The organism is Bacillus sp. CHD6a, assembly GCF_001293645.1.
GTDB lineage: Bacteria > Bacillota > Bacilli > Bacillales > Bacillaceae_I > Sutcliffiella_A.
The window spans coordinates 113516-170911 of the sequence record NZ_LBMD01000002.1 but is presented as its reverse complement, the minus strand read 5'-3'; the positions used below and the strand labels follow the sequence as shown (position 1 = coordinate 170911).

Annotated in this window: 67 protein-coding genes and 1 riboswitch (2 of these 68 only partly in view); of the genes, 22 read left to right on the top strand and 45 right to left on the bottom strand. The window is 40.1% G+C overall.

Annotated elements, in window-relative coordinates; translation table 11 throughout:
* Both AAV98_RS03530 and AAV98_RS03525 read right to left on the bottom strand, forming a co-directional pair.
* On the bottom strand, positions 1–637 hold the 5' portion of the coding sequence (locus tag AAV98_RS03530; protein ID WP_082380765.1) for an ABC transporter permease. Its footprint begins 782 nt before the window's first position; the window shows 637 of its 1419 coding nt (coding positions 1–637); it begins with the start codon at positions 635–637; its stop codon lies beyond the left edge, outside the window.
* A gap of 106 nt (positions 638–743) precedes the next feature.
* The gene (locus AAV98_RS03525) at positions 744–2207 is read right to left on the bottom strand and encodes an ABC transporter permease (protein ID WP_442853670.1); all 1464 of its coding nucleotides are present in this window, start codon (positions 2205–2207) and stop codon (positions 744–746) included.
* 128 nt (positions 2208–2335) lie between these two features.
* On the opposite strand from AAV98_RS03525, the gene AAV98_RS20780 reads away from it, so the two are divergent.
* Together AAV98_RS20780 and AAV98_RS03515 are read left to right on the top strand one after the other, a co-directional pair.
* The gene (locus AAV98_RS20780; RefSeq protein WP_060664174.1) at positions 2336–4075 is read left to right on the top strand and encodes an ABC transporter ATP-binding protein; all 1740 of its coding nucleotides are present in this window, start codon (positions 2336–2338) and stop codon (positions 4073–4075) included.
* 43 nt (positions 4076–4118) lie between these two features.
* Positions 4119–4222: riboswitch (SAM riboswitch) on the top strand.
* Between the two features lie 117 nt (positions 4223–4339).
* Positions 4340–5134: an alpha/beta hydrolase family protein gene (locus AAV98_RS03515; protein WP_060664173.1), complete on the top strand. Its 795-nt coding sequence runs from the start codon at positions 4340–4342 to the stop codon at positions 5132–5134.
* 65 nt (positions 5135–5199) lie between these two features.
* Here the strand turns inward: AAV98_RS03515 and AAV98_RS03510 are convergent, their stop codons facing one another.
* Positions 5200–5736 carry an isochorismatase family protein gene (locus AAV98_RS03510; RefSeq protein WP_060664172.1) on the bottom strand — a complete coding sequence of 179 codons (537 nt, stop codon included), beginning with the start codon at positions 5734–5736 and terminating at the stop codon, positions 5200–5202.
* Positions 5737–5926: 190 nt separating this feature from the next.
* Between AAV98_RS03510 and AAV98_RS03505 the strand changes: the two genes are divergently transcribed.
* Complete coding sequence (locus AAV98_RS03505) at positions 5927–6358, top strand: hypothetical protein (protein WP_060664171.1); 432 nt, start codon at positions 5927–5929, stop codon at positions 6356–6358.
* Between the two features lie 571 nt (positions 6359–6929).
* Positions 6930–7766, top strand: a complete 837-nt coding sequence (locus AAV98_RS03500) for an undecaprenyl-diphosphate phosphatase (RefSeq protein WP_060664170.1) — start codon at positions 6930–6932, stop codon at positions 7764–7766.
* Between the two features lie 88 nt (positions 7767–7854).
* On the opposite strand, the gene AAV98_RS03495 is transcribed toward AAV98_RS03500, so the two are convergent.
* The 7 genes from AAV98_RS03495 to AAV98_RS20155 all read right to left on the bottom strand — a co-directional run bounded on the left by AAV98_RS03495 (position 7855) and on the right by AAV98_RS20155 (position 12347).
* Complete coding sequence (locus AAV98_RS03495; protein WP_060664169.1) at positions 7855–8106, bottom strand: hypothetical protein; 252 nt, start codon at positions 8104–8106, stop codon at positions 7855–7857.
* Between the two features lie 129 nt (positions 8107–8235).
* The gene (locus tag AAV98_RS20500; protein WP_197284221.1) at positions 8236–8385 is read right to left on the bottom strand and encodes a hypothetical protein; all 150 of its coding nucleotides are present in this window, start codon (positions 8383–8385) and stop codon (positions 8236–8238) included.
* Positions 8386–8717: 332 nt separating this feature from the next.
* The gene (locus tag AAV98_RS03490) at positions 8718–10301 is read right to left on the bottom strand and encodes a YndJ family protein (protein ID WP_060664168.1); all 1584 of its coding nucleotides are present in this window, start codon (positions 10299–10301) and stop codon (positions 8718–8720) included.
* Complete coding sequence (locus AAV98_RS03485; protein ID WP_060664167.1) at positions 10270–10881, bottom strand: DUF4166 domain-containing protein; 612 nt, start codon at positions 10879–10881, stop codon at positions 10270–10272. Before AAV98_RS03485 ends, AAV98_RS03490 begins: the two co-directional genes overlap by 32 nt.
* Positions 10878–11795: a DoxX-like family protein gene (locus AAV98_RS03480; protein ID WP_060664166.1), complete on the bottom strand. Its 918-nt coding sequence runs from the start codon at positions 11793–11795 to the stop codon at positions 10878–10880. Before AAV98_RS03480 ends, AAV98_RS03485 begins: the two co-directional genes overlap by 4 nt.
* A gap of 183 nt (positions 11796–11978) precedes the next feature.
* On the bottom strand, positions 11979–12128 hold the full coding sequence (locus tag AAV98_RS20160; RefSeq protein WP_156317608.1) for a hypothetical protein: 150 nt from the start codon (positions 12126–12128) through the stop codon (positions 11979–11981).
* A gap of 48 nt (positions 12129–12176) precedes the next feature.
* Entirely contained in the window at positions 12177–12347 is a 171-nt protein-coding gene (locus tag AAV98_RS20155) for a hypothetical protein (protein ID WP_156317606.1), read from the bottom strand.
* Positions 12348–12778: 431 nt separating this feature from the next.
* On the opposite strand from AAV98_RS20155, the gene AAV98_RS03470 reads away from it, so the two are divergent.
* The 10 genes from AAV98_RS03470 (at position 12779) to AAV98_RS03425 (ending at position 20467) form a co-directional block, all read left to right on the top strand.
* A complete protein-coding gene (locus AAV98_RS03470) occupies positions 12779–13588 on the top strand; it encodes an alpha/beta fold hydrolase (protein ID WP_060664164.1) in 810 nt (269 codons plus the stop codon).
* Positions 13589–13618: 30 nt separating this feature from the next.
* Positions 13619–14179 (top strand): AAA family ATPase, encoded by a 561-nt coding sequence (locus AAV98_RS03465; RefSeq protein ID WP_060664163.1) that lies wholly within the window; start codon positions 13619–13621, stop codon positions 14177–14179.
* Between the two features lie 200 nt (positions 14180–14379).
* Positions 14380–14934 (top strand): DUF3231 family protein, encoded by a 555-nt coding sequence (locus tag AAV98_RS03460; protein ID WP_060664162.1) that lies wholly within the window; start codon positions 14380–14382, stop codon positions 14932–14934.
* Positions 14935–15353: 419 nt separating this feature from the next.
* On the top strand, positions 15354–16475 hold the full coding sequence (locus AAV98_RS03455) for an erythromycin esterase family protein (RefSeq protein WP_060664161.1): 1122 nt from the start codon (positions 15354–15356) through the stop codon (positions 16473–16475).
* Between the two features lie 150 nt (positions 16476–16625).
* Positions 16626–17045, top strand: coding sequence for a FosM family fosfomycin resistance protein (fosM, locus tag AAV98_RS03450; RefSeq protein WP_060664160.1), 420 nt, complete (start codon positions 16626–16628; stop codon positions 17043–17045).
* Positions 17046–17067: 22 nt separating this feature from the next.
* On the top strand, positions 17068–17592 hold the full coding sequence (locus AAV98_RS03445) for a GNAT family N-acetyltransferase (RefSeq protein ID WP_060664159.1): 525 nt from the start codon (positions 17068–17070) through the stop codon (positions 17590–17592).
* Positions 17593–17619: 27 nt separating this feature from the next.
* Positions 17620–17850: a hypothetical protein gene (locus AAV98_RS03440; protein ID WP_060664158.1), complete on the top strand. Its 231-nt coding sequence runs from the start codon at positions 17620–17622 to the stop codon at positions 17848–17850.
* Between the two features lie 141 nt (positions 17851–17991).
* The gene (locus AAV98_RS03435; RefSeq protein WP_060664157.1) at positions 17992–18756 is read left to right on the top strand and encodes an SDR family NAD(P)-dependent oxidoreductase; all 765 of its coding nucleotides are present in this window, start codon (positions 17992–17994) and stop codon (positions 18754–18756) included.
* Positions 18757–18783: 27 nt separating this feature from the next.
* Complete coding sequence (locus AAV98_RS03430) at positions 18784–19089, top strand: ArsR/SmtB family transcription factor (protein WP_060664156.1); 306 nt, start codon at positions 18784–18786, stop codon at positions 19087–19089.
* 178 nt (positions 19090–19267) lie between these two features.
* A complete protein-coding gene (locus AAV98_RS03425; protein ID WP_060664155.1) occupies positions 19268–20467 on the top strand; it encodes an MFS transporter in 1200 nt (399 codons plus the stop codon).
* Positions 20468–20564: 97 nt separating this feature from the next.
* On the opposite strand, the gene AAV98_RS03420 is transcribed toward AAV98_RS03425, so the two are convergent.
* The 13 genes from AAV98_RS03420 to AAV98_RS03360 form a co-directional block, all read right to left on the bottom strand.
* Positions 20565–21527 carry a tRNA dihydrouridine synthase gene (locus tag AAV98_RS03420; RefSeq protein ID WP_060664386.1) on the bottom strand — a complete coding sequence of 321 codons (963 nt, stop codon included), beginning with the start codon at positions 21525–21527 and terminating at the stop codon, positions 20565–20567.
* 229 nt (positions 21528–21756) lie between these two features.
* Positions 21757–22383 (bottom strand): acetate uptake transporter, encoded by a 627-nt coding sequence (locus tag AAV98_RS03415; RefSeq protein WP_060664154.1) that lies wholly within the window; start codon positions 22381–22383, stop codon positions 21757–21759.
* Positions 22384–22587: 204 nt separating this feature from the next.
* Positions 22588–22878: a DUF6407 family protein gene (locus AAV98_RS03410; RefSeq protein ID WP_060664153.1), complete on the bottom strand. Its 291-nt coding sequence runs from the start codon at positions 22876–22878 to the stop codon at positions 22588–22590.
* Between the two features lie 43 nt (positions 22879–22921).
* On the bottom strand, positions 22922–23413 hold the full coding sequence (locus AAV98_RS03405) for a hypothetical protein (protein ID WP_060664152.1): 492 nt from the start codon (positions 23411–23413) through the stop codon (positions 22922–22924).
* 13 nt (positions 23414–23426) lie between these two features.
* A complete protein-coding gene (locus AAV98_RS03400; protein WP_060664151.1) occupies positions 23427–24434 on the bottom strand; it encodes a sodium-dependent bicarbonate transport family permease in 1008 nt (335 codons plus the stop codon).
* A 149-nt stretch (positions 24435–24583) separates the two neighbouring features.
* Entirely contained in the window at positions 24584–24946 is a 363-nt protein-coding gene (locus AAV98_RS03395) for a DUF2294 domain-containing protein (protein WP_060664385.1), read from the bottom strand.
* 346 nt (positions 24947–25292) lie between these two features.
* Positions 25293–25907, bottom strand: a complete 615-nt coding sequence (locus tag AAV98_RS03390) for an SCO family protein (protein ID WP_060664150.1) — start codon at positions 25905–25907, stop codon at positions 25293–25295.
* A 13-nt stretch (positions 25908–25920) separates the two neighbouring features.
* Positions 25921–29592 carry a multicopper oxidase domain-containing protein gene (locus AAV98_RS03385; RefSeq protein WP_060664149.1) on the bottom strand — a complete coding sequence of 1224 codons (3672 nt, stop codon included), beginning with the start codon at positions 29590–29592 and terminating at the stop codon, positions 25921–25923.
* Between the two features lie 15 nt (positions 29593–29607).
* Positions 29608–29916: a hypothetical protein gene (locus AAV98_RS03380; RefSeq protein ID WP_060664148.1), complete on the bottom strand. Its 309-nt coding sequence runs from the start codon at positions 29914–29916 to the stop codon at positions 29608–29610.
* Between the two features lie 26 nt (positions 29917–29942).
* The gene (locus tag AAV98_RS03375; RefSeq protein ID WP_082380754.1) at positions 29943–30290 is read right to left on the bottom strand and encodes a hypothetical protein; all 348 of its coding nucleotides are present in this window, start codon (positions 30288–30290) and stop codon (positions 29943–29945) included.
* Positions 30291–30304: 14 nt separating this feature from the next.
* On the bottom strand, positions 30305–31105 hold the full coding sequence (locus AAV98_RS03370) for a hypothetical protein (RefSeq protein WP_231687684.1): 801 nt from the start codon (positions 31103–31105) through the stop codon (positions 30305–30307).
* Positions 31106–31135: 30 nt separating this feature from the next.
* Positions 31136–31600, bottom strand: coding sequence for a hypothetical protein (locus AAV98_RS03365; RefSeq protein WP_060664147.1), 465 nt, complete (start codon positions 31598–31600; stop codon positions 31136–31138).
* Positions 31601–31646: 46 nt separating this feature from the next.
* On the bottom strand, positions 31647–32063 hold the full coding sequence (locus tag AAV98_RS03360) for a hypothetical protein (RefSeq protein ID WP_231687683.1): 417 nt from the start codon (positions 32061–32063) through the stop codon (positions 31647–31649).
* Between the two features lie 213 nt (positions 32064–32276).
* Between AAV98_RS03360 and AAV98_RS03355 the strand changes: the two genes are divergently transcribed.
* The gene (locus AAV98_RS03355; RefSeq protein ID WP_060664146.1) at positions 32277–33116 is read left to right on the top strand and encodes a hypothetical protein; all 840 of its coding nucleotides are present in this window, start codon (positions 32277–32279) and stop codon (positions 33114–33116) included.
* Positions 33117–33619: 503 nt separating this feature from the next.
* On the opposite strand, the gene AAV98_RS03350 is transcribed toward AAV98_RS03355, so the two are convergent.
* Entirely contained in the window at positions 33620–34141 is a 522-nt protein-coding gene (locus tag AAV98_RS03350) for a hypothetical protein (RefSeq protein ID WP_060664145.1), read from the bottom strand.
* 324 nt (positions 34142–34465) lie between these two features.
* Between AAV98_RS03350 and AAV98_RS03340 the strand changes: the two genes are divergently transcribed.
* Together AAV98_RS03340 and AAV98_RS03335 are read left to right on the top strand one after the other, a co-directional pair.
* Positions 34466–35575, top strand: a complete 1110-nt coding sequence (locus AAV98_RS03340; protein ID WP_060664143.1) for a CotS family spore coat protein — start codon at positions 34466–34468, stop codon at positions 35573–35575.
* Positions 35572–37206 carry a glycosyltransferase family 4 protein gene (locus AAV98_RS03335; protein ID WP_060664142.1) on the top strand — a complete coding sequence of 545 codons (1635 nt, stop codon included), beginning with the start codon at positions 35572–35574 and terminating at the stop codon, positions 37204–37206. Before AAV98_RS03340 ends, AAV98_RS03335 begins: the two co-directional genes overlap by 4 nt.
* Before the next feature lie 95 nt (positions 37207–37301).
* On the opposite strand, the gene AAV98_RS03330 is transcribed toward AAV98_RS03335, so the two are convergent.
* The 3 genes from AAV98_RS03330 to AAV98_RS03320 all read right to left on the bottom strand — a co-directional run bounded on the left by AAV98_RS03330 (position 37302) and on the right by AAV98_RS03320 (position 41091).
* Positions 37302–38480 (bottom strand): glycosyltransferase family 4 protein, encoded by a 1179-nt coding sequence (locus AAV98_RS03330; protein ID WP_060664141.1) that lies wholly within the window; start codon positions 38478–38480, stop codon positions 37302–37304.
* 1 nt (position 38481) lies between these two features.
* On the bottom strand, positions 38482–39432 hold the full coding sequence (locus tag AAV98_RS03325) for an NAD-dependent epimerase/dehydratase family protein (protein WP_060664140.1): 951 nt from the start codon (positions 39430–39432) through the stop codon (positions 38482–38484).
* Positions 39433–40005: 573 nt separating this feature from the next.
* The gene (locus AAV98_RS03320; RefSeq protein WP_060664139.1) at positions 40006–41091 is read right to left on the bottom strand and encodes a CotH kinase family protein; all 1086 of its coding nucleotides are present in this window, start codon (positions 41089–41091) and stop codon (positions 40006–40008) included.
* Between the two features lie 160 nt (positions 41092–41251).
* Between AAV98_RS03320 and AAV98_RS20150 the strand changes: the two genes are divergently transcribed.
* Entirely contained in the window at positions 41252–41755 is a 504-nt protein-coding gene (locus AAV98_RS20150; protein WP_156317602.1) for a hypothetical protein, read from the top strand.
* A gap of 351 nt (positions 41756–42106) precedes the next feature.
* On the opposite strand, the gene rlmD is transcribed toward AAV98_RS20150, so the two are convergent.
* Positions 42107–43474: a 23S rRNA (uracil(1939)-C(5))-methyltransferase RlmD gene (rlmD, locus tag AAV98_RS03310; RefSeq protein ID WP_060664138.1), complete on the bottom strand. Its 1368-nt coding sequence runs from the start codon at positions 43472–43474 to the stop codon at positions 42107–42109.
* Between the two features lie 140 nt (positions 43475–43614).
* Between rlmD and AAV98_RS03305 the strand changes: the two genes are divergently transcribed.
* Positions 43615–43809, top strand: a complete 195-nt coding sequence (locus AAV98_RS03305; protein WP_060664137.1) for a hypothetical protein — start codon at positions 43615–43617, stop codon at positions 43807–43809.
* Between the two features lie 258 nt (positions 43810–44067).
* Here the strand turns inward: AAV98_RS03305 and cntE are convergent, their stop codons facing one another.
* From cntE to AAV98_RS03250, 12 genes are all read right to left on the bottom strand, one after another.
* Positions 44068–45228: a staphylopine family metallophore export MFS transporter CntE gene (cntE, locus tag AAV98_RS03300; protein ID WP_060664136.1), complete on the bottom strand. Its 1161-nt coding sequence runs from the start codon at positions 45226–45228 to the stop codon at positions 44068–44070.
* Positions 45229–45240: 12 nt separating this feature from the next.
* Positions 45241–45441, bottom strand: coding sequence for a hypothetical protein (locus AAV98_RS20145; protein WP_156317600.1), 201 nt, complete (start codon positions 45439–45441; stop codon positions 45241–45243).
* Between the two features lie 464 nt (positions 45442–45905).
* A complete protein-coding gene (locus AAV98_RS03295) occupies positions 45906–46118 on the bottom strand; it encodes a helix-turn-helix domain-containing protein (RefSeq protein WP_060664135.1) in 213 nt (70 codons plus the stop codon).
* Positions 46119–46128: 10 nt separating this feature from the next.
* The gene (locus tag AAV98_RS03290; RefSeq protein ID WP_060664134.1) at positions 46129–46605 is read right to left on the bottom strand and encodes a DUF2975 domain-containing protein; all 477 of its coding nucleotides are present in this window, start codon (positions 46603–46605) and stop codon (positions 46129–46131) included.
* 159 nt (positions 46606–46764) lie between these two features.
* The gene (locus AAV98_RS03285; RefSeq protein WP_060664133.1) at positions 46765–47343 is read right to left on the bottom strand and encodes a GNAT family N-acetyltransferase; all 579 of its coding nucleotides are present in this window, start codon (positions 47341–47343) and stop codon (positions 46765–46767) included.
* A 14-nt stretch (positions 47344–47357) separates the two neighbouring features.
* The gene (locus AAV98_RS03280; RefSeq protein ID WP_060664132.1) at positions 47358–48086 is read right to left on the bottom strand and encodes a hypothetical protein; all 729 of its coding nucleotides are present in this window, start codon (positions 48084–48086) and stop codon (positions 47358–47360) included.
* A gap of 89 nt (positions 48087–48175) precedes the next feature.
* Positions 48176–48463, bottom strand: a complete 288-nt coding sequence (locus AAV98_RS03275; protein WP_060664131.1) for a hypothetical protein — start codon at positions 48461–48463, stop codon at positions 48176–48178.
* 24 nt (positions 48464–48487) lie between these two features.
* On the bottom strand, positions 48488–48871 hold the full coding sequence (locus AAV98_RS03270) for a hypothetical protein (protein WP_060664130.1): 384 nt from the start codon (positions 48869–48871) through the stop codon (positions 48488–48490).
* Positions 48872–48901: 30 nt separating this feature from the next.
* A complete protein-coding gene (locus AAV98_RS03265; protein WP_060664129.1) occupies positions 48902–49324 on the bottom strand; it encodes a DUF4275 family protein in 423 nt (140 codons plus the stop codon).
* Positions 49314–50141, bottom strand: a complete 828-nt coding sequence (locus AAV98_RS03260; protein WP_060664128.1) for a GNAT family N-acetyltransferase — start codon at positions 50139–50141, stop codon at positions 49314–49316. Before AAV98_RS03260 ends, AAV98_RS03265 begins: the two co-directional genes overlap by 11 nt.
* Before the next feature lie 27 nt (positions 50142–50168).
* On the bottom strand, positions 50169–50702 hold the full coding sequence (locus AAV98_RS03255) for a GNAT family N-acetyltransferase (RefSeq protein ID WP_060664127.1): 534 nt from the start codon (positions 50700–50702) through the stop codon (positions 50169–50171).
* On the bottom strand, positions 50703–51239 hold the full coding sequence (locus AAV98_RS03250) for a DUF402 domain-containing protein (RefSeq protein ID WP_060664126.1): 537 nt from the start codon (positions 51237–51239) through the stop codon (positions 50703–50705).
* A gap of 351 nt (positions 51240–51590) precedes the next feature.
* On the opposite strand from AAV98_RS03250, the gene AAV98_RS03245 reads away from it, so the two are divergent.
* The gene (locus AAV98_RS03245; RefSeq protein ID WP_060664125.1) at positions 51591–52223 is read left to right on the top strand and encodes an HNH endonuclease family protein; all 633 of its coding nucleotides are present in this window, start codon (positions 51591–51593) and stop codon (positions 52221–52223) included.
* Between the two features lie 64 nt (positions 52224–52287).
* The gene (locus AAV98_RS03240; RefSeq protein WP_060664124.1) at positions 52288–52530 is read left to right on the top strand and encodes a hypothetical protein; all 243 of its coding nucleotides are present in this window, start codon (positions 52288–52290) and stop codon (positions 52528–52530) included.
* A 107-nt stretch (positions 52531–52637) separates the two neighbouring features.
* On the opposite strand, the gene AAV98_RS03235 is transcribed toward AAV98_RS03240, so the two are convergent.
* The 4 genes from AAV98_RS03235 to AAV98_RS03220 form a co-directional block, all read right to left on the bottom strand.
* Entirely contained in the window at positions 52638–53174 is a 537-nt protein-coding gene (locus AAV98_RS03235; RefSeq protein ID WP_060664123.1) for a histidine phosphatase family protein, read from the bottom strand.
* A gap of 126 nt (positions 53175–53300) precedes the next feature.
* Positions 53301–54035 (bottom strand): twin-arginine translocase subunit TatC, encoded by a 735-nt coding sequence (gene tatC / locus AAV98_RS03230; RefSeq protein ID WP_231687682.1) that lies wholly within the window; start codon positions 54033–54035, stop codon positions 53301–53303.
* 70 nt (positions 54036–54105) lie between these two features.
* On the bottom strand, positions 54106–54306 hold the full coding sequence (gene tatA / locus AAV98_RS03225; RefSeq protein ID WP_060664122.1) for a twin-arginine translocase TatA/TatE family subunit: 201 nt from the start codon (positions 54304–54306) through the stop codon (positions 54106–54108).
* A 16-nt stretch (positions 54307–54322) separates the two neighbouring features.
* Entirely contained in the window at positions 54323–56215 is a 1893-nt protein-coding gene (locus AAV98_RS03220; protein ID WP_060664121.1) for an alkaline phosphatase D family protein, read from the bottom strand.
* Between the two features lie 304 nt (positions 56216–56519).
* Between AAV98_RS03220 and AAV98_RS03215 the strand changes: the two genes are divergently transcribed.
* Complete coding sequence (locus tag AAV98_RS03215; RefSeq protein WP_060664120.1) at positions 56520–57077, top strand: nitroreductase family protein; 558 nt, start codon at positions 56520–56522, stop codon at positions 57075–57077.
* A 226-nt stretch (positions 57078–57303) separates the two neighbouring features.
* Here AAV98_RS03215 and AAV98_RS03210 read toward each other — a convergent pair whose 3' ends face one another.
* Positions 57304–57396 carry the final stretch of a DUF1640 domain-containing protein gene (locus AAV98_RS03210; protein WP_060664119.1) on the bottom strand. 456 nt of this gene lie beyond the right edge of the window, so only the last 93 of its 549 coding nucleotides appear in the window; its start codon lies off the right edge, out of view; it ends in the stop codon at positions 57304–57306.

Below are 57396 nucleotides of genomic sequence, written 5' to 3'. Positions count from 1 at the left end.
CTAACATCGCTGTCGCATTCGAAGACAGCTTTTCCAAGATAGAATACAAGGCTTTATTTACCGCTCTTTCTAACCCAAATCGCTTTTTTAAGATGAGATAGCCTGTGACAAGTGCGAAAAGATTCCCTGTAATTGCTGTTAGGAAAAGGATAATCGCTAAGAATACTGCCAAACCTTTCCGTTTTTCCAGTACATCCGCTGCTAACATACCGACAGTCACAACGTAAAGGAACAGGATAATCAAGAGAGCCAGCATGGCTAACGGAAAGCTGTCGGCTACATAAGGTTTGAATATATTTAACACTGAAACACCAATGATGAAGAATTGTGTCACAAGCATGTATGTACCATACACATATTCCGGTGTAGTCTTCCTCTTTACCAACAAGAATCCAGCCACTCCAGTAAAGATGTTCCCTGTAAGAATACTCCCAATCTGAATGATTCCTAGTTTTCTAGTTACAGGAAGGACATAGCCCACCTTGATAATATCTCCTCTCACCTTCCACCATATTGTCAGTTGGATTAAGGTGAATACGGCATAGATACCGAACAGGATCGCTAACGGTTGATTCATTTCTTTAGATGAGAAATCAAAAGAAAGTAACAGGAAGATAACCGTTATAACAGCCGACATGATGAAAGCAAATCCCGACTGTTTATACTCCGCCGATAGCTTTAGGGCATGCGTTTTCACATATCCCGGTATAATTTCTAGTTCTGTTTTCAACACATCACCTACTTTAATAGTGTTTCATTTTTGTTCGGATACGCGGATCAAAGAACGCGTAAAGAACATCAATCAATAAATTGACAAGTGAGATCGTGATCGCAATATAGACAACCCCACCCATTACACTTGGAATATCGGGAATAAATTGCTTATCTACAATAAAGCTACCGATTCCGCTGATATTGAACACCTTCTCTGTGACTGCCGCCCCGCCAAGCATTCCACCAAATAACAAGCCAATGACCGTAATAATAGGGATCATGGCATTTCTCACTCCATGCTTCCACAGCACTTGTTGATTAGACAGCCCCTTTGCTTTTGCTGTTAACATATAATCCTCATGAATAATTTCAAGGGTAGATGAACGGGTCATCCTCGCAATAGAAGCCGTAAGCGCTGTTCCAAGCACAACCGCGGGCATGATGATTGACAGCCAATTGTCCGGGCTGAAGGTTGCCGGTAACCATTGTAGTTTAATAGAGAAGTTAAGGATAAAAATCAACCCTTGCCAAAAATTCGGGATAGACAACCCAATCAAGGCAATGAACATAAACGTATAATCAAAAAAAGAATTTGGTTTCGTTGCTGCAATAATTCCAATTGGAATTGCTATCATAATGGCCATTAAGAGAGAAATAACTGCCAAGACCATCGTAATAGGAAATCTGCGGAAAATACTGTCTGCCACATTCTCATTTCCAGTAAAGGATGTTCCCAAATCAAAGGTAACAATCCCTTTTAATGCATTCCAAAGTTGAACAAAATAAGGCTGATCAAGGCCATATAAGCTATTGAAAGCTGCTATCTGTTCAGGCGTTGCCGACTCTCCAAGTATATTGGCAGCCGGTTGGAATGGAGATAAATACAGAATGGTAAAGACAAAAAAAGCGACACCGATGACAACAAACACACTCATTGCCAATCTTTCTACGATAAACTTCTGATAGGGATTCCCAAACACATACATCAATACATACATAAGCACTCCGGGCACGAATGTTAGAAGGACAAACAATCTTTTCCCCAACAATTCCGTAAAAACGTGATCAAACGTAATCCTTTGCTTTCCCGAAGCGTGTAATTGTTTTTCCACTTCCCAATTTATTATCTCGGTATACTTTTCATCCGCCCAACGCTTAGCTTCTTTCTCCACGTTCGCTGAATGGACTTGCTCGTTAAAAAAGCTATGTTTCTGGTTGATTTGAGTTATGTACTTACTCACTAATCGCTCATAGACACCCTCTGCGTCTAATTGTTCCTTTACGTTATGGAAGACTTCGTTATAAGGGTCCTCTCTTCTTTTCATTAAAAAAAGCCCGTAAATCCATACAACAACGGGAATTCCGAGTAGTAACACTAGCCATTTATAAATGGGGGCACGACATAATTTCTCATATATCAGCTGTAATCCATTTGAGGTCGCTCTGGTATCGACAAGTTTCTTCTGATATGCCTGTTTCGCTGATTCCAACAAAAGTTTTTTCGCCTCCTTACTTTAAATTGCTTAATTCCGATAGGTATAGTATAGTTTAATTCTAATATATTACAATATATAATATTCTATTTCTATAAAAAAATTATTTGCACGGATGGTGGTTGTACTTGGATAACCTACTAGATTTAAAGAATGTAAGCGTATCTTTCCGAACAGGAAAATTGGAATTTGATGCTGTAAAAAACATAAGCTTTTCCATTAATAAAGGGGAAACTTTAGGCATTGTAGGGGAATCAGGGAGCGGAAAAAGTGTGACCGCTAAATCGATCATGCAACTACTTCCCACTCCCCCATCCTTTATAAAATCAGGGGAGATTTCCTTTCAAGGGGAAAATTTGTTAACGAAAACGGAAAAAGAGATGGAGAACATCCGAGGACGGCATATCAGCATGATTTTCCAAGATCCAATGACGTCATTAAATCCGACCATTACCATCGGAAAACAATTGGAGGAAAGCATCCTCAAACATCAGAACCTTTCCAAATCCGATGCTAAAATGCAAGCCATTGACATGTTAAAGCTTGTTGGTATACCAAACAGTGAGGAACGTTATGCCCAATATCCCCACGAATTCTCAGGAGGAATGCGACAGCGGGTGATCATCGCTATAGCTCTAGCCTGCAACCCGGCCTTACTCATAGCAGATGAACCAACTACCGCGCTTGATGTAACCATTCAAGCCCAAATCTTAAACCTGATGAAAGACATGCAAAAGAAATTTCATACCTCCATTCTTTTAATTACGCATGACTTTGGTGTCGTTGCCCGTATGTGTGATCGGGTGCTAGTGATGAAAGACGGAGAGATTGTGGAGCAAGGAAACACGGTTGATATCTTTGAGAAACCCAAACATCCTTATACAAAAAAGTTGCTTCATGCCCTCCCAAGGCTTGATGAAAAGAAGAAAAAGAAAATATCTTCCATTCCCTTTCAAGCAGAGCCACTCATTCATGTAAGAGGTTTAAAGAAATATTTCCCTTTAGGCAAAGGGAATGTGTTAAAAGCTGTAGACAATATCGGGTTTGATATATACAAAGGAGAGACATTAGGCCTTGTTGGTGAATCAGGTTCCGGGAAAAGTACCACAGGCAGAGCTTTACTGAGATTGCACGAACCAACAGCAGGAGAAATGTTATATAAAGGCCTACCACTGAACCGGCTAAACAAGAAAGAACTAAAACATATGCGCAAACATATGCAAATGATTTTCCAAGATCCATACTCCTCGTTAAATCCGAGATATAAAGTAGAAGACATCATCGGGCAGCCTTTGGACCTTCATGGACTGACAACAGGCTCCGCACAACGGAGAAAAAGAGTAGAGGAATTATTAGAGCTAGTGGGCCTTTCATCCTTTCACGCCGAACGGTATCCACATGAATTCTCAGGCGGTCAGCGACAACGGATTGGAATAGCACGCGCGCTGGCAGTAGAGCCTAGCTTCATCGTATGTGATGAGCCGCTTTCTGCACTAGACGTTTCCATCCAAGCACAGATTGTTGCGCTATTAGAAGATCTTCAAAAAAACCTTGGGTTAACCTATCTCTTCATCGCACATGATCTTTCCATGGTCAAACACATCAGTGATCGAGTAGCAGTGATGTACAAAGGAAAGATTGTTGAATTGGCTGAAAGCGAGGAGCTGTATAACAATCCTCAACATGCCTATACCAAGGCTTTGTTGGATGCCATCCCGATTCCTGACCCTAAAATAGAGTACAATAGAAGCACCAAGCTCATGAAAGAATCGGACGAGAAGGATAAATACGGGCTTCAGGATTCTGAACTGATAGAAATCACAAAAGGGCACTGGGTAGCGGTACCTTCCAAACTGGAAGTCATATAATACCAACAACGTGTAGACACGATCATAATTTTTTACAACTATATCCTTATAAAGAGTCGGGGGAAGAACTGGTCTTATGATCCCGCAGCAACCTCTTCGGTGTAAGAAGGTGCTAATTCCAGCAGGTGATTACCTGAGAGATAAGGAAGCTAACGGATGTTTTCATACGTCCTCTCCTTTTCTTGGAGAGGGCGTTTTTTTCGATATTAATACCAAGTAAACTTATAGGAATATTAAACACTATCCCATCAAGGAGGACTACAAATGAGACATCACCTTCATTTACCGTGGAAAGATCTAAATCTGTCTGTATCCTTGGATTATCCCCCATCCTATTCTTCAGATAAAGGAACGGCTTTTCCTATAGTCATAATTTGTCATGGATTTATTGGCTCAAAGGTTGGAGTGAATCGACTTTTCGTTAAAGCATGTGACGCCTTGAATGAACTCGGTTATGTCTTGATACGATTCGATTATGCTGGATGCGGGGAAAGCGAGGGCGATTATGGGTCAAACACCTTGGATGGTTTCATTGATCAAACAAAAGCAGTGCTAAACTTTGCAAAAACATTGAGTTGTGTAGATCCTTCCTCCATCACTCTTATAGGGCACAGCCTAGGCGGTGCGGTGGCCACACTTGCCTCTTTAAAAGAACCTGATGTCAAAAGACTGATTCTTTGGTCTCCTGTAGGTAATCCTTCCAAAGATATTTGCGAAATAATCCAAAAAGGCAGCAACAACCTCTATGATTACCAAGGATACTGTATATCTGAAGCGTTTATTACATCATTAGAAGACCATCAGCCAATTGAACTTTGCCCTTTCTTTTTAGGAGATGTCCTTATCATCCACGGGGAGGCTGACGAAGAAATTCCCGTTCAATATGCAACACAATATGCCAACGCCTTTAACACCAGAACAAATGGAAACTGCCAGCTCTACACCATTAAAGAAGCGAACCACACATACTCCAGCACTACCACCTACCAGGAGCTAATAACCATCACCAAGCAGTGGGTGATGGAGCGTGCCTTGGAGAAGAGTGAGTTGAGAGCATAGAGATGGTCGCATTCATACCTATTAAGAAAAAAATGCAGGTAATCCATATGATCACCTGCATTTCTTTATTTTAAAACTGTATATTCTTCTACATACTCCTCATAGTCTAATACTTCTATTGCATTTGACCAATGCAAGACAGTCCCTACAAAGTCCTTTATATCCAAGCCTGGCATTTCGTATGTTTCTTCGTTATTCACCGTTCCCGTAGCATTCTCGATGAATGTCACGTTATAGCCTCTATCAAAGGCTGCGATGGCGGTAAACATACAACAGAACTCTGTGTTAAAGCCTGTAATGAAAAGATGCTCTACGCCTAACTTTTCTAGTGTTTCAGAGAGGCTGGTATTCACAAATGAACTTGGAGTTTGCTTCTCTATTACATGGTCAGCATAGTCTTTTAAGGAAGCATGCAGCTCAGAACCAACGGAATCTTTATATAAAGGACTCTCTTCCATGTCATCCACATGCCTCATAAAGATGACAGGGCTTTTGCTATCCTTGAAATCTTTTATGACATTTTCCATCACTAAAAGTTCTTCTTTAAACTCACCAAAATTAACAATGCCATTTTGAACATCAATTACTAATAGTGCTTTCAAGTTATCACCTACCTATTTGGTTAATTGGAATATACTTCTAGATGGTGGGTGGAAAGTCCTCTTTGATGAGGGGATGGGTGCGGTGACCCATTTACCTATTTTTCGCTTTAAATTAGATGATAATTGGAACTTTTTTCATTTCTATACGTACAAAAGGTAAACGATGTGTAAGGTCATTGGAGGTGTGGGAATGAGTTATTACTATAGCGTTGCTTTTACGATAATTCTTTTAATCCTATTTACGTTAGCTGCTTTTGCAATAGATTTCATCAGCAAAATCTTACAAAAACGCATTCATCCTAAATATCTGAAGATTACTATCGTCCTTATTCTACTTTCATTCATGGTAAGTGGCTCTTATGCAATCAGCCTCCTAGGAAACTGGAAATTTATCGATACCATTTTCTTTTCTAGTCTATGCTTTTTCGGATTAGGCTGGCTTACCAACATTACAAGGAAGGCAAACACAAATACCCAAGGTACCGTCACTAGATTCCTTACCAACCATGATTATGAACATCAGTATGAAGCAGTAAGTTCTCCAGAATTCAGTTTATATTTCATTTCAAGCTTGATCTTTTTTATTGGCAGCTGGGGTATTGCATTTCTTTTAGCGTTTTAGCGGTTGATGGGAAGGCACATTGGGAGGAAGAAAACCAATAATTTAAGTAGGAGATTCCTCCTTCCACAAAAGAAAAAATCATTACTACTAGTCTGGCAATAAAATTAAATTGTAGTTAAGCTTGGGTATTATTGGTCGGTCCTTGCAAATGTCCAAAGTTTTCGAAAAGTTGACCGAAGGTTTTTCATTCTTGACCGAAGTTTCGGCGAAGTTGACCGAAGATTTTCGATTTTTGTCCGAACCAAAAATTCAATTGACCGAACCCCTTATACAAAGTGTCCAAACCCCCTTGGAAGTTTGGCCGAACCTCTCGAAATCCCATCAAATTTTGACCAAAGATAAGAGATATTTGTCCGAACCTAAATTTTCACTATAAAAACAAGCTTTTATCTCATCATTTCTTCGACTTGTGATAGCTAAAACAACCTCTCCTGCCTAAAACACGTACTACATAGCGAAATAACAAATATGGTTAAAGTCTCTTAGGATATTGGAAATTTTTCATATTTTCAAAACTATTTATTTGTAATATAGTAATTAGGTTATTGTACAAATAAAAAGGAGCTAGACGATGGACTTTATTACTATATTAAAAGCAGTCATATTGGGGATTGTCGAAGGTTTGACGGAGTTCGCTCCTGTTTCCTCAACAGGGCATATGATTATTGTGGATGATATGCTGCTACAATCAAACGAGTTTCTTGGTAAGTATGTAGCCAACACATTTAAAATTGTCATACAGCTAGGGTCGATCTTGGCAGTAGTGGTGATTTTCAGGAACAGATTCATTGAACTGCTCGGGTTAAAAAACTTCCGAGGAGGAGCATCTACCTCAAAGGGTTCCAAGCAACTTAAACTTACCCATGTTTTGGTGGGGCTGCTTCCGGCAGGTGTCTTAGGGTTACTATTCGAAGACTTTATTGACGAACACTTATTTTCTCTGGAGACTGTTCTGATTGGGCTTGTCGTTGGAGCTGTGTTAATGATTGCCGCAGACCTATTCGGTCCAAAAGAGCCAAAAATGCAGAGTGTTGATCAAATGACCTATAAGCAGGCTTTTTCCATTGGACTGATTCAGTGCTTATCTTTATGGCCAGGATTTTCAAGATCGGGTTCCACCATTTCTGGAGGAGTCCTCCTCGGAATGAGCCATCGTGCTGCCGCAGACTTCACATTTATTATGGCAGTCCCCATTATGGTGGGAGCGAGCGGACTTTCCTTATTGAAAAATTGGCAGTATTTCACGATCGAAGCTTTACCGTTCTTTGCTGCCGGATTTATTACTTCGTTTATTTTCGCTTTACTATCCATAAAGTTCTTCTTGCAATTAATTAATAAGATAAAGCTAGTGCCATTTGCTGTTTATCGCATTGTGTTGGCACTGGTTATATATTTGGTTTATTTTTAAGTCGAGGGACAATCACGCCAAACCGTTTTTTATAAAACACATAAAACCACTTCCTTAGTTAGGAAGTGGTTTTTGTTATGTTCCTATTTTAATAATATGGATACGGTTGATATGGGTAAGGTTGGTATGGATAAGGCGGGTATGGATAGTACGGATATGGTCTTGGTCTTGGTGTTAATAAAGCGCCTGCTGCCAATCCCGTTACAAACGGAAACCCAAAACCAAAGCCTGGACGGCCGAATCCTAGACCCGGGCGGACACCAAAGCCGGAACCGAATCCACCTAAACCAAAGCCCGGGCGGCCAACGATTCTTCTTTGATCGTGATAATTAAAGTTCACTAGACTACACTCCCTCAAGTTTATCCATACATCCTATTCAAGGGACAGGAGTCTATAAACTTGTACCTAGAAAGATGTGTGAATGCCTAATGGGTTAATTGGGGACAGGCACGCCGACCCACCTTTTTCTCACAAATTCACCAATATAATTAATTGGATCACGGAGATCAAAGTCGGAAACAGGGAAAGTAATTTTAACCAATTTTTCTTCGTAATATAACCGATGACTAGCATGGAGATACCGAGTATAAGAACAGCAACAATTGTTAGGAATGTCATAATCATCCTCCTCTTCCTCTTTTGTGTAATTTTACACTATAAGCGTAATATTTACCATTGGTTCTAAAGAGGGAAGAACACTTCTCCATTATCCCTTATCCTAATATACCTTGCGAAAATGGTTGAAAAATCACGAACTCTTTTTAACTCATATCTCACCATACAAAATAAAATTTTGAACAAACGATTGTTTAAATATTGGTATATCAACATATTTTATTTCACACAAAAAAACCAGAGATCATTTCTCTGGTTTGGTAGAAGGGACAGGCACGCCTACCTAGTCGAAGCACCTAGCTATCGCCTCTCCCCTCAAAGCTTTATATCTTTAACTATGCCAACTTATCATTTTCTGAGTCTATCTTTTCATCAATCCTATAATCAACCCTCAAAAAAGGCACCCCAAAAATCTTCATGTTATGCTCAGCAGTGAGCACCCCTGCCCTTTTCTCTTTTATAATGAAGTGCTCAGATAACGGCAACTTAAAAATAGTCCTCCCCACTGCTAAATAAACACCGGGGTCCCCTTTCCCTTCACTTGAAAGGACAAGCGACCCAACATCCTCAGCATCAAGCTGCAAAACACCAATCATGGACGAATAAGGAAGAGGAAGGGCTATATTCATATAGGTTCTTCCCTCCGTCTCATGCTGAGAATAAATCGCGACAAATACAGTCTGATTTTCGACCTGACGAACCCAGGCACGGGGATTTTTTCTTCCATCAATACTTGAATCAACTGCACGAATGGTATATGTCATTTCAGTAGGTGTACTCGAGATAGGAAGGTTCAATTGTTGCATTTTTGTACTTATCCATTTGTAACACCATGCCAATGGTTTAAACCAAGCCGACCATTTTACAGAAGCAACTAGCTGATAACGTTCTGTTTTCTCATAAAAATGAACGATGGCATACGGTAAAGCTTTTACATCTACAAAATCACTTAGATTTTCTACTAATCCCGGTCGTTGTTCTCCTGCTCCTTTTAACTTTCCTCGTATCTTACTCACCGGAAAGTTCCAGTCAGCCTGTTTGGAAGGAGGTGGCGCCATCACCCAGCCAAGAACCCCTACCATCCCAAAAACAACACAATTAAAAAAGCCATGAAACATCAACATAAAATCGATGCTAACAAACCAACTTCCAAACGCGCTATTGGCCGCATAAAGCAAGGAAAAAATGATGGTGATACCAAGTGCAACGTAGGAGAGCCTTATGAAAAGCGCCTGCAGGTTGGTCGCAAAGCGTGTTCGAAATGCAAGGAATATCAAGCAATAGATGGCAAAAATGTAAACCAATACAGAAATAAATTCTAGTAAAGGCCAAAACGTGATGCCAATAGCAACAAGCATCGGACCAGCTAAAATACTCACGACAATAAAAGGATACAAGTTGGAATTGTGCAAACGCCCAAAGAACCCTAACGATATAGGATATAAAAAGGCGGAGTAGTGAAAATGAATGGCTGTTAACCACGTGATCAACGGACTAAAACCTGTATCAATTCCCGCGATATACGCAAAGAACCATAGCCCTCCTACAAACAAATACATCAACCCGATATCAATCGAAATTTCCGCCCAATTAGTAAAGCCACGCTGAAAGAACCGCTTTACCCCGTATAACGCGACAAGAAAAGTAAACATCAAATAGATGAAAGCTAATGCAATTTGCCCTGCGCTAGATGGGACCACTGCTAATAAAAAGACAGAGAGCATCGTCATCCAAGTGAAGATAATATGCTTCCGTTTGATTTCCACAAGCAGCTGGAGCATGAGAGGAACGAAAATCAATTGTGCAGCGGTCAGCATTAACAAATAGGAGTCAGCTGTGAACAGACTGCTTGCCAGGAAAAAGACGATACCTGCAATGGTTATGGGACTAAAGAGACGCTGCTTTAAATTCGCCTTCATAAGCCATCACCCTCCCGACCATTCGATTTCGTATCTCCACTTGAATCGTAAATACTTCCCGCACATCATCATACCCTTCCTCAACGGCAACCACGCCTTCTAATAACCGAGGAATGGGAATTTCGCGTTTACCTACCAGAAACCTTTGAGAGCCAGAGCGAATCTGCATTCGTCCTTTCGGAGTAACACTCATCTTTAAATCCGAATAAAATAAGTGCGGCTCCCCTAAGTAATCCTTCACCACGTTACGTTTTGGATCCATTGTCATGTACGCGTTAAAATTACGAGAAATCTTTTCAAAATGAAAGGTCCGTTCCCAATATATTTCGGTTTCACCCGACGGCAATGATCGACAAGTATTTTTAATCGTAAACGGCACATCGTTTCCGCTTTCGGGGAAAAGAAATTGCCAACGCGTTGATAAGGTTAAAAAAGGCTTTAGCCATGATGAACCTGTCTTCATTTTTAACATCGTTCCAACTCCATAAAACGGCTTGTCCATTGGGAGTGCATAACGATCCTGTAGTTTTGGGTGAAGCCGCTGAAAATCCTCCCCCAATAATTCTTGATAGATGGTCATTGTGAATCGCCCTTTCTTGTGCGCTTGCAACTTGTTGCCGTTGGTACATCCTTTGCTAGTAAAAAGCCAATGATGGAAAGAACCCAAAGACTTGCATTAAACGTAACCGGATTAAATGGGTGCGTTACCATCGCTGGACTGGCAATTAGGGCACTGGCGGTCAATATAGGAAAAACCACAATCTGCAAAGCAAATAAATGCCTTTTTTTACGATAAAAAAGCCACAGAGCTGCAAAAAAGATTTCTAACACCCCTATGATCCCAACAGCCTGTACCGCAGCAGCCCCTTCCATAGAACTTAAACTAGTAAACATGGACACTTCCTCAGGGTGTTTAGCTAGTATCTTCGGGACAAGTCCTTGATAAAACCAAACAAAGAAAAACAGGGTAGTTATCAGCCCGGTACTAAAGAAACGCACATACTGTGTTCGCGGCGTTTCTCCCTTTTCTACCCAACGTTTCAGCACATCAAAGCTAAGCGCTGTGGCCCACCCCATAACAGGACGGAAAAATAAGTCTAACAACCGGCCGATTACTCCATAACGCACCTCATAATCATACTGAGTCAAAAAGGTGAGTCCCTTATCAGTCGGTATGTATCGCCAATAACCTTTTCCTTCCGAAATGGGAGAAATCTTTTGATCCGTACCAAAATGTAAAGAAGACGTTTTCGACCCGTCCTTCTTATCATGCGTACCAATGCTTTTCCCCCAACCGGCAACTTTCAGCCCACCCCCAATATTCGTTTCATATAAAAAGGACTGCGGGCTATCTTCTGATTCCTTCGGTAAATAAGTAATAGAAGAAAAACGCAAATCCCACTGCTCATGCAACTTAGAATCCTGAGTTTTCTCCCAAACATCATCTATATTTGACTCAATTGGAATTTCTACATAAATTGGCTTCTTTTTCATCCTGTCACCTCTACTAATAAAATACCATAGGTTACCGTGGGAGATGGGAGAATAATAGAGTTTCATAAAATTAAATGCTGATCCTTTTTCAAGAGTCATAAAGTGTAACTTAAAAGGTTAGAAACAAACACATTTCACGATTTTCATCTTTCCTGGTTGCTCCATTTTGTTGTTTCCTTACACTTATACCTTTTCGCCGTCACCTTCGACCTCTTTACCGTCAGCTTCTACATTTCCCGAGTTACCTTCTACATTTCCCAAACGAGCTTCTACCTTTCCACGCCAATGTTCTACAATTTTACGAAAAAAAGAGGTTTCTACCGCTCCGCTCAAGCGATAGAAACCTCCTTTTAGATTAAGTGACAGGCACGCCGACCCACTTTACCTCTCACCTTTTTCTCGGTCCAGAATATGCCCGATAACTATACACAACATCATCAACCCTGTAAATAATCCCGTATCATCACTTTCCATATTTAAGAACCGCGGTCCGACAAAATAATTGAATATGAATATAGCAATTGCCATAAATAAGAGCACTTTATAGATCATCCATACACCCTCTTGCTTCGCTTAATAATTATGTTTAGCTATTTTGAAAATAAATGACAATTTGAAAAGCTGCAAGCAAAACTAAACTTTGAATAAACGTAACGGATATATCCTTTTTCCAAGTGTTTTTGTGAGGATAACTACCTGAAATCCTTTTGAATACAAGGAGTAAAGCCCACCAAAATAAAAATCCATAAATGAAAACACTAAGATTTTCGAACAACAAATAGATTCCCCCTCTTTCCCCAAGTAGATCTTTTAAAAAGTTCCACGCTTTTAATTTAACATATATATCCATAATTACGGTGTTTTTTCAGAAATATTATATTATTCAAACCAATTAATTTGTTTTATGTTAAAATATTCCTTATTCTTACCCTGTCTGAGAAACTAGGAAACTTACAACCTTATAAAAGAAAGTAGGATTTCATATGCCTTATTGTAAAGTTCAGCAAGCAGAATTATTTTATGAGGATCTAGGGGAAGGCACCCCTATCATCATGCTCCATGGCTTTTCACCGGACCACCGTTTAATGAGTGGCTGTATGGAGCCCGTCTTTGAAAATAAGGGTGGTTTTCGCCGAATATATATGGATCTCCCAGGAATGGGACAATCCAGAAATTATGACGAAATTAAAAGTTCCGACGATATGCTAAATGCTGTGTTGGACTTTATTCAAACGACGATTCCCGACCAAAAATATGTTTTAGTTGGCGAGTCCTATGGAGGGTACCTAGCCAGGGGTGTCATTCATCATCAAAAAGAACAAGTACTTGGCGGAGCTTTTATTTGCCCAGTTATTCAACCATATGCAAAAGATAGAACCGTTGGGCAGCACAAGATAGTAAAAACAGATCCTGCATTTGTTAAATCATTAACCCCGCTTGAGTTGGAGGAGTTCAAAAATAAAAGTGTTGTGCTTGATGAGGTTACTTGGCGGAGGTATAGAGAAGAAATCTTGAGTGGTATCCAGAGTGCAGACATACCATTTCTAGAAAAGGTCCAGAAAAACTACGGATTTTCGTTTGAGATTGATCAAACAGAGTTTACTAAACCTAGCCTGTTTTTGTTGGGGAAACAGGACGCTGTTGTTGGATATCAAGATGCATTGGAGTTACAAGATAGATATCCGCGCGGAACTTTTGCGGTATTGGATGGAGCCGGGCATAATCTACAAATTGAACAACCACAGATTTTTAATGCACTGGTAAGCGAATGGTTAGAACGTTTGACGAATTAATTTTGTTATACAAGGAAAGGAGCAATTTCCATGAAATTTGTCCATATATTCGGCCCTCAAGCGGTTGGTAAAATGACGGTTGGGCAGGAGTTAGCGAAAATAACAGATTTAAAGCTATTTCATAACCATATGACAATTGACTTGGTTGGGCATTTTTTTGATTACAGTACAAAGGAAGCGAAGCGGTTAGTAAATTTGTTTCGGCAGGAGATTTTTGAAGAGGTATCTCAAAGCGATCTATACGGCATGATTTTCACGTATGTCTGGATGTTCGATAAGGAGTCGGATTGGGAGTATGTGAAGAACCTCACTCAGTTGTTTGAGTCCCGAGGTGCCACGGTCTACTACGTCGAATTGGAGGCAGATCTAAACGAGCGACTGGAGCGAAATAAAACCCCAAACCGCCTGGAACACAAGCCGAAAAAGCGAGATTTAGTGTGGTCTGAAAACGATTTGTTGGAGACGCTGGAGAAGCATCGGTTGAACTCGTTGGATGAAGAGTTAACATTTGAGAACTACATGAAGATTGATAACACGAATAGGAGTGCGGCAGAAGTGGCGGGAATGATTAAGGAGAAGTTTGGTTTTTGAGGTTTGGAAACACCCAGACCTCTTTCTTTTTTCGTTCCTACCTCCATGCTTTTACTTCCTCCCCCTCCCCCATCTCATCGACTAATGTTCCCTATTATTTAAAGACAGTAATAAATTTAACAAAAAACCTCATACTAAAAGATTAGAGTAACTATTTTTTAGTGATAAAAAAACACAAAGTAAAACACGGAGGTTCTACAATGATTAATACATTAGAAGCCATAGCAGCCATCATAAAAAATTTCACAGATGAAGAGCCGAAACTTAAGTTACATGTTGGAGAGGTAATGGATCTTTGGACAGCTTTTACAGCTTTTAAGGAAGCTCATACCTTATATCAGGTCGGACTCAATACAACTGTTGATAGTGATTTAAAATCTGTATTGGAAGAGGCATTGAACGGCAGTCTATCTGATACCAAACGGATAGAGAAATTCCTCATTAAAGAGGGAGTTCCCTTACCCCTCGTTTATCCAAGTAAACCTGTATCCGACCCAAGTGCTGTTCCTGAAGGAGTTAAATTGACCGAAGATGAGCTTGCTAATTTAATTTCTGTAAAAGTTGCTGCTTCCATAACTTTTTGCGCTCAAGCCATGTCAAAAACAGTACGAACTGATGTAGGGCTTTTGTTTTTTTCTATACAAGTTAATTTAATGAAATTTGCCGCACCACTGAAAAACATAATGAAAGCCAGAGGATGGTTAAGGGTGCCTCCTGCATATAATCCACCCGGCTCACCGACTACTACTCGTTAACTCTTTAGTATTTCCTCTTAGTTCCTTCTCTTTAGACTAGGACGAATCAAAGAATTAGATTAACCGCTTTTGAAATGCTTGTATGTGACTTATGGTATGTCTCATCCTTATAGACCTTAAACTCCAATCAAGTCTATGGGCGTTTTTTAGATCGAGTCTTTATTATCAAGAAATGGGGATGTGTCATGAGATAGTGATAAGTCCCTTCTTTTATACCTCGCATCTTATCGAGGCTTTGGTTCAATCAGTCTATCAAGAATGAAAAATTGAGTACTTTGATTGACGATATCCTCCAGCAGCCTCACTACAAGAAAACGTCCTTCCAGCTGGACTTACTTTTTAGGGGTTTGTCCTCAATTAGCGATATTAATTAAGATGGCGGTAAAATGATTGAGTTCTAATAGTAAGGAGTGTTCATTTTGGATGTACTACTTGATGATATCTTCCCTCTAGTTAATCAAAAAAGTTTTAAATTTCTGGATGAGTTAGTAAAAGACAAAAAGTATATCTTCTTAGGTGAAAGCACTCACACGGCGAAAGAGTATAGTGAATACAAGTTAGAAATTATTAAGTATTTACATCAAAATCATAACTTTAAAGTTTTGGCTTTTGAAAGTGAATTTGGGGATTGTTTTATAGGAAATCATTTAAGTGTTGATCGTAATTCTCTGGAATTTATGAAGGGATCTATAGGGAGAATATGGCAAAATAAAACCAATTTAGAATTGTTTAGCTACATAAAAGATACAAAACAGACAAATAATCCATTATCCTTATCCGGTATTGATGTACAACCTAGCCAAGGGAAACATCTTAGGACGTATTTAGAAAATGAGTTACACAATGAGTTAAAAGATAAATTTGTAGAATTCGATGAGAATTTAGTAGCCTTGCTAAGCAAAAGTAAAATCAAGAAAAAAGATGCTGTTCTAGTAGAAAGATTGATTAACATTGGCGAAGAGTTAGTTTATTCTCTTCAGACTAAAAAACACGAGTTAAGTGATGGATTAGTTCATGCATTAAATATGAGAATTGACTACTTAAAAGCGAATAGCACATTAAGTTTCGCTAAGTTGTTTGAGTATAGAGACCATCTAATGGCTAAAAACCTAGAGTATATCATTCACACCTTATACCCCAATGAAAACATCATTATTTGGGCTCACAACTTACACATTAAAAAGAATAGCTCGAATAGTCTACTTTCTCCATATAAATCTATATATGAAAATTTACCTAATCACATACAGAACCAAAGCTTAGTGATTGGTTTTTATGCCAAAGAAGGAACATTCGCTACCCCCTTTGGACCTCCGATTGAGTTGAAGAAATTAAATAAAAAGCATATGGAATGGCACATAGACAAAGTGACCGACCAAACTTGCTATGTAAATTGTCATTCTAATTGGGCTGAACAAAAATTCAAAGTATTGGAAAGCGGCTTCATGAGAATGTCCATAAGACCTAAAGACCAATTCGATGGAGTATTATTCTTCAAGGAGATTACCCCTGCGGAATTTATTGAGAGACCACAAGAGTAGGATTGCTGTGACAAACACGCTCATTCAATGACAAAAAAACACAGTTAAGCATTAGCATCTAATACTAAGGAGAATAAATGAACACCTTACAGTTTACGCTCGCACAACACATTCCTTTTGTAAAGAATACTATATTTTTGAGGTGACACCATGTCAATAAAAGGACTCAATCATTTCTTATTTTCCGTTTCTGATATAGAAGTTTCTATTACATTTTATCAAGAAGTATTTGATGCTAAGTTGTTGGTAAAAGGCAGAAACACTGCATACTTTGATTTAAATGGAATGTGGCTAGCTCTTAATGTAGAGGAAGCTATACCTCGAAATGAAATACACCAATCATATACACATATTGCATTTTCCATTGAAGAAGAAGAGTTTGATGAAATCTACGAGAAACTAAGGAGATTAAATGTGAACATTTTATCAGGTCGTCCAAGAGATGATCGAGATAAAAAGTCCATTTACTTTACAGATCCGGATGGTCATAAATTTGAATTCCATACTGGTACACTACAAGATAGATTGGATTTCTACGCAAAAGAGAAGACTTATATGGAATTTTTTTAATTAGAAAAGCGGAGGATCGCAAATGGATAAAGAGTCTATTAAAATCAGAAAAGCAATATTATCAGATTCCAAAGGGATCGCTAAAGTACACGTAGACAGTTGGAAAACTACCTACGCCAATATTGTGCCAGATGAATACTTGAACAATTTATCTTATGAAAGTCGGGAACAAATATGGATAAACAGCATTCCTAATGGCGGTGTTTATGTAGCAGAAAATAATCAAGGCCAAATAGTTGGTTTTTCTTCTGGTGGTAAAGAACGAAGTGGGAAATATGTGGGCTATGATGGGGAATTATACGCTATCTATATTTTAAAAGAGTATCAGGGGCAAGGTGTGGGAAAAGCACTTGTTCAACCAATTGTAGAAGAAATCATAGGAATGGGTTTTAACACCATGGTTGTTCTAGTTTTAAAAGATAATGTATCGTGTTTGTTTTATGAAGCATTAGGCGGGAAGAAATTAGATGTTTTTGATGTTCAAATTGCTGGGAAGAAACTTACTGAAGTTGTTTATGGTTGGGAGAATGTTAAGAGCGTATTTTAGGAGCCTAGGGACAGTGAGGTGAAAATAGTGAATTTTTCACTCTGGATAACGATCGGTTTCATAGTAATTGGATTTATTGTTCTAATTTCTATGAAGAAAGGTATAGAAAATAAGCTCAATACTGTTACAGAAAATGAGGAAAGCAAGGAAAGCTCATTAAACGCTAGATCCATCATTTGGTGGATCTATAGTGTCACAGCGTGGGGAATAGTCAGTATAGTTCTTATTGTATGGAGTTTACATAGTTATTTTGGTTAACTGCTTGCTTTTGCTAAACCTGTCCCCACAATCCTAAGGAAAAAATATAAAAATGATTGACATAAGTACAACACGTTTTGTATTATATGTTTAAACACTTAAACATTTAAGTACTTTAACGAAAAGGAAGGTAATTTATACATGACTAAAACAGCTGTAATTACAGGCGCATCTAGCGGACTTGGATTGGACTTTGTAAAGTTATTTGCGAAGGATGGGTATAACTTAGTTGTAATAGCACGAAATGAAGAAAAGCTTCTAGAAATTAAGAGAGATTTTCCAAACAATAACGTAACAGTTATTCCTAAAGACTTAAGCAAGCCTAATGCAATCAAAGAAATAGTGGATGAAATAAAAACTCAGAAAATTTCTGTGGATGTACTCGTAAATAATGCTGGTTTTGGATTATTGGGATCCTTTGAAAGCCTGAGTATCGAGCAGCAATTGAATATGATTCAGCTCAATGTTTCCTCCTTAACCGAATTAACCTCTCATTTACTTCCAGATCTGAAAAAGAGTACATCTGGGAAGATATTAAACGTGGCAAGTACTGCAGCATTCCAACCAGGACCTAACATGGCTGTCTACTACGCAACAAAAGCTTTTGTTCTATCCTTTTCAGAAGCATTGGCAGAGGAGTTAAAAGAAGATAACATTACGGTGACCACTCTATGTCCTGGTGCAACGAAGACAAACTTCAGCTCTGTTGCAAAAGTAGAAAACACGAAAATGTTTAGCAATGCTATGTCTTCTGATGTAGTAGCACAACAAGGGTATCAAGCTCTCATGCAAGGAAAAGGTGTGGTGATAACGGGCGGATTTAATAAAGTTGGGGCATTGGCAGCCAAATTTTTACCGAGACGAACGGCAGCTAAGGTTGCCAAGCTTGTCATGAAAGAAAACTAAACGATATGCGTAAATGAGGCTACAATCATGACACAACAAGCAATAGATGTTTTTCGGTCCTGTATTCCGTTATTTACCACATTAAGTGATCCTGCCAGGCAAGATATCATTTTACTATTGGCAGAACACGAAAGCCTTAGTGTTGGAGAAATTGCAAACACGTCCTCCCTTTCCCGCCCGGCCATTTCGCATCACTTAAAAATCTTAAAAGACAACGGACTGGTGCAGATGGAACAAAAGGGAACCATGCGCTATTATTCCATAACCTTGGACACTAGTGTGAGCCAATTGAAAGCTTTAGTAGACATTGTGGAAAGTGATTGTATGGGGTGAGGGACAGGCACGCCGACCCATTCCCCTTTACACATATCCATGAAAGCCGAGAATCCTAGGGGTTCTCGGTTTTTTTCATGCTTGAACATTTCTTAAAAGTCCAATCAATATGTTATGATATTTAGGTTATTTATCTACCATCCTACACATGCCTATACAGCTTAGAAAAGAGGTATTTATGCAATCTGAAAAATTAACGAGGCAACATTGGTTGCTCATCTTCACCTTATCTTTATTAACATTTGTTCTTGGCACAAGTGAGTTTGTTATAGTGGGGATCTTGACGGATATTTCTTCAAGCCTTGGTATGTCTAATGCAAAAGCTGGTACGCTCGTTTCTGCGTTTGCGATTACATTTGCCATCGCCACACCGATGGTAATGTCCGCTACTAGCCATTTTCCAAAGCGTAAATGGATGTTGGTATTGATTGGAGCGTTCATTATTTTCAACGCATTATGCGCCGTTTCGACGTCCTACACGATGCTGCTCGCTTTTCGGATTTTGACTGCCATTGTGACTGGAGTCCTTATTTCTTTAGCCATGATTGTGGCAAGTGAAACCATGCCGCCAGCAAAGCGAGGACTGGCTATATCATTTGTGTTCGGTGGTTTTACTCTTGCAAACGTCATCGGGGTACCGATTGGAACGGTCGTAGCATCCTGGTTCGGATGGAATTCTACATTCATGTTGACGACCATACTGGGAGTATTGGCATTCCTAGCTTCCTATTTCGTCCTGCCAAGCAAACTCAGTCAAGTTCGAAGCTCGATCAAGGATCAGTTCTCGTTGCTGACCAATCCGAGAATATTAATCGCCTTTTTCATTCCCGCGCTCGGTTTTGGGGCAACCTATGTCGTTTTCACCTATCTTGTTCCGATTTTGAAGGGAATGGGCGCACCAAGCTATTCCATCAGTTTGATTCTTTTCGTTTATGGATTTATCTCTATTTTCAGCAACATCCTGGCAGGTAAAATAGCTAGCCATAATGCAATGGGTCGCCTTCGATTTGTGTTTCTTGTGCAGGCTGCTGTATTAATCAGCTTATTTTGGACCATCCATTACTTTGGACTGGGACTTGTTAATATTGGATTGATGTCGTTAATGGCCATTCTTTTAACCACATCCACTCAGCTTTACCTGATTGACCTAGCCAAGATCTATCAACCAACAGCAACTGGACTTGCCGCTTCCCTCATGCCTGTGGCAAGTAACGTTGGCATCGCTTTTGGTTCAGCCCTTGGCGGAATCGTGTACCATAATGTAGGTCTTATTCATGTCACTTGGGTGGGCGGTGTTGTTGCGGTTGGTGCTAGTCTTCTCACGTTTTTGAGTTATTACTTGGATCAAAGAGAGGCGTCGAGGGAACAGGCACATTAATTCATTTTTTTCATCATGAAAGCGCACGAAAGCCGAGAATAGCTGGTATTCTCGGCTTTTTGTTTTATTGGAGATAACTGTGGCACCGTGCTTATCCCTACAGCTCACCCTCAAATTCATCTAACAATGCACGGACTTCATCCGTTGATTTCGTGTTCATGAGTTGATTTCTCAGTTCTCCGGCTCCACGGAATCCTTTGACATAAATTTTGAAAAAGCGATGCAGCTTTGAAATAGAACGTGGCACTATTTCTGCATAATGATCTTGTAAATCGAGCTGCAACCTTAAGAGATCCAGGTATTCTTTGCTGCTATGCTCTTTCGGCTCTTTTTCAAAAGCGAATGGATTTTTGAAGATACCTCGCCCAATCATCACGCCGTCAATGCCATACTTTTCTGCAAGCTCCTGCCCCACTTGACGGTCAGGTATATCTCCATTTATCGTTAGCAACGTATCCGGTGCGATACGGTCACGCAATTCTTTAATTTCCGGAATCAGCTCCCAATGCGCATCGACTTCGCTCATCTCTTTTCGTGTACGTAAATGAATGGAAAGATTCGCGATATCCTGTTCTAGAATATGCTTCAGCCACTCCTTCCACTCGTCTACTTCTGTAAAGCCAAGTCGTGTTTTCACGCTAACAGGTAGTCCGCCCGCTTTTGCCGCTTGAATCAAATCCGCCGCGATATCTGGACGAAGAATAAGGCCGCTCCCCTTCCCTCTCGTCGCTACATTCGGCACAGGGCAGCCCATATTAATATCAATGCCTTTAAACCCCATCTCCGCCATGCCAATACTCATTTGACGGAAATATTCGGGATTATCGCCCCAAATATGCGCCACCATCGGCTGTTCATCTTCTGTGAAAAGCAAACGGCCACGCACACTGTCCTTGCCCTCAGGATGACAATAGCTATCGGAATTCGTAAACTCGGTGAAAAATACATCCGGACGACCCGCTTTACTTACTACGTGTCGAAACACAACATCTGTCACATCTTCCATCGGTGCCAGTACAAAAAATGGTCGCGGTAAATCACGCCAGAAATTTTCTATCATATCTAACTCAAATCCTCTCGTCATAAGTGCAACTTCTAGTACCCGTTCAAAAATTTTACACTAAATAACTTTATAACATGCTTTCTCCCTAATTTTCAAACACTAGTATTTGGAATTACAGCTAAATGGAAAATGTATTGCGGTTTCCTTGATACAACCTTACTAAAAATAAAAACGACTCAACACATAACATGTAGAGTCGCTTTGCCTGCCTATATTTATATCAATTTTACTGCTGATTCTTAAACGGGCCGAATGGTTTCCCTACAGGCAGCACAACTTGTCCGTAATGATTATTTAACACCGCTGCCGCAGAACCGTAAAAGGATAATAAAGCAATCAATAATTCAGAGATGGCTGCTAGCATATGCGAGAATTCATACATTATATCAAACGAACTTAAAGATAGTCCGATAAATAAGAAATCGATCAGAACAAATATGAAAAACAGAACTTTATGGGTTCCCATTGCACCGACTGTCATGAACACGCTAAAGATTAAGTAGCCTACGAATGCAACACCCAGCTGTTTAGGATCTGCAATTGCTTGTAGATTTTCCCCTAAAGCTCCGGATAGAATTAGCCAAGACATTCCAACTCCAAACCAGAAAAGTCCAAATGCACCAAATGCGGTAGTTCCAAATGTATTATTGTGCTTTGCGTCTAATAGGGCTGCAATAAATTGTGCGAGACCGCCTAAAAAGAAAGCCCATGGTAATATTAACGCCGTTCCTTCCGTCCATCCTAGTTTTTGTGATGACGCTACAAGCGTAACCATTGCTAATCCAAACAATCCTAATGCAGAAGGATCAGCCGTTACCACTTTAACGGAACGGAAATGTTGTTGGTTGTTCATAAGATGTGTCATTCCTCCTTGTTATATAACTCATATAAATTACATGAAATAATTACTTTTGTCTACATGTGAAAACGTTAACAAACAAATGTTTTTTAACCAATTAAATCCAACCATTAAAAAAGGCTGCAACCATGTCTTTTTGGAGCCTTATTAAAAAGGGACTCCAACAACAATAATGTCTGGGAGTCCACCTTTTTCTATCTAATATTCTCTTATGACACAGCCTTTATAAACCTCTTCGATGTCAAAACCTTTATTCGTTCCCATCGAGAGTTCCACCACTTTAGATAGAAGGTTTTCCTCCATCATCGAGTGTATATATAAAAATTCTGTGGTACCTTCTACTGTTTCTTCCTCTTCTTGATAAGAATTAAGTTTATAAAAATGAATGGCTTCTTTCACCAGTTTTTTGATGCAATCCACATTTTGCGGATCAAAATGTTCCATCCTGACCATTGTATGTTGGACAAAGTCTTGTAAATTTGCGCTCATATACATTCTCCTTATGGTGATTTCCCTAAGGATACCATAACCTCTAGACTGAATAATATTCTCCTGTATCTACATCCGCGATATAAGCATGGATAGGTATGTCATTTGGAATGAACGGATGACCTTTCAGGAATGTTTTGTTTTTCTCCATGACATCTTGCACTTTTGATGGACCGACCAACCAATCCATGACATCATGATTGACTACATCAATATAATTAATAGTGTTGATTGTTCCTTGTGATACCCCTGCTTGCTTCATCTTACTTAATAATTCCTCTTTATCCAGGCTGCCTACTTTCCTGTCTTTTTCCCCGATAAGATAAATTTCATCCACATTTTCACTATACAATGCCAAAATAACGTTTCTGATCAAACAGCCATAAGGTTGGGTAATGACAGCCCCAAAGCTGTTCAAAACCAACAAATCCTTTTCCTGTCTATTGGTTATGATCGGAAGTAAAGGCTGCATATCTTGATTGATACTAGAAATAACAATTGTTTTTTTCGTTAATGAACCTACTACATTGGACATTTTTATTCCTCCCTTATTGTACCCATTTTGCCATTTCGTAATAAATAGGTATTCCTATGATTAAGTTAAAAGGAAACGTAACTCCTAAAGATAAGCCTAAATAGATGGATGGGTTGGCCTCTGGAACCGAGGTTTTCAGGGCTGCAGGTGCGGCAATGTACGAAGCACTTCCAGCTAATACGCCCATCAATGTCACTCCCCCTAACGATAAACCTACAAAGTTTCCGACAAGAACTCCTAAAGCACCAAACAAAAGGGGCGTAACTAAACCAAATAACAGCAAGGGCAGCCCGTGCTTTTTCACCTCTGGCAAGCGCTGGCCTACCATCAATCCCATATTTAAGAGGAAAAGAATTAACACGCTGCCGTATAAGTCAATGAATAAAGGTTTCACCATTGGGAGTGCCTGTTCCCCAACGATCCAACCTATGATTAAACTCCCAAGGAGAAGAAGGATGCTTTTGCCGAATATACTTTCCCTTAACATGTCTTTATCAAATATATTGGCGGATGCCGGAAGAAACCCCATGCTCTGTGTCGAATAGATCGGATAATCCTTTTTATTTTCTAAGACTTTTAATAAAAGAAACGAAACTAAAATGGCCGGACTCTCCATTAACACCACTAATGCATTCATAAATCCTTCGTACGATGTACCGCTTTTATCTAAAAATGAAATGGAAGCTCCATACGTCACAATACTTACAGACCCATAAGTCGCGGCCAATCCAATCGAGTTTTTCAGATCCATTTTGATCATTTTCATGATAAACAAGGTTAGAAAAGGAATGACAATTCCTAAAAATAACGTGCCTAGAATGGGTGCCCACACCGTTTCCATTGAGTAGTTCGAAAGCTCCATTCCCCCTTTTATCCCAATCGCAATTAACAGGTAAATGCTTAATCCTTCACTTAAACCCGTTGGAAATTTTAAATCCGATTTAAAAATGGCAGCAATAATGCCTAATACAAAAAACAACACCACAGGTGATAACAAATTTTGAACAATTATGTCATTCATCCAACTTCCTCCCATCCATTTTTCCACGATAAAAAAAAACGACATCATCAGCATACAAGTGGCAAAAAAACAAACCACCGCTACTGAAATGTCGGTTTACCTTCAACTCGCCCTAAGGCTTTTTAAAGATCTCCCTTTTATCATGGATCTTACATTTTCTTCTCCAGATCTTCATATAACTTAAAGACCATCACACGTTCTCCTGTACGAGAACTAATGTCTGTATGAAAGCTTTTCACCTTTTCCCCCGTGATTGTAAAAATGATATCCTTCAGATTACCCAAACCTGATTCTACTAACTCTGAACGAGTTTTCTTAATTGTTAACATTCCCTCTTTTGTTTCACACACGGAATACTCAGCAGGTGTTAAAACCCCATTCAAATTCACAATAATCATATCCCGTAATATATCTGCTTTAACAGATACAGACCCACGTCCAAGATAATCCTTTTCCCATTGCGTAATTGCTTTGCTTATATCTGATTCCATAGCACCTTTTGATTTTTTTATGATCATCACGCTTTCCCCCCTGAACAAAAAATCGGTGCATCCCTTAAGCCTATACTTAAGAAATACACCGATTTATCTTATATTTGCCTTTTATCTCTTAAGAAATACTTTTTCATGCTGTCAAACAATCGTTTAACAGCCTGCTAAAGCCCTCTAGGTAATAGTAAAAAGGAAAAATAAAATCTCTCGAATATAAATTTATATTTAAATTACCTTAAAACGATATGGATGTCAAGAGGGATTCTAGGGGACGGGCACACCGACCCACCGCCTGCTCCACCTGCACAGGAAAGCCGAGAACAGCAGGCATTCTCGGCTTGTTTAGTATGGTTATGTCGATTTTAGATCAAGGTGTCTGTCCATGAAACCCACTTGGTATCAAAAGGGAGATATCTTCTAGAATTTGAGTGGTATCAAGTGGGTCATTGGCATTGGCCATGTCATATAATGCCCGTATCTGGTTTTTTTCATCGAGTAGATACATGGTGATGGAGTGAGAGAAGAAATCACCTTCCAGCTTTTGGTATTGCATGTTAAAGCGGCTTGCAATTTCTTTTGTCTCGTCTTCAGTCCCTCTTACCCACTTCCACCCTGCAGGATCGGTGTTAAATGCTTGTGAGTACTTTTGAATAGCTTCTGCTGTATCATTTTCGGGATCAAGGGAGATGGCTACAAGCTCGACCTGTTCACCAAATACTCCCTTGTTTTGAAGTTCGGCTTGTAGTGTTGTTAAATCCACGATGGTCATGGGGCAAACATCAGGACAGCGAGTATAAAAAAAGGTAACAATTTTTACTTTTTCGCTGTTTAATTCATAGGTACTTCCTTGGACATTTTGTAATTGAAAGTTGGATACACTCCCCAAAACGGGGAGTTTTTCGTATGTTGGCCAAAAAAAGTAAACCGCTAAGAATCCAATGACACTAATGGAAAGAAACAGTCCCCATGCTTTTTTGGTCATCTAAACCCACACCTTAATAATCTTTCCAGGTAACCTTTTTTACAGGCGGTAAGTGCTTTTGTCTATTTTTATGGACACGAAGGATTCCCCACATTCCTTGCTCGATATCCCAGCGAATATTTCCAGAACGGTACATATAGTCGCCTGGGAAGTTATAAAAACTTCCTGCGCCATAATTCATTTTGAAGTCACCCGTATAACCAGCGACAATTTTGCCCTCCAAGGAACGAATTTCGGACGCCAAGTCTTTGTCATCCGTGTTCCAATAGTGTCCATGCAAGTGAAAACCATGGCTGCGCCGACGCTCGGAAGGATTGACCAGTCGCATGGTAATCGGTTCTCCGGCATACGCTTCAAATACCGGGGTAGATGGATCTCCATGCACTTTGGAGCTGAACAGATCCTTTAAGACAGGACGTTTATTGAACCGATTGATTAATCGCTCTGTACGATAATTAAAGCCCCTTGACCCATTATCATACGTATCCACTAAATCCTCTAACTCTTCTGGGTCCACTCCCCCAATAATTCCATCCACAGGATCCACGATAAGTTTTCCTTTTCTATCCACTAATCGAGCTCCATCATACATAATTAAGACAAATTCTCTTGTTTCTGGTAAGAAAGGATTCACTAACACGACATTATCTGCTGTTAGCGCTGGCTTGAATGTTTTTGGATGCAGGAATTGAGTTCCTCTTGGTTCGGCAATAAATATCCCAAAAGTCCCCAATGAACGGTGATTGCGTATGTCCGCCATATCCCACAATCCACAAGAGCCTACATCTGCATCCACATACCACTTATACGTTATCGTTTCGCCAGGTCCAACCGTTTGATCTGGATTGAAGCCTACTGTTTCCCCTGCTGATGTTTTCACATCATATTGAATCAATTGCGGGTGTAACGATATCCTGACGGATGGAGGATAAAAAGCCTGCTCCTTTACAGGTGGATATGGCCAAATTCCATCTGGAAATGGGAATTGATCAAACTTTAAGAAACTAGTTAATGTCACTTCCACAACATCGCCTTGATTTGCCCTTAAAATTAAAGGTTTTGGATTTTTTCTACCACATAAAATGTCATCCATATCTTCTTTTAGGGCAAAAACAATACCAAATGGATCTTTTTCTCCCCACTTGCTATATATAATCGGTGTATGAAACGCTACCACATCAAACCGTTTTATCGGAGCATCTTTCGGTCCAATTGGGTCTACTTTTTTAGGTGGAGCTGGTGGTTTTCCATTACATTCAGGCAATGGCCGTGTTCGTTTTGGTGGATCCTCTCGGTCTGGGAGTGGGATTAAGAAATCGACCTCTTCATCAAAGGCTCGTATTAGGCCCCACAATCCATTCCATAAATCCTCCTCCGTTTCAAACGTCCATAAATAATCCCCGGACCTTGGCACATCCATTTCGAATGTGAACGATTCTGATATGCCAATATGTTGTTGAGCACTAAAGCTGGTTTCCACGTCAGGGCGCTCTGCTTTCCAGCGAAGTCCGTGTATATTAAAGCTGTGTGATTCCTCATGCGCGCCTTGTAATAACCTTACTCTTATCGGATCTCCTTCATAACAATGTAGGATTGGTGTCACCGGGTCCCCTTTTACAAAGGAGCTAAACGAATAGGCAGGATCTTCATCTTTCCCTAAACGGAATTGTAATGGTTCGTTCTTATAGTTCACTCCAAACAAACCTGGGTCATCATCAGATCCTGGGAATTCTGGTGGATTTAATGGACACCCGTTTTTATCATATAATAGGGTGAAATCTTGAACCATCAAAGCAATATCCCGATAATCCGGAATTAATGGGTGTGTAACAGTTACTTGAGTACCAACGTTGACCTCTTCACCTGTTTTAGAGTCTAGAACCTCTGAGAATCTGGCATGAATGACTCCAGAGCCAAACACTCCATGCTGCTGATGGTAGTTGGCAAATAAGTGGTCATGGAAAAACCAAGCTTTTAATTCTACATCTGCATAATATTCGTAACGTATTGTCTCTCCCGACAGAGCACTGGAATCGTAATTCCACCCTACATTTGCTCCATCACTGACAAGCACATCAAATTTAACAAAGTGAACATGAATGCCAGTTTCATAGGTTCTTGTGACTAATTGGAATGCATCTCCACCGGCAACTTCAGGTAGCAGGTTTGTAAAATTAATACGTATACACGTTCCAGCATTCATATGAATGACAATAGGTTCCGGTTCTTTCTTGCCTGATAACACATCGTCTACATCTTCATCAAGCACATATATTCTTCCTTTAGGGTCATTCCAGCCTTGACGATTATAGACTAATGGACATTCAATGAGTGAAATATTAAACTCTTGCACTGCTGGATTTTCTACAATGGAACAAGCGTCAGCAAACACAGCTCCTGGCCTTGCAAAAGGCACTGCTGCATTTCGTTCAAGCTCCGTCATGTCTCTACCACCTACAATGCCTAGTGGTGGCCTTGGTGCCTTACAGCCCACTTTTCCAGGAATAAAGTTTGGAAAACCAGGGCGTTCCTTTGTCGGTTTTGGTGGACATGGCCGGTCAGGCAATGGCTGCAATGCTTTAATCGGGACACCATTCGGATAGCATTGGCTTCCGTCCTGTAGGGTGTCAAAGATTCGATTCATCCCCCACATTCCTACTGCAAAGTGGGGATAAAGATGACAATGAATAATGACATCTCCCATTGCCTCCTGCAGCGAACCAAGTCCATAGAGAGGTTCTACCGTATACCAAGTTTGAGGGCTTACGGCTATGGAATCAATGACATCCGAATCTGTATTGTTCGTGTCTTTAAACCACTGATGTACATGGTAATGGAAAACATGCGTTTCCTTGACCCCACCGTGCACTAATCGAATCTTTGCAGGATCTCCCTTATAGCCTCTTAGGATAGGAGTGGCCGGGTCACCAAATACCCATGAATCATGATGAACTTCTTCTCCATCACAATCCGGGCAAACAACCCCTTCCTCTAACAGTTTCCTTCGATTTTGGATCGGCTCATAACGATAATTCATGGCATGTGTAGATTCTCTTTCCTGATTGGTAACGGGATCAAGCGGCTTGTTTCCTGTCATATCCACTGTTGACATTTCATCATGAAAGATCCAGGCATATTCTCTGAAAGATGGAGCAAAAGGGTGATGAACATCCGCATATAACCCGCTGTTTATGGTGCCACCAGTAACAGGGTCGGTCCACCATGATCCTCTGCGTTGCACAAATAAGCATCCGAATAAACCATTAATATTCGTTCCCTCATCCCCACTCTCCGGGTTACCTAAATCATGGAAGTAGAACACCCCTTCATGATTTACCGTCAATTGGTAGAGAATTTTTTCCCCTGGCTCCGCTAGCGTACTCGGGTTAAATCCGACGTTTGCTCCATCGGAGTCTAATACATTGTAATCGGCTTCCAAAAAATGCATTCCTGTCGCATAACGAATTTGATTTTCAAATAATATTTCCACTGTGTCTCCTTTATTGGCTCGAATACACAGCGGCTCTACTAAATCTACCGGGGTAAAGGGATTTTTCTTGACTAATTCTTTTACCTTTTTTTCATTTTCTTTTAATACATACATCATTCCATCGGGAGCATAATCACCAAAGTTATTCAGCACAATTCTTATTGGGATGGCAACGACATGATAGAGTCTTTTCATCCGTTTCCCCCTTCGTTAAAAGTCTTCCATCAATTTCGGAATTCTCGGTAATCCTTTCGTTTCTATATAGTAAGTTTCGATACTATGGACGTGAATAAACCAATTACGATTCTCTAATTCAGCTATTGTTGTAACCTGTGTATCAAGTAATACATAATCTTCAATTACCTCCACAATCTTTCCAATGAATACAAATGGAAAAGAAGGCGTCAAGATAAATGCTTTTTTTCCAATTCCATCTCTGAAATCTTGAATTACCCCTTCATCATGAATATCATTTATCGAAGGAGAATGAATCCAATTTCCATCCGTGGTATGTGTCATACGAATCCCCCTTTAAAAGTGCTTACTTACGTTAATGGAAAGCGTTCTCTTGGATCAAAGTTTGGCGTGAAGTGTGCAATTTTTTCTAGTGGAAAGCTAAGTGGTGTTGGAAACTCGAAAAATGGAGCATTCACAATTTTGATGATAACTGGATAAAGCGTTATATGACCTTGTTGAACATCGAATATGGTTCCAGTAAAGACAGGTCTAAATGTTTGACCAAAAAGGTTTAATTGGTCAGACTCTGTCACAAGGAGAATATCCTCCCCCTTTAAATCCTTTAATTCCTTTAACAATCGATCTTCTCTTACTTTCTTTTGTTCCCTTACTTCCGTTTGTTCGTCTTCTTTTACTTCATGGTTTTCATGAGACATGTATAAAACCTCCTTTATGTCCTGCTAGTAATAGATAATGATTTCCATATTTCAGATATGACAGTTAGAGCCCTTATCGTCTCTATGTATTGAATCTCCTTTACTGGGATTTCCATCGACTTACCCAAAAATTCCATCGTAAGGTGCTGATCTTTTATGTTTTTTATTTTGCCAACTTTTTTTGAATCTTCATCTAAAAAGGTAACAATCCATGTTTCTTTCCATGTTTCCAAATTGGTCATTAGGGATTCTTCAAAAAACTGCTGCTTTAATACATCACGCTTAGAGACGGTTTCTCCAAATTGATACAGCAGTTTTTTTCTTAAATTGTTATCAAAAATAAAGTGCTGGTGGGTATTGGAGTAATTAGGGATCCCATACGGAATATTTGCTGACTTTATGACCCTGTAGGGAATCCATATTCTTTCTCTTAAATTTGTGAGCATAACAAAATCACGCCCAATGGTACTAACCTTTCCCTCTTTATAGATGGACTTAGAGCCGCATTTATAATACACTTCCACCTGTTGATTCCTTCTCGACTTAAAAAATTTTCGGTAGGTTAACAATTTCCCCCTTTCTTCATTATGCTTGGAAATAGTAAACATGTTGGCACGATCAATATACTCCATTAAGAGTCGAGTCTCTTCCGTCGTTGTTCCTGTAGTGGGAGATGTACTTCCATGCCCCTTTTTCACGTTAAATTCATTAATAATATCTTCTTTCATCATTTCTTGTTGACGTTTTTCCATCAATTCTTTTCTATAATCATCTAAGAATATTTTCCTCTTATTCTCTTGGTTAGTTTTTTCCACATCTCCATCTCCTGTTTGGTCATATTCCCCCTAAACTCGTAGCGAGTAATAAACTAAACTTATGGTTAGCACTACCAGGCTTGTTACGAAAAGACTAAATGTAACGATACTCTGTTCAAGACTCATCGTATAGGAGGGTGGGAGGCTACATAGAGACGGATCTTGAATAACAGCACTCAACATTGTCCCCATAATGCTCCCTACTACTCCATGTGTAAAACCGGATAAAAGAGATTGAAAGTTAACGAGTGCACCCAGTAATAACCCAATAGTTCCTCCTACTATGGAGGAGAGAAAAAGGATGAACGAAAGCTGAATGGGGAAGAGAAAATGTAACAACATCGCCAATACTAAACTTAAAATACCACTGCAACTCATGGCCATAACCATGCCAAATCGATCACTAAATAGTTTTCTTTTGCCATACAAAATCTTATAAATGGTTAATCCCATTAGAATATTCCATCCCATCATGCCAACAAGAAAAAAAGTCATCTGATTCCCTCTTTACTTCAGGCTTTTCATAAAAAACAGCCTTCCTTTATGTTTGTCTAGTGGATGAGACGAACAAAATGAGAGAAAAAACAAAGATACCCTCTAAAAATACAAGAAAAACAGGATCCCCCTTCGCTGCAGCCCCCACCATAGGTGCCATAATTCCCATCATCATGCCATTCACATAGCCGGTTAAAAGTGTCTGATAATCAAATAACCCGCCAACTAATGCGCCAAAAATCATCCCGATCAAAGTCGTAATCATGGTAATCCACACATACATCAACGGAAATTGATAGATCAACACAACTCCCGAAATAATGGCCAAGAAGCCGCCGACCAATGTGGATAGGTTCATGCCCAGCTGAAAACCAATAAGCTTTCGAATTCTAAATACGTAGAAATAGACTAATAATGTAATCATGATATTTCCGTAGAATAGTAACCCCAAATGTTCTATCACCAACCATCCACCTCATATTTCATCACATATGATTTACAAATATGTACAATGAGCTTGTTGTATGCACGCTTACAAAATACTTTACTCATATTGGTATTGTCATGAATTTTTACAGGTTTCATGAATAATGGTACTTATTTCGAACTTCAGTTATAAATGCCCATTCCAAATTTTATCGCCCCCATATACTAGGTCTATATACTAGAAAGGAGTGTGGCTAGAATAAAACTTTCTAAATTCCACAGATGCTGTCATCATTCAGACTGGAAAGATAAGCATACGAACCGTTTTAAATGCCCTGATTGTGTTCCACCAGATCACGATGACAGTCTCTTTTGTTCACCATATAAATGTCCAGAAAGGATTCCACAACCTAAATTTCCTTCTCCAACTAGTTCCCTGCCACCTGAGGAATTAGAAGAACTACAGGAATGTATTGAAAAGGCTAATCAACTCCTGTTAGCTCTTGCTTTAGAAAGTGATGAAGAAAACTTAAGAGCTTTTCAAGAATATCTTCGAGGACTTCGAATGAAATGTGTGAGTGTAACTGTTTCTTGCGAAGATGAAGAAACGACACCGCCATTGAAAGGTGCAATAGTTGATGCAGGAATAAACTTCCTGATTTTACAAACCAATGTTGGCAATTTACTATTAATCCCTTTCGAAAGAATTGTATGGATCAATCAATTAGAAAATGATGAAAATTATATGGAAGACCAAGAATTAATTGATATCTCCCTATGCCTCCGAAGATGTATCACGCTTCATTTTAGTGAAGTTGTCTCAAAAAGCCCTTTTTTACTCAACCTTTTTTACGGCATTGAACTATGGTTATTCCTTGAAAGTTACGTTGGATGCCTAGTGTATGTAAAGAAGATTGATGAGGAAAAGGAAATAGAGGGAACCTTGCTATCCACTGATAGGCGAAAAATAGAAATAAGTAGGGATGGCAAAAAAGAAGGAATTAATTTTGATGACATCCTCACCATTGAAATCGAACAGGAAGCACTGACAGATAGATTGTTTGAATGTCACGTTATCCGCCCACATTAGAAAAGGAATCCCCTAATAATGGGGATTTTCTTAGGACATAGTTCTTTCTGTTCTTCGGAACCCCGTTGATCGTAGTGAAAGGAGCGTAGACTCCTGCGGGAGGAAGGGACAGGGGAGACCCCACAGGCGAAGCGAGGCCACTGAAAAACTGATAACGTAAAGTTTTTTATGTTTCCTAGCTGGTGATTGAAGCAAAAGGCGAAGACTCCTGAGGGAGATAGCGCTAGGTGGAGACCCCGCAGGCGTAGCCGAGGAGGCTCCAGCAGCGCCCCTAGGAAAGCGAAGCCATTTGCGGAAATCAACAGCGGTGTTTATAAAAATACTAAAATCAAGACTTTTTCAGTGGCCACGGCGAAGTCGAAGAGGCTCCCGGACCACCCACAGAAAGTGGAGCTCCTGTAACGAAGATCAACCGCTACAAGTTAAAACTAAAAATATTGAAGGGTTCTTCACAACGCCCTAAAAAAAGGAATCCCCCAACAACGGGGAATTCCTTTTTTTCATTATTCTTCACCATTAATCTCAAGCTTAACTCTACAGCCTATATGACGGAAAAGCTCCCAGTTTACTCCATGAGTTAACCCAGCTAGCCTTAATTCAAACTTGTCATCACAGAAAGGGATAGCAAAGTCACAATAACATGTGCATTTAGGGAAACAATCGTCATGATCATGGTCATCATCATGCTCATGATCATCTCCACATTCCTCACAATGTTCATCTATTTCAAAGTCATCATGCTCCCTGTTAAATTCTACACAACGACACGTATGATGGTGACACTTCCTGCAAATGCCGGTACATTCGGGATCTAGCCAGACTATTTTTGAAATCCGATTCGTCAATATGGTGACAAGTTCATTATTGTCTAAAAGCAAATTCACATAATCAATACCAACTTGATGAATCTTCCCTTCAATATGGCAAGTTGGAATGAAATCATTTTTTTCAGAAACAAACTTAAACTTTGCTGTGTTCATACTATTTGTAGAATGGTCCATCTTCATTACTTGTTTAAAATACATCTCCACCCTCCTTTCCAGTTACAGTAACATATGAATCTAGCTGAAGTGAGGTGCTCTAAAAACGATGAAGTAGGAAGATATGGGTTTGAGAATAATTGAATGAAGGACCCATTCTCTTTTTAAAGAATGGGCAGCAACTTATGAAGAATTGGGATAAAGATGGACCATTTTTGCAAAACTCCACTCATTTCGGTACAAACTTTCCACCTGCAAGTATGAACTTACTCCTAAACGTTTACCTATTATTTCTTAATAATGGACAAATGACTATCCTGTTTCTATCCCAATGAATACTATAGATAGACAATATACTCAGAGAAGGGAATGAACAGCTTGGAAGAACTCATTATGCCGTGGGATGATGCTGATGAAACCTTAGGTGAATTTTATGTTCCGCCATATATAGAGCAAATGGCAGACGAAGTCATTAAGCATTATGATTTCACCGTGAGTAGTAGGGTAGTTATTACCACGAAGGCAGATAAAGGCGGACTAATATGGAAAATGGAAACAAACAAAGGTCCAAAAAGCTTGAAAATACTCCATCGAAGACCGACACGGAGTTTATTTAGTATAGGGGCACAGGAATATTTAGTGAACGAAAAGAATGCTCGAGTGCCTGCGATTATCAAGACAAAAAGTGATAGTAATGTCGTAGAAATGGGAGGGAAGATTTGGTTTGTAGCTGAATGGATTGAACCGCTTCAACCAGTTTCTGCAGACATAGAAGGGGCAAAGCTGTTGAGCAATGCAATCGGAGAATTTCATCAACTTTCAAAAGGATATGTTCCACCTAAAGGAGCTGAGGTCGCTTCAAGGCTTTACCGTTGGCCAAAAACGTATCAAAAAGTGATGAAAAAAATGAAATGGTTCCGAGATATTGCCAAGTTATATTCGGAAATGCCTGCAAGCAAGACCATTTTGAACACGGTTGATATGTTTGAAGAGCAGGCTAAGAATGCCATCACGAAGCTGGAAGAATCGCCTTATCAACAGCTAGTCGCTTTGGGCAATGAAGAATGGGGATTAGTTCACCAGGATTACGGATGGTCAAATGGCCAAATGGGTCCAGGAGGAATGTGGATTATTGATCTGGATGGAGTGGCGTATGATATCCCAATTCGAGATTTACGTAAATTAATCGGTGGTTCGATGGATGATCTCGGTAAATGGGATATTAATTGGATTGTTGCCATGTTGGATGCATATGATGAGGCCAATCCGATTACAGACGAATTATTCGAAATCTTGTTAGTCGAGTTCTCCCTTCCTAACCTTTTTTACAAGAATGTAAAAGATATCTTATTTGAGCCTACCATCGCCTTAAGTACCGAGCTGGATGCTGTTGTAAATAGAATCGTTGAAATCGATCAAACCAAGTGGCCTGTGCTGGAACAATTACGCGCAGAATGGAGAGGGGGAAAAAGAAAATGAAGGTACTCATCGTTAGTACGGAAAAGCTTCCAGTCCCACCAGTTAAAGGCGGTGCGATTCAAACATATATATCAGGAGCTGTTCCAAGCTTAAAACAAAAACATTCGATTACGATACTAGGGCGTCAAGATGAAACCTTACCTGATAAGGAAACAAAAGATGGTATCCAGTATGTGAGAGTTCCTGGAGGCCTTTTGGAAACTTATCGCGCAGGGGTAGTCGAATACATCAAAGAGCAGTCTTTTGACTTAATTCATATTTTTAATCGTCCCCGCCTTGTTTTACCTATCCGGGAAGTAGCACCGAAATCAAGAATCATCTTGAGCATGCACAATGACATGTTCAAACGAGAGAAGATTTCACCTGAGGAAGGCAAGGAAGCCATCGCCCAATTAGATAAAATCATTACCATCAGCAATTACATCGGAGAGGAAATTGTCAAGCTATTCCCAGAGGCTGAAAATAAAGTAAAAACGATCTATTCGGGTGTTGACCTAGATCGCTTTGTTCCTGTTTATTCTAATAAAGGGAGAAATATTCGATCATCCATGCGTCAACAACATCAGCTGGGATCCAAAAAGGTCATTTTGTTTGCCGGCAGGCTTTCCGCAAATAAAGGCGCAGATATACTCTTACGATCCATGGAGGACTTGTCCAAAAAATTCCCAGATATCGCGTTAGTTCTAATGGGTGCCAAAGGCTTTAGTGATAATCGTATGAGCGATTACATTGCCTATATCAAATCAATTGCTGACAGGCTACCTATACCCGTAATCACTACAGGATTCGTTCAACCAGACCAAATTCAAGACTGGTTTGCTACGGCCGATATATTTGTATGTCCCTCACAGTGGGAAGAACCGTTAGCCCGTGTCCACTATGAAGCGATGGCAGCAGGGCTACCGATTGTGACGACCGCTCGAGGAGGAAACCCTGAAGTTATCGAAGTTGGAAAAAATGGGTATATCGTCGAAACACCAGAAGATTCTCAAGAATTTGTTACTCATATTTCTAAGTTACTATCCAATCCTTCTCTCTGTAAAAAGATGGGTGAATATGGCCGTCAATTCGCTGAAGAAAATCACAATTGGGACCGTGTAATCAGCGATATATCTGAGGTTTGGAGTGAAATCGAATACAAAATTAAACATAATATTGCCCTTGATGAAACCAATGAGGAGCTAGAAAGTTTAGAGCTACCCAACCAAGATCTTCCTAAAGATAAAGAAGAAACGGAAAATAACGCTATCGTTGTAGAAGAGAAAGAGATTGAAGAGAAAGAGATCGAAAAGAAGGTAGAAGCACCGAAACCAAGACAACCGAGAACAATTGCGGAATATTTCAATTACATGTTTTTTATGAACAGAAGAAATCCCTTCTTTTCAGATATTGATTCATCATTAGATGAAGAGATAGAACAGTCTATTGTCATAATGGAGGAAATGGAAGAGGAAATGGAGGAAGAAGAGAAACGCGAGGCAACTAAACCCTTATCTCCTGATCTTAAAGAAGAAAAAATTTCTCCTATTAAAGAAGAAGCGCCAATACCACCGAAGAAAAAAGTGAGGAAGAAACCTACTGAGTCTAAACCTTGGATAAATAAAGAAGTGATTGTAGAAAAGAGAAAATGAACGGTTTTCAAATAATGGCTTAGAAAACACAAAATGAGGATGAGAAAAAGGTTGACTGGTTACCTTTTTCTCATCCTCATTATTTGTATCGGCAATTACATTCCACCAAACATTCGATTAAATAACGGTTCCTCTTTTTTCGGAGTTAGTTCATCGTATACGTTCATTAATCGGTCAGCAACATGTTGGAATTGAAAATTCAATTCCACTAATTCTCGAGCATTTTTCGTCACTCGTTCTGCCTCTTGCTTATTTTTTAAATAAAATTGAATCCCTTTGGCAAACTCCCTCACTTGATCATACTCATCAATAACATATCCCGTTTTCTGATGAGATACGACTTCTGCATTTCCCCCTCTATTAGTAGTGATAACAGGAATTCCAGCAGCGAATGCTTCATAGTGTACCCGTGCTAGTGGCTCTTGCCATTGTGAAGGACATACAAAAATATCACTCATTAAAAAGATGTTCGGAATTTCATTTGCTGGGATAAAGTTCGTGAAAATCACTTTATCCCCTAGCGGTTCCGCTAATTTCCTCACATATCGAACATAATTATTAACCCCATTATCACTAAACCATTTTCCTCCTGCAATCACAAGAACAGCGTCAGAATGTCTTTTAGCTATCGCTTTAAAGGCTTCGATAAGATAATGGACGCCCTTCCCTTTCGTTATCCTCCCTGCAAATAAAATAGCCTTTTTATTCTCGATCTTGTATTTTTTTCGATATTTATTTCTAATTTTCTGGCCTTCTTTTGTCCACACGGGGGGATATTCTTTCAAGTTGACACCGGAGTAAACCACTTTAATTTTTGATTCAGCCTCCGGAAATCGTTCTAACACGGTTTGTTTAATATAGTTACTCACGGTCACAATCCGTTTTACAGAACGTACAATTTCCTGTCCCGTTTCATAGGGTACTTTCTTTTCAGCGAGCATATCATTATGAAGTCCTAAAATAAATTGGCTAGAAGGTGAAGCTTTTTTATAAAGCGGGATGTTTAATGGCCGGTTAAAAACATGAACCATGTGGTACGTATTTTCCCTTAATTTTTGTGCAACATGTATTTCATAATCCTGTTGGGGAAGACGGATGTATTCCACCCCGTCACGGATTTCTTCATCTGGAAGGGCTTCATCGGTCACAGAGAAAATGGTTAATTCATATTTTTCACGGAGAAACGGTACCACACCGTCAATCATCATCTGAATTGCCCCTCCCCTAACAGCAGGGGAAGGTAATTTTTCTGTACAAATATAGGCAAGCTTCATCCTACACCTCCTTATATAAATCTAGTAAATCCTTTAACTCATATTGAAGCCCCTCTTTTAAGGACACAGTTGGTGAATAGTGTAGTAGCTTTTCTGCTTTTGTAATATCAGCCCATGTATGCCTTGGTTCCCCGCGCGGTTTTCCAATAAAGTCTAGCGAAGTTTTTTGACCCGTAATCTCTTCTAGTATTTCAACAACTTCTAAGATAGATTTACGTTCCTTTCCCCCTATGTTAATCGTTTCCCCAATAACATGGTCCGCATGGAGAACGGAAACTGTTCCTTCCACACAGTCCCCTATATACGTAAAGTCACGCGTTTGCTTTCCATCTCCGTATATGGGAATGGGTTTCTTTTTTATGATGCATGCAATAAATTTATGAAAAGCCATATCAGAACGCTGCCTAGGTCCATACACGGTAAAATAGCGAAGCATGGTTATCGGTATTCCATCATTTTCACTATACACCTTACATAAATACTCTCCTGTAAGTTTCGTTACTCCATAAGGAGAGAGTGGAAAAGGTACACTATCTTCAGAAACCCTCCCTATTTTCTCCCCGTAAACAGAAGAAGTGGAGGCATAAATCAACTTCTTAATAGGAATCGTTTTACACGCTTCCAGCAATCGTTGTGTTACAAGAATATTATTTTCTACATACAATCGAAAGTTGTTTCCCCAACTTGATCGAACTCCTGGTACAGCTGCCAGATGAAAGATCACATCATCTTTAGCTAAAACCTTACTCCAATCCAACTCTAGTAAATTTTTATTTAAAAATTGAAAACGTGGATGGTTCAACAGGTTTCCTAAATTTCTCTGTTTTATCGGTTTCAAAGCAGGATCAATGAAGCCATCGATACCAATAACCACATTCTCTTTTTCTTTTAATAACCGCTCACATAAATGGGAGCCGATAAAACCAGCAGCTCCCGTCACAATAATTCTCATTTGTCTAGCCACCCCAATAATATAATGAAGTTATATAGCTTTCTACGATGTTAGGAAAGTAGTTTCACCGTCATCCATCCTTGTTTGTCTATAAAGGAGGAAAATGGATGTGTTTTTATATCCTATTTTGCTTCGTCCGAAACGTGAAAGGAGGATGACTACGCAGTGTAAAATGGGCTTGAGAGGCAGATTGAGACAAAAAAAAACTCCCATTTGATGGAAGACACTTAAAAAACCTTAGTTTTAAAATTTTACTAAACACCGCTGTGGATTTTCGCAAATGGCTTCGCTTTCCTAGGGGCGGTGCTGGAGCCTCCTCGGCTACGCCGAAGCCACTGAAAAAGACTTTGATTTTGAAATTTTACTAAACACCGCTGTGGATTTCCGCAAATGGCTTCGCTTTCCTAGGGGCGGTGCTGGAGCCTCCTCGCTTCGCTGCGGGGTCTCCACCTACCGCTATCTCCCTCAGGAGTCTTCGCCTTTTGCTACAATCCACAGCTAGGAATCGTAAAAAACATTACGTTATCAGTTTTTCAGTGGCTTCATTAAATCCCGGGAGTTTAGAACAAGCCTTTATTCCAGGTCCTTCAGATGATTCCGAAGATATTGATTTCGATCTAAAATAAAATTCATCATAAATTCTGGCTCTTGATCAAACAACTCGACAGTATCTTTTTTGTAGGGATCATGTGATAGGTATGAACCTAGTTTGCTGTGGAGATTGCTGATTAGTGGCTCTAATTCTGAAGTAGTAAAGTGGGTGTCTAATATTTCGTTTAGACGTAATTGATATTGATTGCGAAACTCCTTTACATCAAGAAGTCTTGCTGTGAGTGTATTAAATCCTTCAATCGGCACTTTATCACATTTCATCACTTTTCCGTTCCAATTCCGACCGAACGTGGCATCAAAATCCCAAGGAATCATTTCATATAATCCTGTTTGACCATTTCGATGAAGCGCATAATTTTGAATAAACGCATCATAGTTCTGTGTACAAATCACCCCGCAAAGCCAATTCAAGTATTTTTTCACATCCAAGTACTTCTCTATTTCTTCCCCAAAAACATGGCGTGGAATGGTGTTTATTTTTGCTATGAATCTCTCTAATTCAAGGTCGTCCTTATCATCTCCTAACTTACGTAAATACCCTGAGATCAAGGAGTCTTTCAACTTTCCTTTTGTAGTTAATAAAGAAAAATTAGTTTTATGATTCGTTGCGTAATAGATGGGGCCATAGGAAAGCTGTCTGTTTTGCAAAAATAAATCATCTACGGATTCGAGCAGCAAATAAATGCCTGCAGGCTCTCCATTAAACTCGAGGAAAACATGATTGGAGTCAGGTGCCATACTCCCAATTTTTTTGAAAAATTCAAAGGATAACTTATTTCGTATTAATGAAGGATCACAGTATTCTGCATTAAGATGAACTTCTCGCGCTGCAAATTCTTTATTATATTCATTAAAAATAATTCGATAAGACTTTTTGTTGAATTTCCTCGTGTGATTACCACGGTAGGTTATTCCTATATCGTAAGTATGGTTGTTTATTTCTATTTTGGAAGGAATGGGATCCTCCTGCCATATATTGTTTTCCAGGGATTGTAGTAATTTAGGTTCTATTGATATTTTTATTGTAGATATTTCGTTTAATTGCATCTAAATCATTGCCTCCCCCACATTTTATCCTTATCATATGAACAAAATTGTGCGCTTGATAATGATTTTATTGAGCAATATGGAGAACCATTAAAAATAGAACAACATAAAATACCGTAACCTTATTTTTAAGGACTTAATTAAAAAGGAGGTAATATAGATGGGGAAAGAAGAAATCTCAAAGTTATATAATGAAGCTAGGGGATATGGACTTGATGGATTCCTAAGCCGTAATCCAGGATCCGCACGTAAACAAGATGCTGAAGTTGAAGAAGCTGGTTCTGGATCTGGGTCTGGGTCTGGGTCTGGGTCTGGCTCTGGGTCTGGGTCTGGGTCTGGTTCTGGCTCTGGTTCTGGTTCTGGCTCTGGATCTGACTCTGGTTCTGGTTCTGGTTCTGGTTCTGGTTCTGGCTCTGGTTCTGGCTCTGGTTCTGGTTCTGGTTCTGAATTTGGTTCTGAATCTGGTTCTGGGTCTGACTCTGGTTCTGGATCTGGGTCTGGGTCTGGGTCTGGGTCTGGGTCTGGTTCTGGGTCTGGCTCTGGGTCTGGGTCTGGGTCTGGGTCTGAATTTGGTTCTGAATCTGGTTCTGGGTCTGGCTCTGGTTCTGGCTCTGGTTCAGATTCTGGCTCTGGATCTGGTTCTGGGTCTGGCTCTGGGTCATAATACTTTCATGATTCTAGAGTAAAAGATACGAGAAAGCCCCTTTTATTAGTCTTTAAAAGCAAAAAGAAACGGATGAACAATTCCTTGCCTTTCAGACGCAAATTGGAATGTTTGAACAACAGAATATAATGATGGGCGTGTTAGAACATTACCGTATCACCCACCTTCATGTTAAGGGCAAGTTATTTCAAGGGGCTTTCTAGAAAGCCCCTTTACATTTCAGTAAAAGGCAGAAGTCAGGTACCACCCTTGCTCTTCCTAAAATAAAAACCCTTGAACCTGATAGTCCAAGGGTCATAAAGAACGAGTTAACTTCAACCTAAGCCTGTTGTTATGGCTTTTGATGACATATTATTTTAATTCCAATGATGCGACAGCCTCGACGTGTACCGTATGAGGGAACATGTCTACCGGCTGCACCTCAACCGTCTTATATCCCCCATCCTCCAACACTCTTAAATCTCTCGCAAGTGTCGCCGGATTACAGGATACATATACTACCTTCTTTGGCTTCATTTCAAGGATAGTTTTCAGCAGTGCTTCATCACAGCCTTTACGTGGCGGATCTACAACTAGCACGTCCGCGCTGTTCCCTTCCTTATACCATTTAGGAATCACGACTTCCGCTTCTCCCACGGCAAACTCCGTATTGGTAATTTCGTTCAGTTCTGCATTTCGTTTTGCATCTTCAATTGCTTCTGAGACGATTTCTACTCCAAACACTTTTTTGGCTTTTTGGGCCAAAAACAAGGAGATGGTCCCGATACCACAGTAAGCGTCGATGACACTATCTTCCCCGCTTAAGTCAGCATATTCTAGGGCTTTTTCATACAGCACTTTCGTTTGCTCCGGGTTGACCTGATAAAAAGATCTAGCGGAGATGGCAAACTTGATGTCGCCGATGAAATCGTAGATATACTCATTTCCCCAAAGCACACGCGTTTCGTCTCCGAAAATTACGTTCGTTTTCTTCGTGTTTACGTTCTGCACGACTGATTTCACTTCTGGTAGGGCGGCAGTAATTTCTTCCACAATCGCTCTGCGGTTAGTAATGTCTGGCGTGCGGGTAATGAGGACAATCATCACTTCACCAGTCACTAATCCATAACGGGCCATCACATGTCGCAGCACACCTTTGTGTGTTTTTTCATTATAAGCACGCACTCCATGCTTATCGCAGATTTCTCGGACCGTTTGTACAACACGATCGTTTATTTCCTGCTGGATCAAGCATTCCTTCATATCGATGATTTCGTGGCTGCGCTGTTGGTAGAAGCCTGCAATTAGCCCGCCTTCACGTTCCCCAATTGGTACCTGCGCTTTGTTGCGGTAGCGCCATGGATTATAGTCCATACCAAGTACCGGGTGAACCGGAACGTCTTTTAGGTGGCCTATGCGTTCAAGGACATCTTTAACTTGCTTTTGCTTGGCCACAAGTTGACCTTCATAGCTCAAATGTTGAAGCTGGCAGCCTCCGCATTGTTTGTAGATGGGGCATGGGGCATCTACACGGTAAGGGCTTGACTTGTAGATTTCCTCCAGCCGACCGAATGCGTAGCCTTTTTTCACTTTTATTATTTTAACTTTAATCTCCTCGTCCGGCAGAGCATTTTGGACGAAGATCGGAAAGCCATCTATTTTTGCTACGCCGGCACCATCATGGGTTAAATCCTGTACGGTAACATCGTAGTATTCATTTTTTTGAACAGGTACTGTCATGTATTTTCTCTTCCTTCACGTTTAAAATCGCTGTTCCGATTGTACCACATGGAGGTTTGGCTTGCCAGTTGGGGTGGTGGGATACTTGTTGGTTGAATATGTTAATATTAGAGTAGTTTTTATGGGGGAGAGGATGCAAAATGACCATTGTTGCTTTTTTAATCATTGCCTGGGTACTAAGCTGGTTCGGTTTTAACCGAATGTTTGTGCAAGCATTTAATGAACTACTTAATAAGGAAGTTTCCAACGCCAGCTACTACTTTATTTTCTTTTGCATCGGTGTTATTGGAGATTTAATATTATTTTTCAGGGGACAATATCCGTTTGATATGTAGTATAGCGGTTTAAGCTTATACCATTTCAGCATCTACCTTATACATCTTTGCGGTAGCCTTCTACATTTCCCAAATGATGTTCTACCGTTTCACATCAACCTTCTACAACTTTTAATAAAAAGGGATGGTTGACAGTGCTCCCATCATAGCACTTTCAACCATCCCTTGATAATTCAAACCTATAGTCTTACAAGTCCTCAGACTTCCATTGTTCAAGACGTAATGTTGGAGATCGGTCAAGGGACCTACAACGCTGACTCACATACTCCGACGGTATGCTACTAGCGTCATTACTCCCCCCAATACCGAACAAACCACGTATACGGTGGAGTAAGAAGTAAGATCTGCAACTGGCCCCATAACAGCGCCTCCCATGCTCACTCCGAGGTCGGCAGAGGCTATGAAGAGACCTAATAACACATTCCTACTAGCCTTTGGTAGGACAAGGCTAAGATACGTTGTGAGTGATGGGTAGAGCAGTGCTTGAGCGACCCCAACCATAATGGCTCCAAAATAGAAGAATACAGCTCCACCTTCTATTGCATAGCTGATACTTAGCGTCCCAATTGTGAGTAAGAGCATAGTCGCCATCATAAAGAAAGAATGCCATTTGCCGTCGGACGGGATCCTTTTTCGTAAAGTAAATCGAGATACGACAACCGTAGAGGCCATCAACATCAGAAAGATTCCAGCATTTCCATCTGGGACTTGCATCGAATAGAGGGGAATGAAAATGGTCGTTGCCCCAAACACAATGGACCCAAATAGCATTAGTATGCAGCTTCTTGAAAGATCCGGATTAGCTACTAATTGACGTAAAGCCTTTCCCACCCCTAAAGATGGGTGGCTAGGAGCTTTTACATCTGTCTGTCCCCCTACCCTTGCTGTAAAACCAATCAAACCTGTTACAACAGCCAAGGTAACCATGACTATCCCGAAAGCTCCCATTCCCTCTTGCCATATTCCAAGGGCCAAGAGCGGACCAATGATTCCTGGAATATAGGAAAAAAGAGAATACAATGATATTCCTTGGGAGCGATCTTTTTCGGGAAGTGCATCCATGATTCCAATCTGCAATGCCATGGAAAAGAAAGCCGTACACACACCCTGCAAGATTCTCGCAAATGCGTAGCCGCCCAGTCCAGTAACGGCATATAAAATTAAGGCTATTCCGTTTACAACCAAAATGGTACGTAAAATGGGAATGGGACCGTACCGAGCAATTAACTGACCTGCCCATGGTCTAAGGAACATCGTAGTAAATAAATAGGCCCCCATGATCATTCCTATTGTGGTATTAGTTGCTCCGAGTGCCTTTCCTTGCAAAGGAATAATGACATTTAAGATAGCATTGGCACTGAAATAGAAGAGCACCAGAATATACAGCCTCATAAAGGGCCAAGATAACGCGCCTTTCATCTGTCTCTCTCCTTATATCGTTAGTAACGAATGTAATAGTTTTTTGGCATAGGATGATTGTACTTGGCCTAAATCTTGCGTTCTAATTGTTTCTTCGATTTGACCGTCTTTTAAAATGATCATCCTGTCGCAAAGATAAGCTGCCGCTTGAATATCATGATATCTTCTCTTAAACGGATAGTTTATACTTTGCAATCCTCGGAGATCTTCCATGTTTAAACCAGTAACCGCTTTTCCTTTCTTTTATAAAGACATGATTTCGATTTAAAATATTTGTTAAATCAAAATCATTACGTTTTATCTAACGGAATTATAGCATGCTGTTTCATTCTGTCAATGGGTTAGGAATGTGGTTGAGGAGATAACTTGGAGGCTCCAATTCTTAGGACAACGCATTTTATATAGACTATCTAAGATTGTGAAAGACTCATGGAATATAGCGAGGACGTTATACCTTTCCCCCGCCACCTTCGACCTTTATTCGGTGAGCTTCTACATTTCCCAACAGAGCTTCTACCTGTTAACACCAACGTTCTACAATTTTACGAAAAAAAGAGGGTTCTACCACTTCGTCCAAGCGATAGAACCCTCTTTTAACTTCTGCCAGTTGAAATCCTAAAAAAAGATATACATCAACCAACGGAATGGTTATAATCCTCAAAAGCTCCTTGCTCTACCTACTCCTCCTCGGGTCTGTACTCCAAAATGTCTCCCGGTTGGCAGTCGAGCGCTTTACAGACCGCCTCGAGGGTGGAGAAACGAATGGCTTTGGCTTTGCCATTCTTGAGGATAGAGAGGTTTGCCATGGTGATTCCGACTCTTTCTGAAAGTTCGGTAACGCTCATTTTTCTTTTTGCCAACATGACATCGACATTTATGATGATAGCCATTGTCTTCACCTCACACTGTTAAGTCATTTTCAGATTTTATGTCGATGGCTACCTGCAAAAGCCTCTGAAGGACCGCAGCGAATACAGCAATTACGATGGATGCAAAGATTGGGACCGCGCCCATGATGATCGCACCAGGCGCATCATCTTTATCTGCTAACAGAAAGACAAACGGCATGATTACAACATACACACAACTGATTGTAATCGCACAAAATTTAATTTTCTTTAATGCTTCTACCGAAAATTGCGAGAAGGCCTCGTTTTTATCAATATACCCCAAAAGTTTCAGCGCCTGAAACAATGCAAAATAAAATGGAATGGTGGTTACAAGCATCCCCGCTACAATAGGGTAGAGAATATACGCGTATTCAGGAGTTGCTGGATTTTTTATCAGAGTAAACAACCCAACTATACATGTAATAAAAACAGGGGTTCCAATAAGAAATACCGCTATTTTTAAAAAAAGGGTAGAACCATGCTTCATAAAAGCACCTCGCTTCATCGTGATAATATGAATGTACCACTACATTTATTGTTTTTCAATAAAGTTTTATTGAAGAGCAGATGTTAGGCAGTAAGGACAGGAACCGTGTTTGTCCCTTTCTCCTAAAAAAAAGACAAGCACTTTACTCGCTCGCCTCTCCTAAATAACTTCAGATCTCACTTTCGCAAACACACATGTATCCCGCAATTCCCCGGTAACATCGCGCTCACTGCTTTTAAGAATTCCCTCTAAAGTATAACCGGTTCTTTCTGCGACCGCACGGCTCTTCACGTTCTTGGAATCACAGCGGATCTCCAAACGGTTGGCCCCCAATTGTTCCAATGCAAACTGACTGATCCCTTCCACCGCTTCCGTTATATAGCCTTTGCCACTGTGCCTGGAATCAATCCAATAGCCAATTTCAAACTTCGGAATGGACCAGTTGATCCGATGCAAGCCTGACGATGCGACGAACTCACCGGTTTCTTTTAAGAAAATTAAGAGCCTCAAATCCTTTCGTTGGAGGAACTCCGCATGACTTTCCCTTATATTCGCTTCCACATCCTCTACTGTCTGTTCATGCTGTGCGAAGATCATCCATGGCTTTAGCTCAGGAAGAGAATGAAGGATCGCCTCATGTACTGCAGGACCGTCTCCTGGCAAAGGCATTCTGATGAAGAGTCTGTCTGTAGTGAATTCTGATGGGAAATCTTTCAAGATTGGTTTTGTGTTGGTCATATGTATTCTCCCTCCTACTGTTTATGAACATAATTAAATAAAATAAAGCCCATTACTAACACCTCTTCCAGTTTTTCATACTCATCATCGACTAATTCGAAATGATATTTTGATCTTAACACTTCAGACCGTTTTCCTTTTGCGACCACATGGTCATCTATCAGCACGTCTGTTGGAGACCCGATTCCAAAAGATTGATAGTATATCACTTTATCGTCTATTTCTATAGTTAACGCTTCTTTAAGCTTTGCAGCATTCTTTATGGAAAATTCAGTTTTCACTTTTCCAACCGGCTCGCCATCACGCACGATTATCCAATTGGTGTTATTTTTAAATATACTGCTTCGTCCCTCCACAATTTCGACTTTACCTTCTGCAGCAAACTCAAAAGAAAGATTCATATACCAGTTACCGTCCCCTTCCACCACTTCATTGACCCAAAGCTGCCAACGATGTTGGTAGAAACGGCGATACACCGCAACTTTCTCCTTTCCTTTATAAAGTTGTTTCACGCCGTTCGAATACCGTTCACCCATGTTCGTATTCCAGGTTTCATCTGTACTTGAAGGTATATAGTTCACATCTCTGCTTACCATCCATTTATGTACAAACCAAAGCACGAAAGCTCCAATTGGAAACAAAAATAGAATAAATATCTGATCCAATTCAAACTCGCCTATAATGAAAAAACGGAGGGTCATACCAATTGTCCCGATGATAAAGAGGAACAGTAATTTTCCCATTATTGGTCTCCTTTCTTTTTTAGGTTAAGGAGACAGGCACAATCGCTCATTAATAAGACTATTTTTTATGCGTTCTCCTACCAATATCCTTAGAAAATTGTAGAGATTATCAACTTCTTATTTTTTGTTAGGGCAGCCAAACTGTCACCATTTATTTTAGTAGATTCTAATAAAGCGTGATTGCCTCCTGTACTATATTCAGATAACTGGGTGTGTCCCCGCCACAATGCTCTTCCTTTTCTAGCATTATCGATGAAATACAGCTGATCCTTATATGTAAACTCGATTTCCCTTCCTTGCTCTAAATAATAAATAAAATGCTCATAGCTAATGATTTTCCCAACTGGAATATCGGCAAATCCATCGAGGTTATCCATTAATTACACCTACCTTGACCTCCATCACTCTTCCCAATCTTGAGGCACCTTCACCATCACATATTTCCCTGTCCACATTTTGGTGGTAACAATCAGCTTCTCGTCACCTTTTTCAAAAAAGTACCCACTGCCGTCTTGGGTCACAAACTCCCATCCTTGGTCACCTATCATTTCTTTAAGGGTTTCCCTGTATTCTCCTTGATCTGCTCGTGTTATAAACCAATCATGCTCATCCTCGTTTGCAATTTTTACGACGGGATCTGAAGCTTTATTGATAGATTGCACAACTTCCTTTTTACTTACAGATTCTATTGGCAGGTTCGGTAAATAAAATTTGCTGCTGTATGCGTACGTTCCTAGGATGCATGTGCATGCTATAAGACTTATGATCGTGAGTCGTTTTATCATATGTATCCTCCTCGTGCCTTGAAGCAATGATTAAGAATCAATAAAATATGGACCGCACTCTCCTTCGTGCGTCATGATGAATGTCCACTTTTTGTCCCAATCCATGACATATATATCACCATAGAACATATGAAATGGATCATAAGGTAGATCCTTGACATCTAAACCACGCCCGCTTTCTACTAAATAAACTGTATCCACGTACTGATAAAAAATCAAACACTTATCCTTTTGTTTTGCATGAAAAAGCCTAACAGCTTCCTCTTTAGTAGAGCACGGTACCGCTTTCCAACTGCATAAATGCCATAAGAAACTTTCTAGGTAAATAGCATTCTTTTCTTCTTTAGACAAATGGCCGGCGAAACTATTTTCCCAAGATTTGCGGATATATTCTCCCCATTTATGAACCTCGAATACCCTTAATTCTTTCCTAAAGCCTGTTCTAACTCCCATACTTATAGTAATCCTGCGAATGATAACTCCTAAATCCACAAGATTCATAGAGTTTCAGAGCATGTGCATTCCTCGCTTCTACTTCCAAAAAGACAGGCAGCCCTTTTTCTGTCTTCATTTTCACCACTTTAGATAAAGCTTTCCGTCCAATTCCTTTACCTTGTAGCTCTGGAGATACAGCAAAACCATAGATCCACGCTTCCCCGTTTGTTTCGGATACACGGATTTTCCCTGCAGTTCGACCTTCCGCTTCAATGATGAACATGTCCTCGCTATTGAGTTCTTTCATTCGTTGATTAAAGCTCAGCGCTTCTTGTTCTGTAAAACCAAAGCAGGACACTTCCAGTTTAATTTCCGCATCAAAATCATCTTGGGAAGCAGATGGTCTAATGTTTACAGCTGGATCATCTATCAATTCCCCTGTTTCCCATTTCATTTGGTACTCCGCCACTTCGAATGTACAAGGAATACTTTTTAGAAACTCTTTTGCACTTTTTGAGGAGCTAGGCGCATTTAGCAAGACGGTCGAGATCTCTCGTTTTTTCACCTCAGTCATTGCTTCCGTAAATAATTTTGTGAAAATCCCTTTTCTTCGATAATCAGGATGAATCATACCAGTCATCTCTATTTTATTCCCAAATCCGTAACAGCCAAGAAAGCCGATAAGGTGCCCATCTTCATAATGAAAGAAGTCTTCTGTGCTGTTTTTGTCGCGGGTTTCCAGCATATCTTCATTTAGTTTCAGCTCGAACCCGCCTTCTTTTTCACAAACGGATTGGAGTTCTTTGATTTCTTGTAGTTGTTCGTTAGTTAGCACGGTTTACACCTCTATTGACAAAATTTTTCACTCCATGAATTCCTTTGGATAAACAACCATTCCTTTTACATGTTGAAGGGCACCTTCTTCTAACTCAAGTGCCATGAAAGAGTCTGATGCCACAGGGAAAGGTGCAGAAATGTCCCATAGATCAGCACGTTTGAAGCCGAATTTAGGATAGTAATCTTTATGTCCCAGGACAATGATGGAGGTATACCCAAGTTCACTTGCTTTTTGAATAGCTTCACGAATGAGGGTACTCCCAACACCCTTCCTTTGATACGCTGTGGCAACTGAAACAGGAGCTAGAGCAAGAGATGCATTCTCTTCATTCTGATCTACTATTTTTATCCTAGTCAACAGGATATGGCCGACTATCTCCTTGTTTTCATCTACTGCAACCAAAGAAAGTTCTGGTATAAACGCTTCCGATTTTCTAAGTCGCTGAACAAGGAAGTGTTCCTTTTGATCGCTATATTCTGCCTGTTCAAAAGCACGTTTCACTACATGTTCTGTATTCAAATAATCTTCTTGCCTTTCTTGCCTGATAGCTATATCCATCTATTCCTCCAATAAAATCTTCAAGTGGGATTTTGCCAGTTCCATTAACTGAAATTCATTGTTTTCAATTTGTTGATTAATCTTGTTTGCTTCTGTCCATGCCAGTTGGTATTGGACCTGATTTATTGTACCGTTGGTGTATGCTTCTTCCAGCTCATCTGCATCTTTTTGAATTACTTCTCCTGATGAAAGAAGAATAATGTCTAAAAACAGGTCATCCGTGTAAGGAAGGTTGTTTTCTACTCCGTTCTCATTCGTAATATCGATATACCATTGTACGATTTCCCCATTCGCATCAAACATAGTGGTTAAAGAGTAATGTTCATTGCATGGAAAGTGCTGAAGCCACATATAGCCATCATCCACAATGCAGATGCTCTTTTTTTCATAGTTAACAGTTAAAGGAGCAATAACTTTATGTATATGAAGTAAGGTAACATACCCTCTGAAGCCATCTGTATCCAAAAATTTCTGTGTGTACTTCCGTTTTAAAATTCGCTTCCAATCAGAGCGGTCTCCGTGTCGTCGTTTCAGCATCGGTCTCCTCCTAGGGGTTGTCAGGACAGGGTCAGCTACCCATCCGACACTTAATTTCTTAACAAATCTGTGGGATTTCGCAGCGGTATCTGGAAATGGGGGGTAGAGCAGCGCGCCCCGCTAAAAAATAGAAACCTATTCTTCCGGGTCAACGGACCTGTCCCCTCGGCGCTTCTCCTCCCTTCATGGTTCATAGGGAGCAGGAAAAGAGTACCTTTTCTTAACATTTACAATATTTTAACTTATTAGGACACTTTTTTATATTATTATTTCTGGTAGATACATAATCTATTAGATTCTCGTCCAACCATGAGAATTTAATATAAAAATTTTATAGTAGGAGGCATTTCTATGCTGAAGAAGTCCATGTTGGTTGTTTTTGCCTTTATTCTGTCGTTCTCAGCTTTACAGCTTGACCCGCAATCTGTCTCGGCACTTCCCCCTGGAACACCGTCCAAGTCTGAAGCTCAAACGCAATTAAACTCGTTGACTGTAAAATCGGAAGGATCTATGTCAGGTTATTCACGAGATCATTTCCCGCATTGGAGCAGCCAAGGCAATGGTTGCGACACTCGCCAAATCGTCCTTCAACGCGATGCCGACTATTACAGCGGTAATTGTCCTGTCTCTTCTGGTAAATGGTATAGTTATTTTGATGGCGTTGTTGTATACTCCCCGTCTGACATTGATATCGATCATGTTGTCCCGTTGGCCGAAGCTTGGCGTTCCGGTGCTAATAGCTGGACAACCGATCAGCGACGCGCTTTTGCCAATGACCTTAACGGACCACAGCTAATTGCCGTAACAGCAAGCGTTAATCGTTCCAAAGGGGACCAGGATCCATCTACATGGCAACCACCTCGTACCGGAGCCCGCTGCGCATATGCTAAATGGTGGATTAATACGAAATACCGCTGGGACTTGAGTCTTCAGTCATCAGAAAAATCAGCATTACAAACAATGCTTAACAGCTGTTCTTACTAAAAAATTGATGGAGGCTGCAGGTTAAGTACTTTGCAGCCTCGTTTTTAAGAGAGGAGATCTACCTATGGAAAAACTATCTTCTATTTTTACTGCATCACACGGCGTCATGACTGCCGAGGTTGGTGTCATCAGTGGTGAACTTGAACTACGAACGTCGTGTGATGAAGATGGAGTTCTTTCGCTTGCCATTACTTATGTAGGTGCCGAAGAATGGTACACGCTGCCTGGAGAAGGCTATCGCCTGCATGATTCGCGGGATCATGAAGTGGTTCATGGGATGCTTGTGAAGGTGTTAGAGCGGGGGTGAGGTGGTGGCCACTCCACCGCCAATCCACCTTACAATATATGGATTAACGTTATTTCAACAGATTTATTAATTTTCATCACCCTTTCTACAGAGAAACATCTCTGACACTATACTCGAGCCACCATGCCTTGCCCCTCAACCCAACTCAGCCTATACACATCGGGGTTCCCAAGATTCATCCAGTCTTCAAATCCAAAACTAGGTTGGTAATACCTAATCAGCAAGGACATGATATTTCCGTGTGTCACAATAATGATGGTTTCCCCGTCAGATTCATGAGCTTCTTCTACCACTTGGACAATCCTTTCCATCGCCTCTCTACTTGATTCGCCGCCTTCGAATTTCAGTTCTAAATCTTCATAGGTTTCTTCCAACTTTTCAAGCCAGTCTGGTAAATCGCCGGAACTAAGTGTACGTTCTGCTAAGCGTTCATCTATTTCTATGTTTATCTCACTTTTTTTAGCAAGCGGTTCTATCGTTTGGATAGCGCGTAAAAAGGGGCTTGTGATGATGCGATCTATTTGTAAGTTGGAGAAGTACTTCGCTAATTCTTGCGCTTGTTTCATTCCCTTTTCTGTAAGGGGTGATTCCGGTGGTTGCCCTTTGGCTTCACAATGCCTGATTATGTAGATGTTTTTTGACATGAATGAGTCCCCTTTCTTCTGGTATATATTATTACGAACAGGATGGAAATTTGTTTCAATTTCCATAAAAAAAGACGATCCTTTTGCTTCCTTGTCAAAGAAGTAAACGAATCGTCCCACAGCATTCTAACTGATGGTTGTTGTTTTTTCGGGTCGATGTACCTGTCCCTTCGAATCATATACCCATCCACATAACAAAATACTAGATTCGTATAAAAGTACTAAAGGAATAAGAACAAACACTTGGGATAGTAAGTCTGGTGGTGTTATCATGGCGGAGATAATTACCATTGCCAGGTACACGTACTTACGATATTTTGTCATCATCATTGGGGTCAAGATACCAAGCTTTGTTAAAAACCAGACAATAGCCGGCATTTCAAATATCAGACCTAAGGGAATGGTAATCTGGAACAAAAAGCGAAAATATTTTTCCGCGGTGAACATAGTTTGGAACATACCTTCTGATAGAGCAACTACGAAACCGAATACCTTTGGGAACACAACAAAATAGCCAAAAGTTAAGCCTGCCACAAACAAGAGAAATAAAACAGGTATAAAGAGGGCAGTTGACTTTCGTTCGTCAGGCTTAAGAGCCGGCTTGATGAAAACCCATAACTGATATGCCGCAAAAGGGATGACCGCTGCCAATGCGCAAATACTGGCAAGCATAAAGTAAACCCAGATTATTTCGGATGGACCGAGCACCGTTAATTCTACTTCCGCCCCCTTCATGATCCATTTGTAAATTCTTCCCACTTGGAAGAAGCTGACTAGAAAGATAGAAACGTATATAAAAAGGATCATAAGCAACCTTTTTCTTAATTCTGCCATATGTGTGAGAAAAAAAGTCTGTTCCACAAAACATCCTCCTTTTTGTATGTTAAAAAAAGAAGGGCTATCCACAGAAAGAGATAGCCCACTCATTTATTTACAACGCCTTCTCTTCTACCTTTTTGTCTGCGTCTACTGATTCGTTGTCATCTTTCATTAAATCTTTTGTTCCTTTTTTAAATTCACGAAGGGTGACGCCGAATGAGCGCCCGATTTCAGGGAGCTTGGTCGGTCCGAAAATAAGCAAGGTAATAACAAGAATAATAATTAGTCCAGGAATACCAATATTTTGTAGCATGTGATCGTCCTCCTTATTAGTTTTTGATTAAACCTTGTCCTTGTGTCACATTAATTTTCGCTTCCCCGTTTGGTACTTCACATTGCCATAACAATGATTTGGAAGCATTAGGTGTTTCAATGTTGTCCACAGAATAAGCAGTCCACGTAGCTTTGGTGTTAGTCAATTCCAGCAGTGCATACCCGTGTGTTGTACTGTCAAACAGCTCAATCCACGGATTCTCTGCTTTAACGATTTGTTGAATTTCTTTAAATAAAAGTTCAGCCGTCATCGTTGCTCCTTTGCTTAATCGACCTTTCACGATGTCGATAAGTTCTGAAGCAGCATCGATTGGAATTGGTCCCGACGTATCCGGTGCTTGGTTTAATGCATTGCGGAGCGTTTCTCTTAAGTTACTTGACGTTACAGAACCTACCATTAACTCTACGCCGTATTTTTCGCTTGTTTTGTCATATTTATATTGAAGGTAAGAGGCTTCAAAAGTATGGAAGTCTCCTGTGAGCGCTATAAAATTATCAATTTTATTGTTCATGACCGTTTGTGCAATAACATCTCTTTCATAAGCAAACCCATCCCAAGCATCTAAATTCATGTAGCGATTTAGTAATTTTAACTGGGTAATCTGCACTTCATTGCCCCAAATTTTCCAGATTCCGCCTGCATTTTTTAATTCATTCAAGAACCATTCGCGCTGGGTGCTTCCGAGCATAGAACGGTCAGAATTATTAATGCCTTCACATCCACCTGAAATGTAGCGATCTAATGTCCCTTGCCCACACGGGTGTGCATCTCGATAAAGTCGCTCATCTGTTAAAAGAATCGTTGCAAGGTTACCAATTGTAACGGTGCGATAAATTTTAATGGATTCTTCAAAAGACTTCGTTCCGTCATAAGGAACACGTGCCGGCATGTATTCAAACCAGACTTGATTGGCAATAAGTCTTCTTGCTGGGTCAGACTCGGGATTATCGTCCGGTGCTACCGCAGGATAAAACGTGTCATTGGCAAACTCATGATCATCCCAAGTAGCCACCATGCCATGACGCTCATGCAACTTCTGTAAGTCTTTATCTCCACGATACGTCTGATAAAGCTTACGATAGTCCTCTTTGGTAAAAGCTTTCGCTTGTCCACTTGGAAGCTTAATTCGTCTATCTTTCAAATTCCCTTGGTAGGCAGCATCTCCAACAGATTCATAGATGTAATCTCCTAGATGCAAAAAGAATAACATTTCCTCTTCTGCCATATGACCAAGTGCATTAAAATATCCATTTGTGTAATCCTGACAAGAAACATAGCCAATCTTGGCAGAAGCAACCTGGCTATTATCTACAGGAAGTGTCTTACATGCGCCTGTTTTACTTACATAGCCTTTTTTCGTAATAAAACGGTAGTAGTATGTTTGATTTGGTTTTAGTTGCCCATCCAAATCGATACGAACCACATTATCGTGATCCTTCCAAATAGGAGAGAAACCTTTGAGGGCTACACTAGAAAAATCCTTTGTTGTACTTACCTCAAACATGACAAATTTCCCTTGTTCAATTGCCTCTGCCAGAGACTCATCATTGTTGGCAGTTGTATTTTCTAAATAGTAGATGATATTGCTGGTGATTTCTTCTGTTGAAAGCCCCTCTTCTATGGAAGGTTCCACTCTTGTCCACAACATCATTCCACTAGATGTTGGGTCACCTGAAGCAACGGATTGAGGAAAGCCTTCCCCTACAGGTTGCAGTCCTTTATAGGGCGTCACACCTTCTGCTGCTAGCGCCTTATTGGAGACAAAGGAAGTCAATTTGCTAATCCCTGTCGTTTCCATTGCCACCACTGCTGAACCTGCTAAAAAATACTTCAAAAAAGTTCTCTTAGACGAATCGTATGCTTCAAATTCCCTTCTGCCATTCTTCAATGCTGTTTCCTCCTTCTAAGTTGGATTCGTAACTAGACTAAAGGGTAAAAGTAAACCTGGTTTGAATTATCTGTTACAGGAGAGTTAAAAGAATGTTACAAGGTGGGATGGGTAGAGGGAACCGCGACCTCTTCCAACGTTAAAGTGTTATTTACTTGTTATTTAGAAGCAAGGGATCATATTTTTTGCCTACACACCTTTTCTCCCCACGACATAGTTATAGAATTAATAGAAGATATAGACTATACTATAATTGAGAATGATAATCACACTCATATATTAACTTCAAGAGGGGATGAATCTCATGGAAACAAACAAATCAACTTTAGCTCAAATCATTCGCGAGCGACGTTCTATAAAAGCTGGATATACAGAAAAAGAAGTTACTCAGGAAACGGTACTAGAGTTACTGGACGACGCTGTCTGGGCACCTAACCATGGACTTCGGGAACCTTGGAGGTTTATTTTTGTGTCTTCAAGTGAAAAGCAAGGATTTGTAGAAAAGCTTGTAAAAACATTCCCACCCGAGATGCAGGAAAACAGGAGGAGTTATTTCAGTCAACCTGCTGCCATCTTAATTGTGGTGATGGAAGAAGACCCGAGACAAAAGCAATGGGAGGAGAACTTCGGGGCGGTCAGCTCGCTTATTCAAAACTTCCAGCTGCTTGCCTGGGAGAAAAAGCTTGGCGTTGTCTGGAAAACCAATCCTCATATATACGATCCTAAAGTCCATAAAATTCTAGGTGTACAGCCTGGTGAAAAAATTGTTGGATTCTTGCATATGGGATACTTTGAAGAAGTGCCACCAAAACGTGAGCGAAAGTCCGCAGGAAGCAAGTTGACAGCGTTTAAGAATGAATAGGGCAATGGAAAAGACGCTTCCCTACTGAGAGGGAAGCGTCTTTTCACTTTGAGTATTGTTTTTTTGTGAGGTATTTAAGGTGGAAGTAAACACTTAGAGGAATTTATAGGAGTTATGCAGGAGCCACCCTACCTTTTACTTTTACTTTTCATGATAAAAATTTCTTTTTCAAGTCTGTTTACCTTGTTGTCAATGAAATTGAAGTCGTTCATTCTTAGTTCATTTGTTAACTCAAACTGCCCGCCAATACGTCAAGTTTTGCTTCAACAGTATTGAAACGTTCGTGCATTTCCGTCTTCATGCTTCTTATTTCTGTTTT

Coding starts and splice junctions, on each gene's coding strand:
- AAV98_RS03515 (WP_060664173.1), top strand. CDS start 4,340: ATGAGACATCACCTTCATTTACCGTGGAAAGATCTAAATCTGTCTGTA.
- AAV98_RS03505 (WP_060664171.1), top strand. CDS start 5,927: ATGAGTTATTACTATAGCGTTGCTTTTACGATAATTCTTTTAATCCTA.
- AAV98_RS03500 (WP_060664170.1), top strand. CDS start 6,930: ATGGACTTTATTACTATATTAAAAGCAGTCATATTGGGGATTGTCGAA.
- AAV98_RS20500 (WP_197284221.1), bottom strand. CDS start 8,385: ATGACATTCCTAACAATTGTTGCTGTTCTTATACTCGGTATCTCCATG.
- AAV98_RS03490 (WP_060664168.1), bottom strand. CDS start 10,301: ATGAAGGCGAATTTAAAGCAGCGTCTCTTTAGTCCCATAACCATTGCA.
- AAV98_RS03485 (WP_060664167.1), bottom strand. CDS start 10,881: ATGACCATCTATCAAGAATTATTGGGGGAGGATTTTCAGCGGCTTCAC.
- AAV98_RS03480 (WP_060664166.1), bottom strand. CDS start 11,795: ATGAAAAAGAAGCCAATTTATGTAGAAATTCCAATTGAGTCAAATATA.
- AAV98_RS20155 (WP_156317606.1), bottom strand. CDS start 12,347: ATGATCTATAAAGTGCTCTTATTTATGGCAATTGCTATATTCATATTC.
- AAV98_RS03470 (WP_060664164.1), top strand. CDS start 12,779: ATGCCTTATTGTAAAGTTCAGCAAGCAGAATTATTTTATGAGGATCTA.
- AAV98_RS03465 (WP_060664163.1), top strand. CDS start 13,619: ATGAAATTTGTCCATATATTCGGCCCTCAAGCGGTTGGTAAAATGACG.
- AAV98_RS03460 (WP_060664162.1), top strand. CDS start 14,380: ATGATTAATACATTAGAAGCCATAGCAGCCATCATAAAAAATTTCACA.
- fosM (WP_060664160.1), top strand. CDS start 16,626: ATGTCAATAAAAGGACTCAATCATTTCTTATTTTCCGTTTCTGATATA.
- AAV98_RS03445 (WP_060664159.1), top strand. CDS start 17,068: ATGGATAAAGAGTCTATTAAAATCAGAAAAGCAATATTATCAGATTCC.
- AAV98_RS03435 (WP_060664157.1), top strand. CDS start 17,992: ATGACTAAAACAGCTGTAATTACAGGCGCATCTAGCGGACTTGGATTG.
- AAV98_RS03430 (WP_060664156.1), top strand. CDS start 18,784: ATGACACAACAAGCAATAGATGTTTTTCGGTCCTGTATTCCGTTATTT.
- AAV98_RS03425 (WP_060664155.1), top strand. CDS start 19,268: ATGCAATCTGAAAAATTAACGAGGCAACATTGGTTGCTCATCTTCACC.
- AAV98_RS03420 (WP_060664386.1), bottom strand. CDS start 21,527: ATGATAGAAAATTTCTGGCGTGATTTACCGCGACCATTTTTTGTACTG.
- AAV98_RS03415 (WP_060664154.1), bottom strand. CDS start 22,383: ATGAACAACCAACAACATTTCCGTTCCGTTAAAGTGGTAACGGCTGAT.
- AAV98_RS03410 (WP_060664153.1), bottom strand. CDS start 22,878: ATGAGCGCAAATTTACAAGACTTTGTCCAACATACAATGGTCAGGATG.
- AAV98_RS03405 (WP_060664152.1), bottom strand. CDS start 23,413: ATGTCCAATGTAGTAGGTTCATTAACGAAAAAAACAATTGTTATTTCT.
- AAV98_RS03400 (WP_060664151.1), bottom strand. CDS start 24,434: ATGAATGACATAATTGTTCAAAATTTGTTATCACCTGTGGTGTTGTTT.
- AAV98_RS03390 (WP_060664150.1), bottom strand. CDS start 25,907: ATGACCAAAAAAGCATGGGGACTGTTTCTTTCCATTAGTGTCATTGGA.
- AAV98_RS03385 (WP_060664149.1), bottom strand. CDS start 29,592: ATGAAAAGACTCTATCATGTCGTTGCCATCCCAATAAGAATTGTGCTG.
- AAV98_RS03380 (WP_060664148.1), bottom strand. CDS start 29,916: ATGACACATACCACGGATGGAAATTGGATTCATTCTCCTTCGATAAAT.
- AAV98_RS03375 (WP_082380754.1), bottom strand. CDS start 30,290: ATGTCTCATGAAAACCATGAAGTAAAAGAAGACGAACAAACGGAAGTA.
- AAV98_RS03365 (WP_060664147.1), bottom strand. CDS start 31,600: ATGACTTTTTTTCTTGTTGGCATGATGGGATGGAATATTCTAATGGGA.
- AAV98_RS03350 (WP_060664145.1), bottom strand. CDS start 34,141: ATGTATTTTAAACAAGTAATGAAGATGGACCATTCTACAAATAGTATG.
- AAV98_RS03340 (WP_060664143.1), top strand. CDS start 34,466: ATGAACAGCTTGGAAGAACTCATTATGCCGTGGGATGATGCTGATGAA.
- AAV98_RS03335 (WP_060664142.1), top strand. CDS start 35,572: ATGAAGGTACTCATCGTTAGTACGGAAAAGCTTCCAGTCCCACCAGTT.
- AAV98_RS03330 (WP_060664141.1), bottom strand. CDS start 38,480: ATGAAGCTTGCCTATATTTGTACAGAAAAATTACCTTCCCCTGCTGTT.
- AAV98_RS03325 (WP_060664140.1), bottom strand. CDS start 39,432: ATGAGAATTATTGTGACGGGAGCTGCTGGTTTTATCGGCTCCCATTTA.
- AAV98_RS03320 (WP_060664139.1), bottom strand. CDS start 41,091: ATGCAATTAAACGAAATATCTACAATAAAAATATCAATAGAACCTAAA.
- AAV98_RS20150 (WP_156317602.1), top strand. CDS start 41,252: ATGGGGAAAGAAGAAATCTCAAAGTTATATAATGAAGCTAGGGGATAT.
- rlmD (WP_060664138.1), bottom strand. CDS start 43,474: ATGACAGTACCTGTTCAAAAAAATGAATACTACGATGTTACCGTACAG.
- AAV98_RS03305 (WP_060664137.1), top strand. CDS start 43,615: ATGACCATTGTTGCTTTTTTAATCATTGCCTGGGTACTAAGCTGGTTC.
- cntE (WP_060664136.1), bottom strand. CDS start 45,228: ATGAAAGGCGCGTTATCTTGGCCCTTTATGAGGCTGTATATTCTGGTG.
- AAV98_RS20145 (WP_156317600.1), bottom strand. CDS start 45,441: ATGGAAGATCTCCGAGGATTGCAAAGTATAAACTATCCGTTTAAGAGA.
- AAV98_RS03295 (WP_060664135.1), bottom strand. CDS start 46,118: ATGGCTATCATCATAAATGTCGATGTCATGTTGGCAAAAAGAAAAATG.
- AAV98_RS03290 (WP_060664134.1), bottom strand. CDS start 46,605: ATGAAGCATGGTTCTACCCTTTTTTTAAAAATAGCGGTATTTCTTATT.
- AAV98_RS03285 (WP_060664133.1), bottom strand. CDS start 47,343: ATGACCAACACAAAACCAATCTTGAAAGATTTCCCATCAGAATTCACT.
- AAV98_RS03280 (WP_060664132.1), bottom strand. CDS start 48,086: ATGGGAAAATTACTGTTCCTCTTTATCATCGGGACAATTGGTATGACC.
- AAV98_RS03275 (WP_060664131.1), bottom strand. CDS start 48,463: ATGGATAACCTCGATGGATTTGCCGATATTCCAGTTGGGAAAATCATT.
- AAV98_RS03270 (WP_060664130.1), bottom strand. CDS start 48,871: ATGATAAAACGACTCACGATCATAAGTCTTATAGCATGCACATGCATC.
- AAV98_RS03265 (WP_060664129.1), bottom strand. CDS start 49,324: ATGGGAGTTAGAACAGGCTTTAGGAAAGAATTAAGGGTATTCGAGGTT.
- AAV98_RS03255 (WP_060664127.1), bottom strand. CDS start 50,702: ATGGATATAGCTATCAGGCAAGAAAGGCAAGAAGATTATTTGAATACA.
- AAV98_RS03250 (WP_060664126.1), bottom strand. CDS start 51,239: ATGCTGAAACGACGACACGGAGACCGCTCTGATTGGAAGCGAATTTTA.
- AAV98_RS03245 (WP_060664125.1), top strand. CDS start 51,591: ATGCTGAAGAAGTCCATGTTGGTTGTTTTTGCCTTTATTCTGTCGTTC.
- AAV98_RS03240 (WP_060664124.1), top strand. CDS start 52,288: ATGGAAAAACTATCTTCTATTTTTACTGCATCACACGGCGTCATGACT.
- AAV98_RS03235 (WP_060664123.1), bottom strand. CDS start 53,174: ATGTCAAAAAACATCTACATAATCAGGCATTGTGAAGCCAAAGGGCAA.
- tatA (WP_060664122.1), bottom strand. CDS start 54,306: ATGCTACAAAATATTGGTATTCCTGGACTAATTATTATTCTTGTTATT.
- AAV98_RS03215 (WP_060664120.1), top strand. CDS start 56,520: ATGGAAACAAACAAATCAACTTTAGCTCAAATCATTCGCGAGCGACGT.